The 55685-nt window shown below is 65.2% G+C and carries 56 protein-coding genes, 1 pseudogene and 2 riboswitches (2 of these 59 only partly in view); of the genes and pseudogenes, 31 read left to right on the forward strand and 26 right to left on the reverse strand.

Annotation, left to right across the window (positions count from 1 at the left end):
* From NXY83_RS19260 to NXY83_RS19290, 7 genes are all read left to right on the forward strand, one after another.
* A protein-coding gene (locus NXY83_RS19260; protein WP_258803802.1) for a GntR family transcriptional regulator crosses the window boundary here: on the forward strand, nt 1-336 show its 3' end. Its footprint begins 351 nt before the window's first position; 336 of the gene's 687 nt are visible here — the last part of the coding sequence; its start codon lies off the left edge, out of view; the stop codon is at nt 334-336.
* Between the two features lie 38 nt (nt 337-374).
* Nucleotides 375-1916, forward strand: a complete 1542-nt coding sequence (gene hpaE / locus NXY83_RS19265; protein ID WP_258803803.1) for a 5-carboxymethyl-2-hydroxymuconate semialdehyde dehydrogenase — start codon at nt 375-377, stop codon at nt 1914-1916.
* Between the two features lie 41 nt (nt 1917-1957).
* The gene (gene hpaD, locus NXY83_RS19270) at nt 1958-3043 is read left to right on the forward strand and encodes a 3,4-dihydroxyphenylacetate 2,3-dioxygenase (protein WP_258803804.1); all 1086 of its coding nucleotides are present in this window, start codon (nt 1958-1960) and stop codon (nt 3041-3043) included.
* Nucleotides 3044-3045: 2 nt separating this feature from the next.
* Entirely contained in the window at nt 3046-3831 is a 786-nt protein-coding gene (hpaH, locus tag NXY83_RS19275) for a 2-oxo-hept-4-ene-1,7-dioate hydratase (RefSeq protein WP_258803805.1), read from the forward strand.
* Nucleotides 3816-4628 (forward strand): HpcH/HpaI aldolase family protein, encoded by an 813-nt coding sequence (locus NXY83_RS19280; protein WP_258803806.1) that lies wholly within the window; start codon nt 3816-3818, stop codon nt 4626-4628. Before hpaH ends, NXY83_RS19280 begins: the two co-directional genes overlap by 16 nt.
* 29 nt (nt 4629-4657) lie before the next feature.
* The gene (locus NXY83_RS19285) at nt 4658-6163 is read left to right on the forward strand and encodes an NAD-dependent succinate-semialdehyde dehydrogenase (RefSeq protein WP_258803807.1); all 1506 of its coding nucleotides are present in this window, start codon (nt 4658-4660) and stop codon (nt 6161-6163) included.
* Nucleotides 6164-6488: 325 nt separating this feature from the next.
* Nucleotides 6489-7898 carry an aldehyde dehydrogenase family protein gene (locus NXY83_RS19290; RefSeq protein WP_258803808.1) on the forward strand — a complete coding sequence of 470 codons (1410 nt, stop codon included), beginning with the start codon at nt 6489-6491 and terminating at the stop codon, nt 7896-7898.
* Between the two features lie 130 nt (nt 7899-8028).
* On the opposite strand, the gene NXY83_RS19295 is transcribed toward NXY83_RS19290, so the two are convergent.
* Complete coding sequence (locus tag NXY83_RS19295) at nt 8029-9669, reverse strand: LuxR C-terminal-related transcriptional regulator (protein WP_258803809.1); 1641 nt, start codon at nt 9667-9669, stop codon at nt 8029-8031.
* Nucleotides 9670-9799: 130 nt separating this feature from the next.
* Between NXY83_RS19295 and NXY83_RS19300 the strand changes: the two genes are divergently transcribed.
* Nucleotides 9800-10594 carry a class I SAM-dependent methyltransferase gene (locus NXY83_RS19300; RefSeq protein WP_258803810.1) on the forward strand — a complete coding sequence of 265 codons (795 nt, stop codon included), beginning with the start codon at nt 9800-9802 and terminating at the stop codon, nt 10592-10594.
* A 52-nt stretch (nt 10595-10646) separates the two neighbouring features.
* Here NXY83_RS19300 and NXY83_RS19305 read toward each other — a convergent pair whose 3' ends face one another.
* The 10 genes and pseudogenes from NXY83_RS19305 to NXY83_RS19350 all read right to left on the reverse strand — a co-directional run bounded on the left by NXY83_RS19305 (nt 10647) and on the right by NXY83_RS19350 (nt 21604).
* The gene (locus NXY83_RS19305) at nt 10647-11033 is read right to left on the reverse strand and encodes a hypothetical protein (protein WP_258806359.1); all 387 of its coding nucleotides are present in this window, start codon (nt 11031-11033) and stop codon (nt 10647-10649) included.
* 173 nt (nt 11034-11206) lie between these two features.
* The gene (locus NXY83_RS19310; protein ID WP_309484104.1) at nt 11207-11632 is read right to left on the reverse strand and encodes a heat shock protein transcriptional repressor HspR; all 426 of its coding nucleotides are present in this window, start codon (nt 11630-11632) and stop codon (nt 11207-11209) included.
* A gap of 15 nt (nt 11633-11647) precedes the next feature.
* A complete protein-coding gene (locus tag NXY83_RS19315; RefSeq protein ID WP_258803811.1) occupies nt 11648-12619 on the reverse strand; it encodes a DnaJ C-terminal domain-containing protein in 972 nt (323 codons plus the stop codon).
* 81 nt (nt 12620-12700) lie between these two features.
* Nucleotides 12701-13390: a nucleotide exchange factor GrpE gene (locus NXY83_RS19320; protein WP_258803812.1), complete on the reverse strand. Its 690-nt coding sequence runs from the start codon at nt 13388-13390 to the stop codon at nt 12701-12703.
* 2 nt (nt 13391-13392) lie between these two features.
* Entirely contained in the window at nt 13393-15270 is a 1878-nt protein-coding gene (gene dnaK, locus NXY83_RS19325; protein WP_258803813.1) for a molecular chaperone DnaK, read from the reverse strand.
* A gap of 262 nt (nt 15271-15532) precedes the next feature.
* Nucleotides 15533-15823 (reverse strand): hypothetical protein, encoded by a 291-nt coding sequence (locus NXY83_RS19330; RefSeq protein ID WP_258803814.1) that lies wholly within the window; start codon nt 15821-15823, stop codon nt 15533-15535.
* A 133-nt stretch (nt 15824-15956) separates the two neighbouring features.
* Nucleotides 15957-16854: pseudogene (locus NXY83_RS19335) on the reverse strand (carbohydrate ABC transporter permease).
* Nucleotides 16855-16856: 2 nt separating this feature from the next.
* The gene (locus NXY83_RS19340) at nt 16857-17810 is read right to left on the reverse strand and encodes a carbohydrate ABC transporter permease (RefSeq protein WP_258803815.1); all 954 of its coding nucleotides are present in this window, start codon (nt 17808-17810) and stop codon (nt 16857-16859) included.
* A 63-nt stretch (nt 17811-17873) separates the two neighbouring features.
* The gene (locus NXY83_RS19345; protein WP_258803816.1) at nt 17874-19205 is read right to left on the reverse strand and encodes an extracellular solute-binding protein; all 1332 of its coding nucleotides are present in this window, start codon (nt 19203-19205) and stop codon (nt 17874-17876) included.
* Between the two features lie 203 nt (nt 19206-19408).
* Nucleotides 19409-21604, reverse strand: coding sequence for an MMPL family transporter (locus tag NXY83_RS19350; protein WP_258803817.1), 2196 nt, complete (start codon nt 21602-21604; stop codon nt 19409-19411).
* Nucleotides 21605-21790: 186 nt separating this feature from the next.
* Between NXY83_RS19350 and NXY83_RS19355 the strand changes: the two genes are divergently transcribed.
* The 5 genes from NXY83_RS19355 (at nt 21791) to pabB (ending at nt 26723) form a co-directional block, all read left to right on the forward strand.
* A complete protein-coding gene (locus NXY83_RS19355; protein ID WP_258803818.1) occupies nt 21791-22303 on the forward strand; it encodes a MarR family winged helix-turn-helix transcriptional regulator in 513 nt (170 codons plus the stop codon).
* A 110-nt stretch (nt 22304-22413) separates the two neighbouring features.
* Nucleotides 22414-23232, forward strand: a complete 819-nt coding sequence (locus NXY83_RS19360; protein WP_258803819.1) for a methyltransferase domain-containing protein — start codon at nt 22414-22416, stop codon at nt 23230-23232.
* A gap of 29 nt (nt 23233-23261) precedes the next feature.
* The gene (locus tag NXY83_RS19365) at nt 23262-23885 is read left to right on the forward strand and encodes a LysE family transporter (protein WP_258803820.1); all 624 of its coding nucleotides are present in this window, start codon (nt 23262-23264) and stop codon (nt 23883-23885) included.
* Between the two features lie 111 nt (nt 23886-23996).
* Nucleotides 23997-24536 carry a low molecular weight protein-tyrosine-phosphatase gene (locus NXY83_RS19370; RefSeq protein WP_258803821.1) on the forward strand — a complete coding sequence of 180 codons (540 nt, stop codon included), beginning with the start codon at nt 23997-23999 and terminating at the stop codon, nt 24534-24536.
* Between the two features lie 114 nt (nt 24537-24650).
* Nucleotides 24651-26723, forward strand: a complete 2073-nt coding sequence (gene pabB / locus NXY83_RS19375; protein ID WP_258803822.1) for an aminodeoxychorismate synthase component I — start codon at nt 24651-24653, stop codon at nt 26721-26723.
* Between the two features lie 12 nt (nt 26724-26735).
* Here pabB and cls read toward each other — a convergent pair whose 3' ends face one another.
* A complete protein-coding gene (gene cls / locus NXY83_RS19380) occupies nt 26736-28211 on the reverse strand; it encodes a cardiolipin synthase (RefSeq protein ID WP_258803823.1) in 1476 nt (491 codons plus the stop codon).
* 93 nt (nt 28212-28304) lie between these two features.
* Between cls and NXY83_RS19385 the strand changes: the two genes are divergently transcribed.
* Both NXY83_RS19385 and NXY83_RS19390 read left to right on the forward strand, forming a co-directional pair.
* Nucleotides 28305-29234, forward strand: coding sequence for an aminodeoxychorismate lyase (locus NXY83_RS19385; RefSeq protein WP_258803824.1), 930 nt, complete (start codon nt 28305-28307; stop codon nt 29232-29234).
* A gap of 72 nt (nt 29235-29306) precedes the next feature.
* The gene (locus NXY83_RS19390; protein ID WP_258803825.1) at nt 29307-29771 is read left to right on the forward strand and encodes a pyridoxamine 5'-phosphate oxidase family protein; all 465 of its coding nucleotides are present in this window, start codon (nt 29307-29309) and stop codon (nt 29769-29771) included.
* A 36-nt stretch (nt 29772-29807) separates the two neighbouring features.
* Here NXY83_RS19390 and NXY83_RS19395 read toward each other — a convergent pair whose 3' ends face one another.
* The gene (locus NXY83_RS19395; protein ID WP_258803826.1) at nt 29808-30509 is read right to left on the reverse strand and encodes a TetR/AcrR family transcriptional regulator C-terminal domain-containing protein; all 702 of its coding nucleotides are present in this window, start codon (nt 30507-30509) and stop codon (nt 29808-29810) included.
* A gap of 222 nt (nt 30510-30731) precedes the next feature.
* Here NXY83_RS19395 and NXY83_RS19400 point away from each other — a divergent pair, with 222 nt between their 5' ends.
* The 5 genes from NXY83_RS19400 to NXY83_RS19420 all read left to right on the forward strand — a co-directional run bounded on the left by NXY83_RS19400 (nt 30732) and on the right by NXY83_RS19420 (nt 33954).
* Entirely contained in the window at nt 30732-30986 is a 255-nt protein-coding gene (locus NXY83_RS19400) for a hypothetical protein (RefSeq protein ID WP_258803827.1), read from the forward strand.
* A 388-nt stretch (nt 30987-31374) separates the two neighbouring features.
* Entirely contained in the window at nt 31375-31704 is a 330-nt protein-coding gene (locus NXY83_RS19405) for a GNAT family N-acetyltransferase (RefSeq protein WP_258803828.1), read from the forward strand.
* A gap of 227 nt (nt 31705-31931) precedes the next feature.
* Nucleotides 31932-32047: riboswitch (SAM riboswitch) on the forward strand.
* A gap of 13 nt (nt 32048-32060) precedes the next feature.
* Nucleotides 32061-32339, forward strand: a complete 279-nt coding sequence (locus tag NXY83_RS19410) for a DUF1737 domain-containing protein (protein ID WP_258803829.1) — start codon at nt 32061-32063, stop codon at nt 32337-32339.
* Nucleotides 32336-32746 (forward strand): rhodanese-like domain-containing protein, encoded by a 411-nt coding sequence (locus NXY83_RS19415; RefSeq protein WP_258803830.1) that lies wholly within the window; start codon nt 32336-32338, stop codon nt 32744-32746. The genes NXY83_RS19410 and NXY83_RS19415 overlap by 4 nt, the downstream gene beginning before the upstream one ends.
* Complete coding sequence (locus NXY83_RS19420; protein WP_258803831.1) at nt 32746-33954, forward strand: O-succinylhomoserine sulfhydrylase; 1209 nt, start codon at nt 32746-32748, stop codon at nt 33952-33954. Before NXY83_RS19415 ends, NXY83_RS19420 begins: the two co-directional genes overlap by 1 nt.
* Here the strand turns inward: NXY83_RS19420 and NXY83_RS19425 are convergent.
* Nucleotides 33951-34259: a DUF1905 domain-containing protein gene (locus NXY83_RS19425; RefSeq protein WP_258803832.1), complete on the reverse strand. Its 309-nt coding sequence runs from the start codon at nt 34257-34259 to the stop codon at nt 33951-33953. The genes NXY83_RS19420 and NXY83_RS19425 overlap by 4 nt on opposite strands.
* A gap of 81 nt (nt 34260-34340) precedes the next feature.
* Between NXY83_RS19425 and NXY83_RS19430 the strand changes: the two genes are divergently transcribed.
* Nucleotides 34341-35972: an HNH endonuclease signature motif containing protein gene (locus NXY83_RS19430; RefSeq protein ID WP_258803833.1), complete on the forward strand. Its 1632-nt coding sequence runs from the start codon at nt 34341-34343 to the stop codon at nt 35970-35972.
* Between the two features lie 52 nt (nt 35973-36024).
* Here NXY83_RS19430 and NXY83_RS19435 read toward each other — a convergent pair whose 3' ends face one another.
* Nucleotides 36025-37254: a glutamate--cysteine ligase 2 gene (locus NXY83_RS19435; protein WP_258803834.1), complete on the reverse strand. Its 1230-nt coding sequence runs from the start codon at nt 37252-37254 to the stop codon at nt 36025-36027.
* Between the two features lie 66 nt (nt 37255-37320).
* Nucleotides 37321-38844: a UDP-N-acetylglucosamine 1-carboxyvinyltransferase gene (locus tag NXY83_RS19440; RefSeq protein ID WP_258803835.1), complete on the reverse strand. Its 1524-nt coding sequence runs from the start codon at nt 38842-38844 to the stop codon at nt 37321-37323.
* A gap of 177 nt (nt 38845-39021) precedes the next feature.
* Here NXY83_RS19440 and NXY83_RS19445 point away from each other — a divergent pair, with 177 nt between their 5' ends.
* On the forward strand, nt 39022-39846 hold the full coding sequence (locus NXY83_RS19445; RefSeq protein ID WP_258803836.1) for a hypothetical protein: 825 nt from the start codon (nt 39022-39024) through the stop codon (nt 39844-39846).
* A 4-nt stretch (nt 39847-39850) separates the two neighbouring features.
* Here NXY83_RS19445 and NXY83_RS19450 read toward each other — a convergent pair whose 3' ends face one another.
* The 3 genes from NXY83_RS19450 to NXY83_RS19460 are packed head-to-tail and all read right to left on the reverse strand — an operon-like array spanning nt 39851 to nt 42833.
* Entirely contained in the window at nt 39851-40651 is an 801-nt protein-coding gene (locus NXY83_RS19450) for an energy-coupling factor transporter transmembrane component T family protein (protein ID WP_258803837.1), read from the reverse strand.
* On the reverse strand, nt 40648-42210 hold the full coding sequence (locus NXY83_RS19455) for an ABC transporter ATP-binding protein (protein WP_258803838.1): 1563 nt from the start codon (nt 42208-42210) through the stop codon (nt 40648-40650). Before NXY83_RS19455 ends, NXY83_RS19450 begins: the two co-directional genes overlap by 4 nt.
* Nucleotides 42210-42833, reverse strand: a complete 624-nt coding sequence (locus NXY83_RS19460; protein WP_258803839.1) for an ECF transporter S component — start codon at nt 42831-42833, stop codon at nt 42210-42212. The genes NXY83_RS19455 and NXY83_RS19460 overlap by 1 nt, the downstream gene beginning before the upstream one ends.
* A 62-nt stretch (nt 42834-42895) precedes the next feature.
* A riboswitch (TPP riboswitch) is annotated at nt 42896-43032 on the reverse strand.
* 77 nt (nt 43033-43109) lie between these two features.
* Here NXY83_RS19460 and NXY83_RS19465 point away from each other — a divergent pair.
* The 3 genes from NXY83_RS19465 to NXY83_RS19475 all read left to right on the forward strand — a co-directional run bounded on the left by NXY83_RS19465 (nt 43110) and on the right by NXY83_RS19475 (nt 45123).
* Nucleotides 43110-43652, forward strand: a complete 543-nt coding sequence (locus NXY83_RS19465) for a heme-degrading domain-containing protein (RefSeq protein WP_258803840.1) — start codon at nt 43110-43112, stop codon at nt 43650-43652.
* Nucleotides 43653-43762: 110 nt separating this feature from the next.
* Complete coding sequence (locus NXY83_RS19470) at nt 43763-43972, forward strand: hypothetical protein (protein ID WP_258803841.1); 210 nt, start codon at nt 43763-43765, stop codon at nt 43970-43972.
* Nucleotides 43973-43980: 8 nt separating this feature from the next.
* On the forward strand, nt 43981-45123 hold the full coding sequence (locus NXY83_RS19475) for a carboxylate-amine ligase (protein ID WP_258803842.1): 1143 nt from the start codon (nt 43981-43983) through the stop codon (nt 45121-45123).
* 129 nt (nt 45124-45252) lie between these two features.
* On the opposite strand, the gene NXY83_RS19480 is transcribed toward NXY83_RS19475, so the two are convergent.
* The gene (locus NXY83_RS19480) at nt 45253-45465 is read right to left on the reverse strand and encodes a hypothetical protein (RefSeq protein WP_258803843.1); all 213 of its coding nucleotides are present in this window, start codon (nt 45463-45465) and stop codon (nt 45253-45255) included.
* A gap of 262 nt (nt 45466-45727) precedes the next feature.
* On the opposite strand from NXY83_RS19480, the gene NXY83_RS19485 reads away from it, so the two are divergent.
* From NXY83_RS19485 to NXY83_RS19510, 6 genes are all read left to right on the forward strand, one after another.
* The gene (locus NXY83_RS19485; protein ID WP_258803844.1) at nt 45728-46183 is read left to right on the forward strand and encodes a DUF4383 domain-containing protein; all 456 of its coding nucleotides are present in this window, start codon (nt 45728-45730) and stop codon (nt 46181-46183) included.
* Between the two features lie 66 nt (nt 46184-46249).
* Nucleotides 46250-47305 carry an iron-containing redox enzyme family protein gene (locus tag NXY83_RS19490; protein ID WP_258803845.1) on the forward strand — a complete coding sequence of 352 codons (1056 nt, stop codon included), beginning with the start codon at nt 46250-46252 and terminating at the stop codon, nt 47303-47305.
* Complete coding sequence (locus tag NXY83_RS19495; protein ID WP_258803846.1) at nt 47302-48417, forward strand: glycosyltransferase; 1116 nt, start codon at nt 47302-47304, stop codon at nt 48415-48417. Before NXY83_RS19490 ends, NXY83_RS19495 begins: the two co-directional genes overlap by 4 nt.
* Nucleotides 48414-48629, forward strand: coding sequence for a CDGSH iron-sulfur domain-containing protein (locus NXY83_RS19500; RefSeq protein ID WP_258803847.1), 216 nt, complete (start codon nt 48414-48416; stop codon nt 48627-48629). Before NXY83_RS19495 ends, NXY83_RS19500 begins: the two co-directional genes overlap by 4 nt.
* Nucleotides 48630-48731: 102 nt before the next feature.
* A complete protein-coding gene (locus tag NXY83_RS19505; RefSeq protein WP_258803848.1) occupies nt 48732-50918 on the forward strand; it encodes a hypothetical protein in 2187 nt (728 codons plus the stop codon).
* 89 nt (nt 50919-51007) lie between these two features.
* The gene (locus NXY83_RS19510) at nt 51008-51271 is read left to right on the forward strand and encodes a DUF4235 domain-containing protein (protein WP_258803849.1); all 264 of its coding nucleotides are present in this window, start codon (nt 51008-51010) and stop codon (nt 51269-51271) included.
* A 58-nt stretch (nt 51272-51329) separates the two neighbouring features.
* Here NXY83_RS19510 and mnhG read toward each other — a convergent pair whose 3' ends face one another.
* The 6 genes in view from mnhG to NXY83_RS19540 are tightly spaced (each overlapping or abutting the next) and all read right to left on the reverse strand, a layout consistent with a single transcriptional unit that may run on beyond the window.
* On the reverse strand, nt 51330-51785 hold the full coding sequence (mnhG, locus tag NXY83_RS19515) for a monovalent cation/H(+) antiporter subunit G (RefSeq protein ID WP_258803850.1): 456 nt from the start codon (nt 51783-51785) through the stop codon (nt 51330-51332).
* Nucleotides 51775-52053 carry a monovalent cation/H+ antiporter complex subunit F gene (locus NXY83_RS19520; protein ID WP_258803851.1) on the reverse strand — a complete coding sequence of 93 codons (279 nt, stop codon included), beginning with the start codon at nt 52051-52053 and terminating at the stop codon, nt 51775-51777. The genes mnhG and NXY83_RS19520 overlap by 11 nt, the downstream gene beginning before the upstream one ends.
* A complete protein-coding gene (locus NXY83_RS19525) occupies nt 52050-52595 on the reverse strand; it encodes a Na+/H+ antiporter subunit E (protein ID WP_258803852.1) in 546 nt (181 codons plus the stop codon). Before NXY83_RS19525 ends, NXY83_RS19520 begins: the two co-directional genes overlap by 4 nt.
* Nucleotides 52592-54250 carry a Na+/H+ antiporter subunit D gene (locus NXY83_RS19530; protein WP_258803853.1) on the reverse strand — a complete coding sequence of 553 codons (1659 nt, stop codon included), beginning with the start codon at nt 54248-54250 and terminating at the stop codon, nt 52592-52594. The genes NXY83_RS19525 and NXY83_RS19530 overlap by 4 nt, the downstream gene beginning before the upstream one ends.
* On the reverse strand, nt 54247-54837 hold the full coding sequence (locus NXY83_RS19535) for a Na(+)/H(+) antiporter subunit C (RefSeq protein WP_258803854.1): 591 nt from the start codon (nt 54835-54837) through the stop codon (nt 54247-54249). Before NXY83_RS19535 ends, NXY83_RS19530 begins: the two co-directional genes overlap by 4 nt.
* On the reverse strand, nt 54834-55685 hold the 3' portion of the coding sequence (locus tag NXY83_RS19540) for a Na+/H+ antiporter subunit A (protein WP_258803855.1). It continues 2175 nt past the right edge of the window; 852 of the gene's 3027 nt are visible here — the last part of the coding sequence; its start codon lies off the right edge, out of view; it ends in the stop codon at nt 54834-54836. Before NXY83_RS19540 ends, NXY83_RS19535 begins: the two co-directional genes overlap by 4 nt.

A 55685-nucleotide genomic window follows, 5' to 3' on the forward strand; every position in this document is an offset into this window, starting at 1 on the left:
GCCCGGGCGGTGAACGAGGAGATGCGCGAGTGCCTGGACCACTTCGATCCCGTCCGGTTTACGCAGCTTAACCAGGACTTCCACAGCATCCTGTTCGAGCACTGCCCCAACCCGCACATCCTGGACCTGGTCCACCGCGGCTGGAACCGGCTGGCATCCCTGCGGTCCTCCACCTTCCGCTTCGTCCCCGGCCGCGCCCGCGATTCGGTGGATGAACACGAGGCACTCCTCCAGCTGATCGAAGCGGGTGCCGACGCTGACGCCATCGAGAAAGCCGCCCGGCTTCACCGCTCCGCCACCCTGGACGCCTACCTCGCCCAGGCCAAAACCACCTGACACTCCCCCACCCGTTCAGAAGCAGTAAGGAAACAACAATGACGTTCACTGCCCCGGAAACCAGCACCCATTACGTGCCGCAGGACCTGCCCACCCACATCCAGCACTACATCAACGGCCAGTTCGTTGACTCCGTGGGCGGCAAGACGTTCGACGTCCTGGACCCGGTTTCCAATCAGAATTACGCCACCGCCGCGGCAGGCCAGAAAGAGGACATCGACCTCGCCGTCGCCGCCGCCCGCGAAGCATTCGTCAACGGCCCCTGGCCCAGGATGAAGCCCCGCGAACGCGCCCGCGTTCTTAACAGGATCGCCGACGCGGTCGAGGCCCAGGAAGCCCGGCTCGCCGAACTGGAAACCTTCGACACCGGCCTGCCCATCACGCAGGCCAAGGGCCAGGCCCTCCGTGCCGCCGAAAACTTCCGCTTCTTCGCGGACCTGATAGTCGCCCAGTTCGACGACGCCATGAAGGTCCCGGGCTCGCAGATCAACTACGTGAACCGCAAGCCGATCGGCGTCGCCGGGCTGATCACGCCGTGGAACACCCCGTTCATGCTGGAGTCCTGGAAGCTCGCCCCGGCCCTGGCCACCGGCAACACCGTGGTCCTCAAGCCGGCAGAGTTCACCCCGCTCTCGGCGTCGCTGTGGGCCGCCATCTTCAAGGATGCCGGCCTGCCGGACGGCGTCTTCAACCTGGTCAACGGCCTGGGCGAGGAAGCCGGTGACGCGCTGGTCAAGCACCCGGACGTTCCGCTGATCTCCTTCACCGGCGAGACCACCACCGGCCAGACGATCTTCCGCAACGCCGCGGCCCACCTCAAGGGCCTCTCCATGGAGCTCGGCGGCAAGTCCCCGTGCGTGGTGTTCGCCGACGCCGACCTGGACTCCGCGATTGACTCCGCCCTGTTCGGCGTCTTCTCCCTCAACGGCGAACGCTGCACGGCCGGCTCCCGCATCCTGGTGGAGCGGGCCATTTACGACGAGTTCTGCGAGAAGTACGCCGCCCGCGCCAAGAGCATCGTGGTGGGCGATCCGCACGATCCGAAGACCGAGGTGGGCGCCCTCGTCCACCCCGAGCACTACGACAAGGTCGCTTCCTACGTGGAGATCGGCAAGTCCGAGGGCCGGCTGCTGGCCGGTGGCGGGCGGCCCGAAGGCCTTCCCGAGGGCAATTACATCGCACCCACCGTGTTTGCCGATGTCGCCCCCGACGCCCGGATCTTCCAGGAGGAGATCTTCGGACCCGTCGTCGCCATCACCCCGTTCGAGAATGACGACGAAGCCCTCGCCCTGGCCAACAACACCAGGTACGGCCTCGCGGCCTATATCTGGACGCAGAACCTCACCCGGGCGCACAACTTCTCCCAGAACGTCGAAGCCGGCATGGTGTGGCTGAACAGCCACAACGTCCGCGACCTGCGTACCCCGTTCGGCGGCGTCAAGGCCTCGGGCCTGGGCCACGAAGGCGGCTACCGCTCCATCGACTTCTACACCGACCAGCAGGCCGTGCACATCACCCTCGGCACCGTCCACACCCCCAAGTTCGGCAGCATCGAAGCCTCCGCCGCCAACGAAGGCTAAACCCTACTTTCCAGATACCTGCTCAAAGAAGAGAGACCATCATGACCAACTTCGTTCCCACCCCTTCTGTCCCGGCACCGGACATCGTCCGCTGCGCCTACATGGAGATTGTGGTCACCGACCTCGCCAAGTCACGCGCGTTCTACGTGGACGTCCTGGGCCTGCACGTCACCGAAGAAGACGAGAACGCGATCTACCTGCGCTCGTTCGAGGAGTTCATCCACCACAACCTCGTGCTGCGCAAGGGACCCATCGCCGCCGTCGCCGCATTCGCCTACCGGGTGAAGTCCCCCGCAGAGGTGGACGCCGCCGAGGCCTACTACAAGGAACTCGGCTGCCGCACCGAACGCCGCATCGGCGGCTTCACCAAGGGCATCGGCGACTCCGTCCGCGTGGAGGACCCGCTGGGCTTCCCCTACGAGTTCTTCTACGACGTGCAGCACGTGGAACGCCTCACACAGCGCTACGACCTCTACTCCGCAGGCGAACTGGTCCGCCTGGACCACTTCAACCAGGTCACCCCTGACGTCCCCCGCGGCCGCAAGTACCTCGAGGACCTCGGCTTCCGCGTTTCCGAAGACATCAAGGACTCCGACGGCGTCACCTACGCCGCATGGATGCACCGCAAGCAGACCGTCCACGACACCGCCCTCACAGGCGGCAACGGCCCCCGCATGCACCACATCGCCTTCGCCACCCACGAGAAGCACAACATCATCCAGATCTGCGACAAGATGGGCGCCCTGCGCATCAGCGACCGCATCGAACGCGGCCCCGGCCGGCACGGCGTATCCAACGCCTTCTACCTCTACATCCTGGACCCGGACGGCCACCGCATCGAGATCTACACCCAGGACTACTACACCGGCGACCCCGACAACCCCACCATCACCTGGGACGTCCACGACAACCAGCGCCGCGACTGGTGGGGCAACCCCGTGGTCCCGTCCTGGTACACCGAGGCCTCCCTGGTCCTGGACCTGGACGGCAACCCGCAGCCCGTCATTGAGCGGGAGGAAAAGAGCGAAATGGCCGTCACTGTCGGCGCCGACGGCTTCTCCTACACCCGCAAGGACGGAGCCCCCGAAGAAGACCGGACCGGCTTCAAGCTGGGAGCGCAGCTGTAGCCATGCTGGATGACAGGACGATTGAGGCCATCGCCGACGAACTGCTCGAGGCCGGGCGTTCCCGGACTCCGGTTCCCCGCCTGACCGCCCGCTACCCGGATATGACGGTGGAGGACTCCTATGCCGTGCAGCAGTTGTGGCGGCGCCGCAACGAGGAAGCCGGACGGGCCCTGGTGGGGCGCAAGATCGGCCTCACGTCCAAGGCAATGCAGGATGCCACCGGCATCACCGAGCCGGACTACGGCGCCATTTTCGATGACATGGTGCTCGAAACAGGCTGCACGGTGGAGTGGGACCAGTACACCCACCCCCGGGTGGAGGTGGAACTGGCCTTCGTACTCAAGGACGGGCTGAAGGGCCCCGGCTGCACTATCTTCGATGTCCTGAACGCCACCGACTACGTGGTTCCGGCCCTTGAGATCCTGGATTCCCGGATTGAGATGGAGGGCCGGACCATCGTGGACACCATCTCGGACAACGCGGCCTTGGGTGCGATGGTGGTGGGCGGCCGCCCGGTCAAGCCCGACGCAGTGGACCTCCGCTGGGTTTCCGCCATCCTCTACAAGAACCAGACCGTGGAGGAAACCGGCGTCGCCGCCGGGGTCCTGGACCACCCGGCCAACGGCGTCCACTGGCTCGCCAACAAGATCGCCGCCCACGGCGACAGCCTGCAGGCCGGGGACATCATCCTCGCCGGCTCCTTCACCCGCCCCCTCTGGGTGTACAAGGGCGATACTGTCCACGCCGACTACGGACCGCTGGGGAGTGTCACATGCCGTTTCGAGTAGAGGACACTTTCCGTGATGCCCTCGCCGCCGCGAACCGCCCGCTGGCGGGCATGTGGGTGTGCTCCGGCAGCCCGCTGATCGCCGAACTCTGCGCCGGGTCCGGCCTGGACTGGCTGCTGGTGGATGCCGAGCACAGCCCCAACGGGCTCGAATCCATCCTCGCCCAGCTTCAGGCAATCCACGGCTACCCGGTCCACGCCCTGGTCCGGCCGCCGGTGAACGACACCGTGTTGATCAAGCAGTACCTGGACCTGGGCGTGCAGAACCTGCTGCTCCCCATGGTCAACTCCGTGGCCGAAGCGGAGGCCGCGGTAGCCGCCACCCGCTACCCGCCCCAGGGCGTCCGCGGGGTGGGGTCAGCCCTCGCCCGTGCCGCCCGCTGGAACCGGGTGCCGGACTACCTGGCCCGCGCCAATGAGACCATCAGCGTCACCGTCCAGATCGAATCGACGGCGGCAGTCGACGCAGTGGAGGACATCCTGAAGGTCGACGGCGTTGACGCCGTCTTCATCGGCCCCTCCGACCTCGCCGCTTCCATGGGCCTGCTGGGCCAGCAGGAACACCCAGAGGTGCGCGCCGCCGTCGAACACTGCCTGTCCGCTGCCAAGGCTGCCGGCAAGCCGGCCGGCGTCAACGCCTTCAACCCCGACACCGCCCGCCACTACCTGGACACCGGTGCGGACTTCATCCTGGTGGGGGCCGACGTCTCGCTCCTCGCAAGAGGCTCCGAAGCCCTCGCGGCGCAATACATCCCCAACGACCCCGTTGAGCCTGTCGAAACCCCCGCCAGCTACTAACACCCCAAAACTTCCCGAGGAGATCCTGCATGACCACCTCCACCGCGCTTCCCCCTGCCATTTCGTCCGAGCGTGAAGCCTCCCTGCTTGCGTCCGTCCCTACCGGCCTGTTGATTGGTGGGCAGTGGCGGGAAGCGTCCGACGGCGGCACGTTCGACGTGCACGACCCCGCCACCGGGGAGGTACTTGCCACCCTCGCCTCCGCAACCAGCGAAGACGCCATCGCAGCCCTGGACGCGGCCGACGCCGCGCAGGCGGCGTGGGCCCGGACCGCGCCACGGGTGCGCGCTGAGATCCTGCGCCGCGCCTTTGACCTGGTGACCGAACGGGCCGAGGACTTCGCCCTGCTGATGACCCTGGAAATGGGCAAACCGCTGGCCGAGGCCCGCGGCGAGGTCACCTACGGGGCGGAGTTCCTGCGCTGGTTCTCCGAAGAAGCCGTCCGTGACTACGGCCGCTACCTCACCTCCCCCGAGGGCAGGAACAAGATCCTGGTCCAGCACAAGCCAGTGGGCCCGTGCCTGCTGATCACGCCGTGGAACTTCCCCCTGGCGATGGCCACCCGCAAAGTAGCGCCCGCCGTGGCCGCCGGCTGCACCATGGTCCTCAAACCAGCCAAACTCACTCCACTGACATCGCAGCTGTTCGCGCAGACCATGATGGAGGCCGGCCTGCCCGCCGGAGTCCTCAACGTCGTCTCCTCCGCCTCCGCCTCCGGGATCTCCGGGCCGCTGCTGAAAGACTCCCGCCTGCGCAAGGTCTCCTTCACCGGCTCCACCCCGGTCGGCAAACGGCTCATGGCCGACGCCGCCCAGAACGTGCTCCGCACCTCCATGGAACTGGGCGGGAACGCCCCGTTCATCGTGTTCGAAGACGCCGACCTCGATGCCGCCGTCGAAGGGGCGATGGCGGCCAAGATGCGCAATATGGGCGAAGCCTGCACCGCCGCCAACCGGTTCCTCGTCCACGAATCCGTCGCACAGGAATTCACCGCCAAGTTTGCTGCCGCGATGGGCGCCCTGACCACCGGCCGCGGCACCGAACCCGCCACCCAAGTGGGGCCGTTGATCGATGCCGGGGCACGTGATGACGTGCACGCCCTCGTAACCGCCGCCGTCGACGCCGGAGCCACCGCTATCACCGGCGGTGCACCCGTGGACGGGCCAGGCTACTTCTACCAGCCCACCGTCCTCGGCGGTGTCCCCAACGACGCCGCGATCCTGGGCCAGGAAATCTTCGGACCCGTCGCCCCCGTCACCACCTTCGCCACCGAAGAAGACGCCATCCGGCTGGCCAACGCCAGCGAATACGGACTCGCTTCCTACCTCTACAGCCGCGACCTCAACCGGCTCCTGCGCGTGGCCGAACAGATCGAATTCGGCATGGTCGGCTTCAACGCCGGCGTCATCTCCAACGCCGCCGCACCCTTCGGCGGCGTCAAACAGTCCGGACTCGGTCGCGAAGGCGGCACCGAAGGCATCGCCGAATACACCACCACCCAATACATCGGCATCGCCGACCCCTACGCCACGTGATGTAGCTGCCTCCGCGCGGCACCCTGTTGGTGGGCGCGGCCGCGTCTGCCGTGGCTACGGGGCGTTCGATCTGGAAAGTCATGTGGATTGTTCACCCGCGTGGCACTCAAGGGTACGGTGGCCTGCCTTCATCTCTACACACTTGATTTGAACAACTCATGATTAGGTATGCGAACCCACGCTTGCCTGCAACCCCTCCCGTTCCCTCCACGCCAAGCGTCCTGCGCCAAAAGACAAGAGTCCCGGCCCGTCGGTAACCCAGACTGGGAAGCAACCCGCTAAGCCGTCCGGCTGGCGCCCTTGCCTACTCGAAGTGGAGTAACTCTTGGAAACCTATGATGCGCTTCTTGCGTCCATTACCCCGACGGCCGGCCCCACCCGGACCATCCTGAACCCGGCAACGGGCGAAGCGGTTGGTGAGGCCCCGGTCCACGACCTCGAATACCTCGAGCAGTCAGTCGCCGGTGCCGTCAGCGCCCAGCCGGGATGGGCCGCGCTGGGCCACGACGCCCGGTCCGCCGCGCTGCTCAAGGCAGCCGACGCCGTCGAACGCTCCGCAGAGGAACTCGCCCAGCTGCTCTCCCGCGAGCAGGGCAAACCCCTAAACGGCCCCAATGCCCGGTTCGAAGTCGGCGCCTGCGCAGCCTGGCTCCGGGCTGCGGCGACCATCCCGCTGGAGGCGGAAACCATCGTCGATGACGGCCAGACCCGGGCCGAGCTCCACTACAAGCCCATCGGCGTCGTCGGCGCGATCGGCCCGTGGAACTGGCCGATGATGATCACCGTCTGGCAGATCGCCCCCGCCCTCCGCATGGGCAACGCCGCCGTCGTCAAACCCTCCGAATACACCCCGCTGTCCGTCCTGGCGCTGGTCAACGTCCTGAATGAAGAACTCCCGGACGGCATCCTCTCCGTCGTCGCCGGCGGCCGCGAAGTCGGCGCCCGCCTAACGAACCACCCCGCCATCGGCAAGATCATGTTCACCGGCTCCACCGCCACAGGCAAAGCCATCATCAAATCCTCAGCGGACACCGTCAAGCGGCTCACCCTGGAACTGGGCGGGAACGACGCCGGCATCGTCCTGCCCGACGCCGACCCCAAAGCCATCGCCGCTGACCTGTTCTGGGGCGCCTTCATCAACACCGGCCAAACCTGCGCCGCCCTCAAACGCCTCTACGTCCACGAAGACATCTACGACGCCGTCTGCGACGAGCTCACGGCCGTCGCCGCCGCCATGCCGATGGGCAACGGCCTCGACGAGGACAACGTCCTGGGCCCCCTGCAAAACAAGGCACAGTACGACGTCGTCGCGAACCTCGTGAACGCAGCCCGCGAGGCCGGCGCCCGGATCCTGCTCGGCGGAAACCCGGACACCAGCCAGCCCGGCTACTTCTACCCCACCACCCTCGTAGCCGACATCGACAACGACAACCCCCTCGTCGCCGAAGAACAGTTCGGCCCGGCCCTGCCCATCATCCGCTACAGCACAGTGGATGAAGCAGTGGAAAAGGCCAACGCCCTGGACGTCGGACTCGGCGCCTCCGTCTGGTCCTCCAACCTCCCAGCCGCCCGCGAAGTCGCAGCCCGCATCCAGGCCGGCACCGTCTGGATCAACAAACACGGCGCCGTGGACCCCCGCATCCCCTTCGGCGGCGCGAAACAATCCGGCTACGGCCTCGAATTCGGCGTCGAAGGCCTCAAAGCCCTCGGCGTACCGCAGGTCATCAACGGTTAGGATATTTGGTGATCAGGCGGCCGGGTCAGCGCCCGATAAGGCATCCGCAACCCGCAGCGCGAGTGGTGGAATGCCTTGCCGCTGGCGCCCTTGTGCCCACCGCGGGCCACTTCCCGGAACCGAAAGAGGCTTATCCGTTGACCTTTCGACTGACGTAGGCCTGTGCCTCGGCGCGGCTTTGAAGGCCCAGCTTGGCCAGGATGCAACTGACATGATGCTCCACTGTCCGCTTGCTGATAAAGAGACGCCCTGCAATCCGCCCGTTGGAGTACCCCTCTCCGATGAGCTGCAATACCTCCGATTCGCGCGCCGTCAGAGGTCCTCCAAGCCGAACTGCGTTGCGGGAGGGATGTCCGAGCCGCCGAAGCTGCTGCACGGCCGCGTCGACGTCATATTTGGCACCGAGCCGCTGGAATTCTTTCATCGCGGTCCGTGCTTCCAACACCGCGAGCTCAGGTTCTGCTGGACTCAATGCCTTCGCCAGTGCAAGGCGGGCGCGGGCCTCTTCGAGCGGGAGGCCGGCCTCACCGTACAATTCCACTGCGGCATCCAAATGCGGGCGGGCGGCAGCGTCCCCCGCGGTCCACGTCACTATCCCGGCTGTGTACTCGCCCATAGCTGCGTATTGGGCCGATGCCACGGCAGGGACGATTGCCCGGAGCCTGACACCCAAAGCGGCTGCATTGTTGACGCGCCCCGCGGCCAGTTCGACCTCGGCCAACAATGCAATTTCGGGAGCAAGGAGCAGTGATGCAGTTGAAACTGCCAAATAACGGCGGAGGATCCCGGCGGCGATATCGGGTTCGTTGTTGACCAGGGAGAGCCGGGCCAGAGGACGGACTGCAGCGGAATCGCCTTGGCAGTCCTTCAGCAGGTCCGCAGCTTCATCGAGCCGGCCCTGCCTCAACCGAAGATCAGCGAGCCGGGCCACTGCCGCCGAGCGCAGGGCGCGAAAGCTGCTGTCGTATCCTTTGATCGCCGATGTCAAGCGATCCCCAGCCTCAGACCAGCGGCCGGCAGCCGTGAGGATCCCCCCGTAATGCATGCTGCAGATGGCGGGTACCCATGCTGCATGGACGCGATGGTGAAATCCCTCAGCGACTTCCATCCACTGCTCTGCGCGCTGCACATCGAGGGTTAGCTCGGAGCACAGGAGCATCTTGCAATAGATTTCGCCGGCGGCCTGGTAATCCCTGACCTCACCGCTCATCGCCCCGGCTGCCGCTTCATCGACCAGCCGCATTCCCTCGGCAACGCGGCCATCAAGCACCAACGACAACCCCTCATAGCTGCAGGCACACAGTTCGAGGTCAGGGTCAGCCAAACGACGGCCCAGTCCCCGGGCTGCGGCTGCATTTTCCCGCATCCGGGCAGGATCGTGCGTGACGAGGCATTCGGCCAGCTGCACCCAGCCTGTCTCCACACACGGGCCGGCTTCAACGAGCAGGCTGACTGCCCTTGTCAGCCACCCGTCCGCGACTGCACTGTTCCCATAGACAGCGCCGTAGAGAAAGCTCAATTCACGGGCCGCAATGAGAGCAGGCAGCCTTACCTGGCCCTGCCGGCGGTACATCACGAACGCCTTCTCATAGAGGCGGACAGCAGCGTCGAAGTCCCCATCCCATTCGACCGACCTGGCCAACCCGTGCACCGCTTCGGGCCCTGCCTGGGTCTGGAGGGCGAGAGTGAACAGTGAACGGGCACGAAGCCAATCCCCGGCGTCGAGAGCCAAGCGGCCCTCATGGAGCAGGTGCTCGTCAGCGGAGGCCATTCCTGATTTTACTGCTCACCTGCCGCCAAAGGGCTGGAAATAGGTGCATGCACGGATGACGGTTCAACCGCGGCGCGGGATTCTGGACTGAAGTAGCCACCTTAAAGGACTATTCAGAAAGGTGATAAGGGTGACAACATCTGAGGCATTCCATCTCGATCTCGCTGCAGCGGAGGTCTATGAAAAGCGTTTTGTGCCCGCCGTGTTTGCTGAGTGGGCAGATGTGTTGGTGGATGAAGCACCCGTCGCTTCGGGGCAGCGGGTTCTTGATGTGGGCTGCGGGACCGGTATTGCGGCCCGGCGTGCCGCCGATATTGCCGGCCCATCTTATGTGACCGGACTGGACATCAATGAGGCCATGCTCACGGTAGCGGCCCGCACGGCTCCCGGCATCACTTGGGTGCAGGGAGATGCCGGGACTTTGCCGTTTGCCGATGGGGAGTTCGACGTCGTGCTGTGCCAAATGGCGCTGATGTTCTTCCCGGACCCGTTGGCTGCTGTGAGGGAAATGCGCAGGGTCACCTCTGCCGGCGGTACGATCGCCTCCGTGGTCCCGGCGCGGCTTGAGGACCAGCCCGCCTACGGGGCGTTCGTGAAGCTGGTAGGGAGACATGCCGGGACTCAGGCCATGTCCCTGCTTGATGCGTATTGGGCTTGGGGCGATACCGGACGAATGCGCAGACTCTTTAGTGAAGCAGGACTGACAATCAAGAACCTGCATCCCCGCACCGGGACAGCCCGATACACGTCAGCGGCTGATTTTGTCTCGGCCGAAGTGGAAAGCACCCCTTTAATGAACAGGGTCTCCCTCGAGCAATATGCCCAAATCCGGGAAGGAGCCGAGGAAGTCCTCCGTCCCTTCACGGACCGGCACGGAGCAGTTGCAGTGCCCCTCCAGGCTCTCCTTGTTGTGGCGTTGAAGTGACCAGGGCCTGGTTCCGGGCTGGCTCACCGGCCAGATGCCGGTCCGGCCGCCGCTACCCCATCGCCGGCGCGGCGGCGGTCCGGCCGGCGAACTGCCGGCGCGCCCAGCGGGCGAGCTTCTTGCCCTTGCCCTTCCACCAGTTGTCCTCGTCCTTGTCATGATGCAGCCGGAAGATGATGACCACCAGAACGAACATGCCCATGACCACGTCAATCCAGGACGCCACCACCAGGGCGATGAGGACCGTCACGCCGTTGGCGACGACCGATGGGATGGCAAGGGTCCGGAAGACGGTGCTGGCCACGTAGCGCCGGTGCGACCGCGGGACCGACAGTGCACGCACCATGTCGAAACAGACGCACACCACCACGATCGTTTGCCCGATGGCGAGCAGGAGCTGGCCGGGGAGGGAGCCGCTGAACGCGGACACCGCAGCCATCCCCGGGCTCACGGCCTGGCCTTGCTTTGAGAAGCACACATGGAAAAACCCCCAGAAACTTGGAACCACTGCTGATCCAGCGGTGGTTCCATTCAAGTTTCAGGGGGCTGAACCGTCACGAGTAGTCGGTACTCTATTTTCGTTCGACACCAAACGGCAGGTACTCACGGCACCTACTGTCCGATAGCCCGGGGCCGCCACAGCACCACAGCCTGCGACCTCGGCCGCGGCCGCTGGCCGCGCGCCAGGCTCACCACATCGCCGGCCGCGCCTGCGGCGAAAATGCGTGAATCGAAGGACTGCGGGCGTCGCATAAGTTCCTCAGTCAGTTCGGAGACGCGGCGTTGCAGGGCAGCCACCTGGTTCTCGAGCTCCAGGATGCGCTTGATCCCTTCCAGCGAGACGCCCTCCTGCGAGAGCCGCTGCACCTCGCGGAGCATGTTGACGTCCCGCTGGGAGTAGCGGCGGGACTTCCCCGGGGCGCGGCTGGGTGAGACGATGCCCAGCCGGTCATACTGTCGGAGCGTCTGGGGGTGCATGTCCGCCAGCTCAGCCGCCACCGAAATCACGAAGATGGGCTGGTCAGCGCTGATGTCCACAGAACACCTCCGCTCCTACAACCGGGCCTTGGCGGCCAGGCCCTCTCGGACATCGGCACCGGCCGTGGCCTCGGCAAACGCCTTGACTGCGGCTTCGGCATCCTTGTTCAGGTTCTTGGGAACGGCGACGTCGATGGTCACCAGCAGGTCACCGGTCGCCTTCGACGTTTTCACGCCTTTGCCCTTGACCCGTAGAGTACGGCCCGACGGCGTCCCGGCCGGAACGCGGACCCGCACCTTGTCGCCGTCGATAGTAGGCACCTCAATGTCGGCGCCCAGGGCAGCCTCCGGGAAAGTGACGGGGACGTGGATACGGAGGTTGTCGCCGTCGCGCGTGTAAAACTCGTGGGGCTTGACCGAAACGGTGACCACGAGGTCGCCGTTGCCCGCCTGGCCGGGCTGGCCCTTGCCGCGGACGCGGATCTTCTGGCCGTCCTTGATGCCGGCGGGCACGCGGACGTCGATGACTTCGCCGCTGGGCTCCCGCAAACCGATGGTGGTGCCGCGGATGGCCCCTGAAAACGAGATGCTGGTGGAGGCAGTACGGTCCGCCCCCTTCTGCGGTCCCCGCTGGAAGCCGGTCTGGCCGAAGCCTCCGCCGAACAGGTCCGCGAATTCAGGCGGAATGCCGCCGGAAGCGGGGTTGAACCCGCCCGCGTGCCGGCCGGTGTTACCGGTGAACAAGCCACCGAACATGTCCTCGAACCCGGCACTGCCGCCGGCGGCACCGCCGGGAGCGAAGCGGGCACCGCCACCCATGGCACGGATGGCGTCATACTGCTGGCGCTCATCGGGATCCGAGAGCACGGAGTAAGCCTCGGAGATGTCCTTGAACTTCTTTTCGGAAGCAGTATTCCCCGAGTTGGTATCAGGGTGGTGCTCGCGGGCCAGCTTCCGGTAAGCCTTCTTGATATCGGCGTCGGAAGCGTCCTTGGCAACACCAAGGATCTTGTAAAAGTCCTTGTCCACCCAATCCTGGCTAGCCAATGGCGTTTCCTTTCAAAAGTTACGGGTCGGTGGTTGAGCTTGTCGAAACCGGGTTTCGACAAGCTCAACCACCGGGTAATGCTAAGCAGGTACAGCGACGATAACCTGTGCTGCGCGCAGGACGCGTTCGCCTGATTTGTAGCCTGAGCGGAGCACCTGGCTGACGGTGTCAACCTCGATGTCATCGCCGGGCTGCTGGATCAGGGCTTCGTGGATCGTGGGATCGAACTCCACGCCGGTTTCGTCGATGCGGACCAGGCCGTAGGTCTTCAGCGCGTTCTCCAGCTTGGTGGCGATCGCGGCGAAGGGGCCGTCGGTCAGGTCTCCGTGCTGCCGGGCGGCGTCGACGTCGTCCAGGACCGGAAGCAGGGAGTTCAGGACGCCGATGACGGCCATTTCCCCTGCCACGGCCCGGTCGCGTTCAACGCGCTTGCGGTAGTTGACGTACTCGGCCTGCAGCCGGAGCAGGTCGTTCTTCAGCTCGGCTGCCTCGGCAGCGGTTGATCCCGCCGAAACTCCCTGGGCCACGGATTCCTCGGCTGGCACCTCGATGCCGTTGAGGATCTCCTCGGCCTGCGCGAGCGCGTCACCATCGGAATCCTGGGCTGCAGCACCGGCCTCGGGGGCGGACTGGCCGCCCTCCGGGTGCCGGGCCTCGCCGGTCACCGGGTCAACCTTGCGGTTGTCCCGGATGACCGGTTCCTGGCTGTTGCCCTTGCCCTCCTGGCCCGGGGATGAGATGTGCTCTTCCTCGTTACCGTGGTGTGGCATGGCTACTTCTTCGCTTCGTCTTCGTCGATGATCTCGGCGTCCACGATGTCCTCGTCAGCCTTGGAACCGTCAGAACCAGCGGAGCCCGGGGCACCCTCGGCACCGGCAGCACCGGCACCGTCAGGAGAACCGGCCTGGGCGTAGATGGCCTCGCCCAGCTTCGTCTGGGATGCCTGCAGCTTCTCGAAAGCGGACTTCACTGCGGCGTCGTCGGTGCCTTCGAGCGCCTTCTTGAGGTCGTCGACGTCGCCCTGGACCTCGGTCTTGACCTCTTCCGGCAGCTTGTCGGCATTGTCGGCGATCAGCTTGTCCACGGAGTAGGCGAGCTGCTCGGCGCTGTTTCGGGTGTCGGTTGCCTCGCGGCGGGCCTTGTCCTCTGCTGCGTGCTCCTCGGCGTCACGGACCATGCGGTCGATGTCTTCCTTGGAGAGGGCGGTTCCACCGGTGATGGTCATGGACTGTTCCTTGCCGGTGCCCTTGTCCTTCGCGGAGACGTGCACGATGCCGTTGGCGTCGATGTCGAAGGTGACCTCAACCTGCGGGACGCCGCGCGGGGCCGGCGCGATGCCGGTCAGCTCGAACGTGCCCAGCGGCTTGTTGTCGCGGGTGAACTCACGCTCACCCTGGAAGACCTGGATGGCCACGGACGGCTGGTTGTCGTCTGCGGTGGTGAAGGTCTCGGACCGCTTGGTGGGGATGGCAGTGTTCCGCTCGATCAGGTGCGTCATCACGCCACCCTTGGTTTCGATGCCAAGGGACAGCGGGGTGACATCGATGAGCAGGACGTCCTTGCGCTCACCCTTCAGGACACCGGCCTGCAGGGCTGCACCAACGGCCACAACCTCATCAGGGTTCACACCCTTGTTGGGCTCCTTGCCGCCGGCGAGCTCCTTGACCAGTTCGTACACGGCCGGCATACGGGTGGAGCCACCCACGAGCACGATGTGGTTGATGTCAGAGAGCTTGATGCCGGCTTCCTTGATCACGTCGTGGAACGGCTTCTTGGTGCGCTCCAGCAGGTCCTTCGTGAGGTCCTGGAACTTGGCGCGGGTCAGCTGCTCGTCCAGGTGGACCGGGCCGTCGGGGGTGACGGACAGGTACTGGAGCGAGACGTTGGTGCTGGTGGAGGAGGACAATTCCTTCTTGGCCTGCTCGGCAGCTTCGCGGAGGCGCTGCAGGGCGATCTTGTCCTTGGACAGGTCGATGCCCTTGACCTTGAGCTGGTTCAGCAGGTAGTCAACAACGCGCTGGTCCCAGTCGTCGCCGCCCAGGCGGTTGTCACCGGCGGTGGAGCGGACCTGGATGGTGGAGAAGTTGTCTTCATCCTTGCCGACTTCCAGCAGGGAGACGTCGAAGGTACCGCCGCCGAGGTCGAAGACCAGGATGAGTTCGTCTTCCTTGCCCTTGTCCAGGCCGTACGCGAGGGCTGCGGCGGTGGGCTCGTTGACGATGCGCAGGACGTTGAGGCCCGCGATTTCGCCTGCTTCCTTGGTGGCCTGGCGCTCGGCGTCGTTAAAGTATGCGGGAACGGTGATCACAGCGTCGGTGACCTTTTCGCCCAGGTAGGACTCGGCGTCGTTCTTCAGCTTCATGAGGATGCGCGCGGAGATTTCCTGCGGGGTGTACTTCTTCTCGTCAACGTTGACGGTCCACTCAGTCCCCATATGGCGCTTGACCGAGGCGATGGTCCGGTCGATGTTGTTGACGGCCTGGCGCTTGGCGATTTCACCGACCAGGACCTCGCCGGACTTGGAGAACGCAACGACGGACGGCGTGGTGCGGCCACCCTCGGCGTTGGCAATAACGGTGGGCTCGCCACCTTCGAGAACGGAGACGACGGAGTTGGTGGTTCCGAGGTCGATACCTACTGCACGTGACATGTGTTGCTTCCTTCTTTCCTTGGAAACTTGCTGGCGCCCACTATTGAGCGTTCTGCACTCAACTTTACTCAGGGCTCCGGCGATGTCAACAAAACTTGAGCGTAGTACGCTCAACTTTATGATTCATTGCAGGTTCCGAATGCTCTACTTCGTTGATCCGGCAAGGTTTTTTCGCTTAAGGACGTCCGACGGCGGTTCTCCCGTTTCGCTGTAGGAGAACCGCCGCCGGGCTGCTTCGCCGGACTTGTCGTGTCAGGGCGCCTTACCGTTCGGCGTCCGGGTCGCCATGCAGGGGGCCGCGCTCTTCGGCGGTGGTGTTCACCTGGCCCTCCGTCAGCCGCTCGCGGCCAGCGTCCTCGGGGCTGGCGGAACCGGTGGTGCCTGCATCACCGTAATCGCCGTCCGGGTATTGGCCGGCCTCCAGGCTCTCCGCCGGGGTATCCACGGTGCCGGCGTCGCCGTAGTCACCATCCATGTACTGGCCACCTTCACCTTCCATTCCAGGGGCGGTGCTTCCCCTGCGGGGCTCCTCCTCGGGTCGATTTTCAGTCATGTGGCATCTCTCCTTTGAGTTCCGCGTCCATGCGGGCGCACTCGCAGTTTAGCCAGCGGGCATTTTCACCAACAGAGCGAAGGCCGGAAGTGGCGTCCCGTTCATATCCCGCCTCAATCAAGGTCCGGATGGCCTACGTTCCAGCAAGGCCGGTGGTTGCCACACCCCTGATGATCTGGCGCTGGAAGAACAGGAACACCACAATGAGGGGCAGGGCGGCTAGCAGTGCCGAGGCCATGTTCTGCGCGTACTGGATGCCGTAGGCACTCTTGATGGTCTGGAGGCCAACGGGCAGGGTCAGCAGCGAGCTCTCGTTCGTGGCAATGAACGGCCACAGGAAGTTGTTCCAGGCCCCAATGAACACGAAGATCGCGACGGCCGCGAGGATGGGCCGGGACAGCGGCAGCACGATGGTCATGAAGATCCGCAACCGGCCTGCACCGTCCATCAGTGCCGCTTCCTCAAGTTCACGTGGCACCTGGTCGAAGAACTTCTTGAGCACGAACACCATCGGCGAATGGATCACCTGCGGCAGGATCAGTGCCCAATACGTGTCGATCAGGTTCAGCGACTGCATCTGCTGGAACAGCGGGATGATCAGGACCGGCGGCGGAATGATGATGGACGCGACGATCACTCCCATGAGCATCCTCTTGCCGCGGAAGTCGATCCTCGAAATCGCGTAGGCCACTGATGCCGAAATCACCAGCGTGATGGCCGTGATTGCTGCGGACGTAAAGAGCGAGTTAAGCGTCCACGTGGGGATATTGCCGCTCTGCAGTACTTTCGCAAAGGCATCGAGGGTGAATCCGGAGGCCGGTATCCAGCTGATGGGAGTTGATGCTGCCCGTCTCGCTCTTCAGGGCGGTTACCGCAGCCCACGCAAACGGCACCAGCCACACGACGGCCAGGACGGTCACCAAAGCTGTGGCCAGGGCTCGGGACAGCGGCGTTTTTGAGCGGCGCTTCGAACGGGTTTCGGCAAAGCCCCTTGGCTGGAGTGCAGGCCTGGAAAGTGCTGTGGTTGCCATGGCTAGGCGCTCCTTTTCCGTGCGATGAAGACCTGGGCCAGCGCGATGAGCAGGATCAGGGCGAAGAAGATGTAGGAAATGGCAGCCGAGTAGCCCAAGCGGTAGCCCGTGAACCCGGCTTCGAAGATGTACTGCACGATTGAACGCGTTGCTCCGCCCGGTCCACCTCCGGTCATCTGGTAAATCTGGTCAAAGACCTTCAGGGACGCGAGGACCTGAAGGATGACGATCATCACTGTGGTAGGGCCAAGTTGCGGCAGGCTGATCGAGAAGAACTGGCGCCAGCCACCTGCACCGTCGAGGGAGGCCGCCTCATAGTGCTGGTGCGGAATGTTCTGCAGCGCTGCCAGGTACAGCAGGAAATTGAAGCCCACAGTCCACCAGACGGTCGCAATCACAACACCCCACATCGCCACTGAGGGATCATTGAGCCACGCCACGGGCGGCATCCCGAGTTTCGCCAGGAAATCGTTGAACAGGCCCAGCTCCGGGTTGTACATCCAGGTGAAAAAGAGCGACACCACGGTGGAAGCCAGCAGGAATGGCGAGAAAAAGGAGAGCCGCCACAGCCATTGCGCAGGAAGGCCCATGTTGACGAGGGCTGCCAGTGCCAGGGCGATGACCACCAGCGGAACTGTGCTGATCAGGGTGAAGTACAGGGTGTTTCCCAGCGACCGCCACATTGCGGTGTCGGCGAAGGCCTCGGTGTAGTTGGCCATGCCGATGAATCCGCTGTTCGCTCCGGTGAGTGACTGTCCGGTGAGGCTCATCACGGCGCCGGAAATCATTGGCCAGACCAGGAACATCAGGAAAAAGGCCAGGAAGGGGGCAGAGAATGCCCAGCCATGTATGTTGTCGCGCCGGGACCGGGACGTTCTGGCGGTGGGTGGTTGGACGGGGTCGGGTTGGCCGCCTGCTGGTTTCCGTGCGGGCGATGTTGAGGTGGCTGTGCTCATGGGGACTCCTTTGTCACGAACGGGTCGATGCTCGAATCGGATACAGCGGCGTGCAGGCGGCGCTTAGACCGGGTTAGGCATCGCGAGGACCGCGTTGATGCGGTTTACGAATGCGTCCCAGCCGTCCGTGGCCTTGTCCCGCCCGAGGAACACGTTCTGGACGTTCTCGGCGAAGTAGCTTTGGAAGTCGGATCCCGAACCTGTGAACCATGCTTCGGGATCGTAATTGATGATGTCCGCTGCATTTGCGTAGTCCGCCTGCGGCTTCAGGGCCGCATATTCGGGGGATTTGACCACCGGCTGATAGCCGGGAATGTGTCCCGCCTCCGCCCACGTGAGGGACCCCTTGAGCATCGTGGCCACAAACTGGTACACGCCGCGGCGTTTGGTTTCGTCCAGCCTGGCCTGGTGCGGAAGCACAAAGGAATGCGAGTCGGCAAAGGCAGCCGGCGTTCCAAAAAGCGTGGGGATGGTGCTTGCCCCCAGCGGAACCCCGGCGGCCTTCATTGTCGGAATTTCCCAGACGCCTGTGAACAGCAATCCAGACCCCTGGCCGGCGAATTCAGCTATGGCCGTGCCGCCGTCACCACTTTTCGTGGCGATGGTGTTATCAAGCAACGTTTTGATGAACTCCAGGCAGTCGATGGCCACGTCCCTCTCCGCTTGCACGGGTTTGCCGGGATCCAGGACGAGGTCGGCCCCGTGCTGCCGGTAGAGGGTGTAGAAAAGGCGCCACATTTGCGCGCCGTCACCGAGGAATCCGTAGGAGAGCCCATGCTTGCCGGTTACACGCTGCAGTTCGCGGCTCACTTCGAGGAACTGGGACGGAGAGGAGATCCCCACCAGGCGGCCGTCGCTGTCCAGGACGTTCGCCTTCGCCGCCACCTCAGTGTTGTAGAGCATCACGAACGGATGTGAGTCCAGCGCCAATGAAAAGACCTGGCCGCCGAACTGGCTTTTCTCCCAGATCCTGGAGCTGAAGTCTTCGGGACGCACGCCAAACTCCGCCAACAGGTCCAGGTCCCAGGGATCCAGCAGCCCGCCGGGAGCATAGCCCGGCACCCTTGCAGCATGCATGATGGCCACCTCGGGCGGCCGTCCGCCGGCAGAAGCCATTGCCAGCTTCGTGTAGTACGGCGCACCCCAGGCAAGGACGGTGGGTTTGACGCGGTAATCCGCGTGCTGCGCGTTGGCATTGTCGATCATCGCGGTCATCTTGATGCCGTCTCCGCCGGAGAGCAGGTGCCAGAAGCGGATGTCCCCTGCGGCCGCCTGGGCCGCACCTCCGCAGCCGGTCAGGCTTGCTCCCATTGCCAGGCTCCCTGCGAGCACCCCGCTTCCGAGCAGTAGTTGCCTGCGGGTCACCTGAATTTGGCGCGAATCAACTTGCTTCACCGTCACTCCTTTGGACCTAGCCGTTGGAAAATAGCCGGCCGTCCGGCTGTGCTGGGCTAAAGCACCGGGCTGGAAGGTGTGGGCTGACCCACACGTTACATCGTTGTAAAGGTTAGAGGCAAGGGGTTTTTGTTAGCGTTAACAAAAACTGTTGGATGTGGCCGCCGCCACCGTGGACTGGTGGCGGCAGCCAGGGTATGAGGCTAGCGGCTGGAAACCTCTTCAACCTCGGGCTCCCGCACTCCGGGAGCCCGCGCATCCGAATCAGGCCTGGACAGTTTGCCGGGCCACCAGATCTTCGGCCCGATGTCGTAGGCCAGGGCCGGCACCAGCAGGGAACGGACCAGCACGGTGTCCAGCAGCACGCCGAAGGCCACAATGAAGGCCAACTGCACCAGGAACATGATGGGAATGACCCCCAGCGCGGCGAACGTCGCGGCCAGGACCACACCGGCCGAGGTGATCACGCCGCCGGTCACGCCCAGGCCGCGCAGCATGCCGGGCCGGGTGCCGTGCTTCAAGGATTCCTCGCGGACCCGGCTCATCAGGAAAATGTTGTAGTCCACGCCCAGGGCCACCAGGAACACGAACCCGAAGAGCGGGACGGTTGCGTCGGCGCCGGAGAAGCCCAGGACATTGCTGAAGACAAAGGCGGACACCCCCATGGCGGCCGCGTAGGACAGCACCACGGACAGCACCAGCAGGAGCGGGGCGACCACCGAGCGCAGCAGCATCATCAGGATAAAGAGGATGACCACCAGGACCACCGGGATGATGATCACCAGGTCGCGCTGGGCTGTGGTGTTGGTGTCCAGGGCGGTGGCCGTGACGCCGCCAACCAGCGCGCCGGGATCCACCGCCTTCACCTCCCAGCGCAGGGCCTTGACGGTTTCCTCGGCTTCAAGTGAATCAGCCGCCGAATTGAACGTGGCGTTGATCAGCACCCTGCCCTCGCGGACGTCCGGTTCGCTGGGGGCGCCGGGGGCTCCGGTGATGGGGACGCTTCCCTCCGCCAGCAGGTAGGCGTCCCCCACGCCGTCGGCCGCTTTCACACGGTCCAGGACTTCCCGGGCCTTGCTTTCGTCCGCAACCACGACGGCGGGGCTGCCGCTGCCGGCGTCGAAGTGGCGGGCCAGGGCGTCCTGGCCGTCCACAGCGTTGGAGGCGGTGAGTATGACGTCGGTCTGCGGGACGCCGTTGGCCTTGAGCTGCAGGACACCGGCCGAGGCCGCCACGAGCAACAGGACGGAGGCAATCCAGATGGTCCGCGGCCGCCGTGACACGAGCGAGCCGGTGGCACGCCACAGCCCCTTTTGGCCCTCCAGCCCGGTGAGCAGCTCCGGTTCACGTTGCTCGGCCGGCACCAGCTTGGGACGGAAGGGCCAGAAGGCTGCATGGCCCAGGAGCGCCATCAGGGCGGGCAGGAGGGTCAGTGCGGCGAAGAGCGAGCAAAGGATGCCTGCGGCGGCCACGGGACCCAGCGCCTTGTTGGAGTTGAGGTCTGAGAAGAGGAGGCACAGCAGGGCAATGATCACCATGGCACCCGAGGCCAGGATGGGCTCGAACGAGGCCTTCCAGGCGGCCAGCACTGCGGCGGTCCGGTTGGTGGTGTGGGTCAGTGCCTCGCGGAAGCGCGCCACATACAGCAGGGCATAGTCGGTGGCGGAGCCGATCACCAGGATGGAGAGGATGCCCTGGCTCTGGCCGTTCAGCTGGATCCACCCCGCCTTGGCCATCCCGAAGACCAGCAGGATGGCGGCGCACAGCGCAAAGACAGAGGTGAGGAGCACCATGACGGGCAGGAGCAGCGACCGGTAGACGATCAGGAGGATCACGAACACCGCGGTCAGAGCCACCAGCAGAAGGATTCCGTCAATGCCGGCGAAGGCGGCAGTGAGGTCAGCCGCCAGGCCTGCGGGACCGGTGACGAACGTCTGCATGCCCGCCGGCGCCGCTTCCGCCACCGTATCCCGCAGCTCCTGGACGGCTACCTTGATTTCTGCGGTCTCGCTGATCGGGGCGATGAACTGGACCGCCTTGCCATCTTCGGACGGGATGGGCCCGACGACGGCGCTGCCAAGCTTCAGCTCTTCCAGTTCCGTCCGGAGGCCGGCCACTTCGCCCAGTTGGGCTGGAGTGAAAGGCTCGGCGTTCTCGATGACAATGACGCCCGGCACCTCATCCGAATCCCGGAACTTGGCCCGCCAGTCCTGGGCCGCAGTGGCCTCGGCGCTGGCTGGCAGGAACGAGGCCTGGTCATTCGAGGACACTTCTTCGAGCCTGCCAAAGGTGGGCCCTCCGATGCCGGCGAGCGCCAGCCAGGTGAGCACCAGGATGACGGGGAGGAGCCAGCGAAGCCAGAACGGAGCGCGCTCCTTTCCTTCGGAGCGATATTTCATGCTGCCTTCCGGACGGGACAGGGGGAACGTTGTTCCAGCATAGATTATCTCCATGATGGAGATAAATGCCGATCGAGCTTTTTCTTGTTCTGCCTGGATGGGTCCGCATTGCGTTGCTGAAGTAATATCCGTCAGGACGCCCGCTGGTTTCCGGCACGGGCCAGGAGAAAAAGGAGGAGGTGGGCAATGGCAGTCAATGACCCATCCGGCGCGCCCACTCCTCCGCCAGGCCCCGCGCCAAACGGCGGCCCCCATCCCCTGGTCCGGCTGCTGCAGGAATTCACCCTCGAAGCCAACCGGTACGTGGATGCCGCCGGTGGCCGCAAGGACATGCACCGGACGGACCTCAACGCCCTGGCCGTCATCATGCGCCACACCGCCAAGGGCAGTGTGGTCACGCCCGGAGTCCTCCGCAAGGAGCTGAACCTCAGTTCACCGGCCACCACGGCCCTGATTGACAGGTTGGACAGCTCCGGCCACGTGGTCCGCGAGCGCCAGAGTTCCGACCGGCGGCAGGTCCAGCTGAAAATGACCCCCAAGGCGTACCAGGAGGGCGGTGCCATCTTCGGCCCGCTGGCACGCCAGATGGGAACTGCCATGGCCAACTTCTCCGAGGAAGAGCTGGAAACGGTCTCCCGGTTCATGACGGCGATGGTGGAAGCCACGGTGGCGGCGCGGGAAGAATCGTCCGCCGGATAGCGTCCGGCGGCCCTGTATCAACCGCCCTGCCCCGGCTCAGTAGCGCCAAGTGCGGTTTTGGAGGCCGAAAATGCCACTTGGCGCTATCCGGTTGGGGGTAGCGTTTGGTTATGAGTGCCCAGCAGCCTGAAGACGATGTTTACACGCACGGCCACCACGAATCGGTGGTCCGCGCCCATGCCGCCAGGACCGCCGAGAATTCCGCCGCGTTTGTCCTTCCGCACCTGACCCCTGGCTCGGATGTGCTCGACGTCGGCTGCGGCCCGGGCACCATCACCTGCGATTTCGCCGCCCTGGTGAACCCTGGAAAGGCCACCGGCCTGGACCGCTCACCGGACATCATCAGCCAGGCACAGGCCCTCGCCGTCGAGCGCGAAGTCCCGAACGTGGAATTCGTGGCCGGCAACATCTATGACCTGGCCTTCGAGGACGGGACTTTTGATGTGGTCCACGCCCACCAGGTCCTGCAGCACCTCACCGATCCGGTTGAAGCGCTGCAGGAGATGCGCCGCGTGGCCAAGCCGGGAGGAATCGTTGCCGTGCGTGACGCTGATTTCCATGGCATGAGCTGGTACCCCGCCATTCCGGAACTGGACGAATGGATGGACCTGTACCAGCGCATTGCCCGGCGGAACGGAGCGGAGCCCGACGCCGGGCGGCGCCTGGTCAGCTGGGCGCAGTCTGCGGGCTTTACGGATGTCGCCCCCAGCAGCAGCAACTGGCTCTATGCCACCGGGCAGCAGCGCCGCTGGCAGGCGCGCGTCTGGGGCGAGCGGGTGCTGCACTCCGCTTTCGCGGAGCAGGCACTGGAGTACGGCTTCGCTAATCCGGCAGATCTCGCGCGGATTTCCGCCGGCTGGCACCGCTGGGGATCCACCGACGACGGCTGGTTCCTGATCCCCAACGGGGAGGTCATCGCCCGGGCGTGAGCCGCCACCGGCCCGCATAAGATTGGGAAGTGCAATTTTCCCTCTGGCTGGCCCTGGCCGGCGCCGGCGCCCTGATCAGCTTCACGCCCGGGGCCGGGGCCATCAACACCATGAACAACTCCTTGAACGCGGGATTCAGGCGCTCGATCTGGGGAATCCTGGGGCAACAGGCAGCCCTGGTGGTCCACGTGGTGATCGTCGCGCTGGGCGTCGGCGTGCTGGTTGCCAGTTCCCCGGTGGCTTTCAACGTCATCCGCTACGCTGGCGCCGCTTATCTCGTATACCTGGGCATCCGCCAGTTCCTCAGCAAGCCAACCATCGAAGAGGAACACGCTTCGGCACTCCGGAACGAACCCGCCTGGTCAATCTTCCGGCGCGGGCTGTGGGTCAACCTGCTGAACCCGAAGGCCATCGTCTTCTTCCTGGCGTTCATGCCGCAGTTCATCAGGCCCGAACAGCCCCTCTTCGCGCAGTATGCGGTGCTCACCGCCACCATCGTGGCCATCGACATCCTGGTCATGTGGTTCTTTTTCGCGGCAGCAGCAAGGTCCTTCCAGCGGTTCACGCAGAGCGCCCGCGGGCAGCTGGTGCTCAGCAAGGTGTTTGGCGTGCTGTTTGTCGCTGTCGGAATCCTGCTTGCCCTGATCCATTAGCCGGCCCGCCCCCCGAGGATCCCGCTGTTCGTCATCCTTCTTTACAAGCCTGTCAACTTTTGTGAATCAAGCCCTAGCCAAGCAGGCCAACTAGCGCGCATGCTTACGTTCATGAACTCAGCGTCGAGCCCATACCGCGTCATTGCCGTCTGTACAGGCAACATCTGCCGCTCCCCCATGGCTGAACTTATGCTGAGGGCAGCCTTGGAGCGCGAGGGGCTGGATGGACTGGTGGAGGTGGACTCGGCCGGGACTACCGGCTACGAGGCGGGCAGGCCCATCGACCCCCGCGCTGCCCGGAGACTGGCCGCCACGCAACTGGCCTCCGAGCTGCACATTGCCAGGGAATGGATCCCCGACTGGTTCCGCGAAAGGGATTTGATCCTGGCCCTGGACGTCGACCACTACGCCTGGCTGAGCGAAGCAGCCCCTGACAGCGGGTCGCTGGACAAGATCCGCATGCTGCGCAGCTTCGATCCAAACGTTGCGGACCGGGACATGCTGGACCAGGGCATCGAAGACCCCTGGTATGGCGGGCACGCTGATTTCGACCTCGTCTGGCGCCAGATCAACAGCGCCCTGCCGGGCCTCGTGGACCATATCAGGACCGCGCTGCTCCAGGACCTCCATCTGCAGAGGCAAACCCTGTGACATTCCGACAACGGACAGGCGGCACTACTGGCCCGGCAGGCTGAACTGCCCCGGGGGACCGTCGCAAAAACCGCAGGATGAAAGCGCGGCAAGGAAGACGGTACGCTCTAATCCATGATCCCCGCCCCCGTCATCATCGCCATCGACGGGCGCTCGGGCGCAGGGAAGACCACCCTCGCCGTCGAACTGGCGGCCCGGCTGCGCGCGCACCACAAGGTCTCACTGTTCCACCTCGAGGACATCTACCCCGGCTGGAACGGCCTCGCGGCCGGCGTCGAACGCTACGTCTCCACGGTCCTCACCCCACTGAGCCGCGGGGAGACGGCAACCTGGATCAGCTGGGACTGGGAGAAGCATTACGACGGCGACTCCCGGGTCACGATTCCCGCCGAGATCGTCATCGTCGAAGGAGTGGGGGCGGCATCGGCCGAAGCCCGTCCGCTCCTGAACGCGGTCATCTGGGCTGAATCACCGGACGATGTGCGCCGGACCCGGGCGCTGGACCGCGACGGCGCCACCTACGAACCCTATTGGGACCAGTGGGCAGCGCAGGAGACGGAATGGCTCGCCGGCGACGACGTCCCGCAGCACGCTGATGTCCGCGTGCACAACCTCGCGGACGGCTCCGCGGTTACCGACCTGCTGCAGCTCCTCCCCTACCTTCCGGCGCTGGCCCCGGTCCTGGCCCCCGAACTGTCCGCCCGCCGGGGCCTCCGGCTGCGGTCTGAGCGGCTGGACCGGTTTCCGGACTCCGCGCTCCTGTTCCGCTCCCTCTACGGCGGTTCGGCCAACGCCGTCTGGCTGGACTCCTCCAACGCGGAGGCGGCCGGTCTCCACCCAGGCAGCAAGGACCCCTCAGAACGGACCGCAGCCGAACGCAGCCGCTTCAGCATCATGGCGGACGACGGCGGCACCTTTGGGCAGTCGGTAACCCACCGTTCCGGCGAGAGCCTCATCAGCGCGGGCTGCGTGACAGCCCGGGTCAACGGGCCGTTCTTTCGCTGGCTGGACACCGTCTGGGGCCGCCGGGCCGTCCGGGCGCCCAAGGACTACCCGGGTCAGTTCACGCTGGGGTGGCTGGGGTGCCTGGGATACGAGCTCAAGCGCGAAACCGGGGGCGCCGACCTGCCCGCATCCACACCCGATGCGGCCCTGATTTTCGCAGGCAGGGCGGTGGTGCTGGACCATGCGGAAGGAACTGCGTGGCTCCTGGCACTGGAGGCCCCTGATGCAGGGGACTGGCTGGAGACGGCGGCGGCTGCCGTGGAAGAAGCGTGTGCTCCGCGTGAAGCCGGCGGCAGCACCGGCGTCGTACGCCCAGTGGCACCGGCATTTACCAGCCGGGACACCGGCCCGGAATACCTGAAAAAGATCGCCTCCGCCCAACACGAAATTGCCCAGGGAAACACTTACGAGGTGTGCCTGACCACCACCTTGGAGGCCCGCGTCCCGGCCAACCCGCTGGATGGCTGGGGCATCTACCTTGCGCTTCGCGGCAGGAATCCCGCGCCGTTCGCGAGCTTCCTCCGGCTGGGAAACCTCACGGTGGCAAGCACGTCTCCCGAGCGGTTCCTCAGGATAGCGTCCGACGGCGGCATGCGCGCCGAACCGATCAAGGGAACCCGCCGCCGCGCTGCTGATGAGGAAGAGGATGCCCGGCTGCGCAGCGACCTGGCCACGTCACTGAAAGACCGGGCCGAAAACATCATGATCGTCGACCTGCTGCGGAATGACCTCAGCCACTTTGCGGTTCCCGGCTCGGTGACGGTGAGCCGGCTCTGCGCTATCGAGAGCTACGCCACCGTGCACCAGATGGTCAGCACCATCGACGCCCGCCTCCTCCCCGGGTCATCCCGCGCCGAGGCAGTTGCCGCCTGTTTCCCGGCCGGCTCGATGACCGGGGCGCCCAAGATCAGCACCATGGCCATCCTGGACCGGCTGGAAGGCGGCCCGCGCGGCCTCTACTCCGGCGCTATCGGGTACTTCTCGCTGAACGGTGCCATGGATCTCGCCGTCGCCATCCGGACCCTGGTGATCAGCACGGACGGTGAAGGAATGGCGGAGCTGACGCTCGGAGTCGGCGGTGCCATCACCACTGATTCAGTGCCGGATGAGGAGTACGAGGAGATCAGGACGAAGGCTTTCGGCGTCCTCTCCACGCTGGGCGCGGAGTTTCCCCGGGACTGAGATCTCCGTGCTTTACTGCACGGTTGCCGTCAGCCGGGCCACGTTGTCCACGTACCGCGCGGCCAGCGGCCGCTTGACCCAGTCCGAGAGCCGAAGTTCTTCGGAAATGTCCCGGTAGGTGTCCTCCACGGCCCGCATTTCGGTGACGATCCCGGCGCCCAGCAGCATCACGGACACCTCCAGGTTGAGCGAGAAGGAGCGCATGTCCATGTTGCTGGAGCCCAGGACCGCCACTTCGTCGTCGATGGTGAAGTGCTTGGCATGCAGCACGAACGGCGCCTTGTAGAGGTAGATCCGGACTCCGGCTTCCAACAGCGCCTCGTAGTAGGAGCGCTGGGCATGGTGGACCAGGAACTGGTCCCCCTTCTCGGACACGAACAGCTCAACGTCCACGCCACGCTGGGCAGCGGTTGTGATGGCGTAAAGCAGCGAATCGTCCGGCACGAAGTAGGGGCTGCAGATCGAGATCCGGTGCTGCGCCGAATAGATCAGGGTGTTGAAGAGCCGCAGGTTGTTTTCGGTGATGAACCCGGGGCCGCTGGGGACCACCTGTGCCGTGACGTCACCGGGGTGGGCGTTCGCCGGAAGCTGCAGCTGGTGCTCCAGGGACTCGTCGGTCTCACTGAGCCAGTCGGTAGCGAAGACAACGTTCAGGGTGGTGACGATAGGTCCGCGCAGGCACGCCATCAGCTCCACCCATTCGCGGCCGGCCTTGCGGTGGCGCCTGTTGTTGTAGGAGGGCTCGATCAGGTTTTGGGAGCCCGTGAAGGCGATTTCGCCGTCGATCACCATGATCTTGCGGTGGTTCCGGAGGTCGGGCCGGCGCCACTGGCCATGGATGGGCAGGAGCGGGAGCATGCGCTTCCACTGGATTTTGCCGGCTTTGAGGCGCTTGAGGAGGTTCTTGTACCCCTGCACCCGGAGCGTGCCGATATGGTCGAAAAGCACCCGCACTTCCACGCCCCGCTCGGCAGCTTCCTCCAGGGCGGTAAGCAGGTCGTCCGTGATGTGGTCCGTGCTCATGATGTAAAACTCGGCGTTGACGAACTTCTTCGCCTTCCGTACGGCTTCCGTCATGGCCAGGAGGGAGTCCGGGTAGCCCGGGATCAGGTCCACCGCGTTTCCATCCACCATGGGCAGGGATCCAAGCCTGCGGTTCAGCTCCGCGGCGGACCTCACCCATTCCGGGCCGGGGTAGTCGCTTTCGACGTCGGCGAGGGATGAGATACCGGCGCGTACCCTCTCGTTGACCTGTTGCTGCTGCTCCCGGCGGCGCTTTGACAGCTGGAAGTTGCCGAACAGCAGGAACAGGATGATGCCCACAAACGGGACGAAGAAGATGCCCAGCAGCCAGGCCATCGCCGTGGTGGGCCGCCGGTTGCCGGGGATGATGCCCACGGCCAGCACCCGGATCAGCAGGTCGGCAACGGCCAGCAGCACCACAATCCATGTCGGCTCGGAACCGGCAAGCGAAAATGGCCACAACACGAGAACCCCCGGAAGATGAGCTCCCGGCGGACGGTTTCCGGCCGGGGCACTCCGCCCAGCTTATCCGGCGCGGCGCCGCACTAAGCTGGAGCCATGACCTCTCCAGCTCCCGTGGTTCTCGTTTTCCTCGATCCCGCCTACCCGGACGGCCGGCTGGCCGATGCCTCCAAGCCCCAGCTGTTGGTCACGGACCAGGGTGCCACGCGTGGTGACGGCATCTTTGAAACCATGCTCGCGGTGCGGGGAACCGTGCGGAAGCTGCAGGCGCACCTGGACCGGCTGGACGGTTCCGCCGAAGCGCTGGACCTCAAGATTCCGGGCCAGGATGAGTGGCGGCGCGCCATCGCGTCGGGCCTTGCCGAACACGGGTCACAGCACCCACCCGCCGCTGCTTCGGACGATGAGCTGGTGGTCAAGCTGGTAGTGACCCGCGGCGTCGAGGGCGCGCCAGCCCCCACCGCCTGGGTCCAGGTATCGCCGGTCGGGGCGGCTGGGCGCCGGCAGCGCGAAACGGGCATCGATGTGATCCTGCTTGACCGTGGTTACGACAGCGATGCCGCGGAGCGCGCCCCGTGGCTTCTCCTGGGCGCCAAGACACTCTCCTACGCCGTCAACATGGCAGCACTGCGCCACGCACACAAGCAGGGCGCCGACGACGTCATCTTCTACTCCTCCGATGGTCGGGTTCTGGAAGGCCCCACGTCCACCGTGCTGCTGGCGCATGTGGAAAAGTCCGACGACGGCACCTCCGTCAAGCGCCTCATCACCCCTCAGCTGGACAGCGGGATTTTGGCCGGGACGTCCCAGGAAGCCCTGTTCACGGCAGCCAAGGCTGCGGGCTGGGAGCTGGGCTACGGTCCGCTGGAACCCCAGGACCTGCTGGATGCGGACGCGGTGTGGCTGATCTCCAGCATCCGGCTGCTGGCTCCGGTGAACCGCATCGACGGCAAGGAAATCGGCACCCCTTCCCTCAAGAAGGAGCTGACTGCCGAACTGAACGAGCTGTTCGCCGGCATCCAGTAGGCAAGTCCCGTTCCCCGCGTTCCTGGTGCGGCGGGATGTTCCTTCCGCGGCCGGCGCCGTATCGTGTGGTTCATGACTTCTCACGTGCAGCCAACCGAGAACCTGACGTTTGATGAGTGTTGGGAGTTGCTCGACGGCGACGCCCTGGGCCGCCTGGCACTTGTGGTGGACGACCATCCCGAGATCTTCCCGGTCAACTACGTGGTTCACCGACGCAGCATTGTTTTCCGGACCGCCGGGGTCACCAAATTGTGGAACGCCAAGTCGGAAAGGCCGGCGGCCCTGGAGATCGACGGGTATGACCCCCAGACGGAAGAGGCATTCAGCGTGGTGGTCCGCGGGGACACCGAAATCATTGAGGACCAGGCCGAAAAGGACGCCGTGGATTCGCTGGGCCTGGAGCCATGGCAACCGGGCGAGAAGGCCCATTACATCCGGCTGTCGGCCCGGGCCATGACGGGGCGCCGCTTCAGGGTCAACCAGCCGGACATCTGGAACACCCGGATCCAGGACCGGCGACGGTCTTCCTTCGAGTAGTTGGTGCCGCAGATTCAGGCACGGAACCACTGCCGGCTAGGCCGAATGCGCCGACTGCAGTGAGAGCTGGGATTCGAGCCCGGACAGCAGGATGGTGAGTCCCTGGTCGAGTTCCGCTGAGCCGTCGTATTCCGTCAGGGCGGGTGCCAGGGCGCGGAGCTTGGGAAACTCTTTTGCCGGCAGCCGGTGGAGCCCCAGCCGGAGCAAAGCCTCGTTCTCTTCCGGGTCCACCACGAATTCCTGCAGCTCATTGAGGATGTGGCCGTAGAGGAAGCCGTAGTAGGCGCGGTAGACGTGGAGTGCGTCCGCCGGTCCGAATCCTGCCCCTGCCAGCAACGAGAGGATCTGTTCGAGCGGGCGGAGGGTGCCCAACGGCCGCATCCCCAGCGGCGTGGACAGCGGTCGGGTCACCAGCAGCGGCACCACATTGGGATGCTTCAGCGCCAGCAGACGCAGGTTGTGGGCAATCTGCCGGAGCTGGGCTTTCCAGTCGGGGTCTTCAGAGTGGATGGGAAGTTCGTTGAGTACCAGCTCCGACACCCCATCGAGCAGTGCGGCACGGTTCTCGGCGTAGCGGTAAAGGCTCATGGGATCGCGGCCCAGCTCCTGCCCGAGCCGGCGCATGGTCAAGGCCTCCAGCCCTTCGGCGTCCACGAGCTCCAAAGCCTTGGTCAGCACCAGCTCTTTGCTGAGCCGGGCCTTGCGCTCGGCGGCTCTAGGGGTATTCGGGGAAGCCATCGTTTCCATCCTGGAGGGGCGGCACTGATCCGAAGGGTAATTCCAGACGGTTGCCGTATCTGTAGTCTACGGGTAAAGTCTACAGTGTAGATGAGGCGTTACGCCGACTGTGGGTCCCCAATTTTAGGTGGCCAAACACACTCCATTGCCCCGTGCAAGGCATTTGAGGTCTGCTGCTGTAGCCGAACGGCGGCGCCACGCACTTAGCGAAGGGACGCCGCCATGGCACATTCGCAGTTCGACCTTTTTCTCCAGGAAGCCACCTACCTGGACCAGGCCTCTGACTCGACGCTTGACCAGGACCGCCTTTACGGCCTCTATACCAGCTGGTGCTTCATCAACCAGCAGGTCCCCGGACCGGAGTCCAAGTTCTGGGCGGCGATGCAGAACAAGATCGCCCCCGGGAACAATGGCCTGCGCATGAAGGGTCCGGCCGCTGCGGACTACATCATGACCAGCTACCCCGGCCTCGTATAGCCGCAGTACAAAGAAAAAGGCGTGAACCGCCGGCACGTGGCCGGCGGTTCACGCCTTTTTCGCTACGTTTCTCCGGGCTGAGTGGAACCTGAACAGTGGACCTGTCTGCGAGGCTGGTGTTCGCAAAGTACTGCCGGTACGCGCGGTTCCACCAGTCAAGCCGGGCGCTGAGTCAGAAGGGCTGAAATGAAGGACATCGGCGGGAATTTGCCCCGGGCATCTGGGCGGTTCGCCGCCCATCTTCCCCATCCTCTTGTCCCCGGAATCAGCATCAAATTGCTTGAGGGTGCTGATGCTGCGCTCCTGGCCGAGGCGTACGTGCGCAACCGCGGGCACCTGGCGCCCTGGGAACCAAAGCGGGACGGCTTTCTTCACCCCTTCCCGCCAGATGGACATCATCCGGGCCATACGCGCCCAATACCAGTTGGGGACCGAGCTTCCGTGGGTTCTGGTGGAAGAGGACAACGACGGCGGAGCGGAGCACGGCGGCGGGCGAATCGTCGGGACCATTACCCTGACCGGAATAGTCCACGGCCCGTTCCTCAGCGCCAACCTGGGGCACTGGGTGGACCGGGAACTCAATGGACGCGGGATTGGATCAGCAGCGGTGCGTTTCGCCGTCGGTTATGCGCAGCAGGAGCTCGGGCCCCAACCACGCGAAGCCGGGGTACGCGGGCTGAACCGGTACGGCGTTGTGGCGCGGCAGTTCGCGTGCTGATGTGGACCCCCGGATGCTGGTTATGGCGGTGGGGCACTGCCCCGTAGGAACCGTATCTGGCGGCCGGTCCGCGTATGGCAGGAAAAGCCCGCCCACCCGGTGATGTCGCCGTCGTCCGCTCCCTTGGCGCTCGGAAGTTCCTGGCTGCTGCACCACGCACAGTTCGGTTACGCAACATGACGACGGCGGCGGTGCGGCACGGCGTGCCGGATGTTACGTTTCTGGGGAGTAATGAGTACCGGCGCCAAGCCCTGACTGGCCGGTCGGCAACCCTCCCTTTCGCGGCGGGGTGCCTCAGGTGAATACTCGGCATATCGACCGATTCGAGTTGCAAGCGTGAGAGAAGGAGATCCGTCATGTCTGACGCACCCGCCCCTGAAGAGAAGCTGTCCTACCGACTTATCAGTGGGCCGGACGACCGCGCATTCTGCGAGCGGATTTCTGCCGCACTGTCCGAGGGTTATGTGCTGCACGGGAGCCCGGCAGTAACCTTCAACGGCAGCGGCGTCATCGTTGCCCAGGCCGTCGTGTTGCCCGCCGCCATCGCGTCCGCCGATGCCGCCGTCGCCACCGCTGTTGACCACCTGGAGTCGGCCAACGAGGACCTTGAGTTCGACGGCGAGGGCCACGCATGAGCTACGCGGGAGACCTGACGCCCCAGGAAGCCTGGGCCAAGCTGGAACAGGGCGCCATCCTGGTGGATGTGCGTACCGAGGGCGAATGGGCCCATATCGGCATTCCGGACACCAAGGCCACCGACAACGATCCGCTGTTCATCCAGTGGACGTTCCCCGGCGGCATCCCCAATCCCGACTTCATCAAGGACCTGAGCCAGCAGGCGCCGGAGGACCCGGCCGCGGAACTGCTGTTCATCTGCCGCTCCGGCCAGCGCTCCATCGCGGCCGCCACCGCCGCGACGCAGGCCGGATTCACCTCCTACAACGTCCTTGAGGGCTTCGAGGGCGAGCCGGACCGCTACGGCGAACGCACCGTCAACGGCTGGAAGAACCGCGGCCTGCCGACCAACCTGGGAAAGAACTAGTGACCTTCAACAACGACGCCGCCGGCTGGAGCCCCGACACCCAGGCCGTGCGCGGCGGGCTGGACCGCACCAACTTCCAGGAAACCAGCGAAGCCCTGTTCCTGAACTCAGGCTTCGTGTATGAATCCGCGGCCGCTGCCGAGCGGGCGTTCACAGGCGAGGACGAGCGCTTCGTCTACTCCCGTTACGGCAACCCCTCCGTGGCCACGTTCCAGGAGCGGCTCCGCCTGCTCGAAGGAACCGAGGCGTGCTTTGCGACGGCGTCCGGCATGTCCGCCGTTTTCACCGCGCTTGGTGCCCTGCTGGCTGCCGGCGACCGGGTGGTGGCGGCCCGCTCGCTGTTTGGGTCCTGCTTCGTGATCCTGAACGAAATCCTGCCGCGGTGGGGCGTGGAAACTGTCTTCGTGGACGGCCCGGACCTGGAGCAGTGGCGCGACGCCCTGTCCCAGCCCACCACCGCAGTTTTCTTCGAATCCCCGTCCAACCCGATGCAGGAGATCGTGGACATCGCCGCGGTCAGCGAACTTGCGCACGCGGCGGGGGCCACCGTCGTCGTCGACAATGTCTTTGCCACTCCCCTGCTGCAGCGCTGCGGCCAGCTGGGGGCCGACGTCATCGTCTACTCCGGCACCAAGCACATCGATGGCCAGGGCAGGGTCCTGGGCGGCGCGATCCTGGGTACCAGGGAATTCATCGACGGACCGGTCAAACAGCTGATGCGCCACACCGGCCCGTCACTGTCCCCCTTCAATGCATGGGTCCTCACCAAGGGCCTGGAGACCATGTCGCTGCGCGTCAACCACTCCTCGGCAAACGCGCTGCGGCTCGCCGAGTGGCTGGAGCAGCAGCCGGCGGTGAGCTGGGTGAAGTATCCGCTCCTGAAATCGCACCCGCAGTACGAGCTAGCGGCCAAGCAGATGCGGTCAGGCGGCACAGTGCTCACCCTGGAACTTGCGACGACGGGCGGCCGCTCAGGCAAGGAGGCCGCCTTTGCGCTGCTGGACGGGCTGCGGATCATCGACATCTCCAACAACCTGGGCGATTCCAAGTCCCTGATTACGCACCCCGCCACCACCACACACCGCGCCATGGGGCCGGAGGGCCGCGCTGCCATCGGACTGAGCGACGGCGTTGTTCGTCTGTCTGTCGGGCTCGAGGACGCGGATGACCTGATCCGCGACCTGGAACAGGCCCTGAAGCAGATCTAGCCTGGTTCCTCAAGGAGGGTGACGGTCACCGCAACGTTGTCGCCGCTGCCGATCTTTGCTGCTGTCCGGACCGTTTTCTTCACCGGCAGCAGGTAGGAACTGGTCTTGGTGTCGGCAAAGAGCGACGTTTCCCATGCGTGCCCTGCGATTTCTGCCCCGACTTTGATGGAACCAAAAGCCTTGCTGGCGCGGGCGCTGCGTTCCCTGATTTCCTCGGCAATGTCTGCCGGCACTGTGAGGAAATGCCAGCCGGCTTCCCCTGGATAGAGCCACAGTTCGGCAGTGAATGAGTACGACGCCGTCACGCGGCGAGTATGGCACGTTGCCTTGGTGCGCGCCAGTGGGAGGCAGCTCAAATTGTCAGACCCTTCTGTGATGCTTTGGGTATGGCAAGCAGAGCGGTGGTGGAGGCGTTGGAGGTCCTGGATGCGTCCCTTGCTGAGCTTGCTGCTGTGATCCGCGGGACCGGTGCCGCTGGTGCTGGTGCCGGTGTTGATCTGTTGCGGGAGCAGGCGGATCGTAGCCTTGACGGGCTCGAGGGGGTTGCCCGGCTTGAGGCCGGGACTGCTGCGTTGAAGGTGTATCTGGCGGCGGAGTATGCAGAAGCAGCGAACTCTATGGCGGGACCCGCCGTATTGCCGTATGAGGCCACGGCCCGGGAGATGTCGATGGTTGCTGAGGTCGCGGGCGTGTTGACGGTGAGCGCCCCGGCTGCCGGTGCCTTGCTGAACCAGTCCCGGGTGCTGACCACTACCTTGCCGCTGACCCTGGCGGGGTTGCAGGACGGGACCCTGTCCTGGGCGCACGCGAAAGCCATGGTCGAGGAAACCGCCGCCCTGGATCCTGCCGGGGCCGCGGCGCCGGAGGCGCATTTCCTGGATCCGGACGCGCCGAACCCGGCCCGCGGCTGCCCTGCCGGGGAGCTGGTCCCGCACCGGTTCCGGCACAAGGCCCGGACCTGGCGCGAACGCCACCACCCCGAAAGTCTTGAGAAGCGCCACGCCAAGGCCGTGGCGGACCGGCGCGTCGAGTGCCGCCCGGACCAGGACGGGATGGCCTGGTTCAACTCCTACCTGCCTGCCGACACCGCTACGGCCATCTGGAACCGCACCAACGCGACCGCCCGCGGTTTACAGGGCCCGGAGGAGGCCCGCACCCTCACCCAGCTCCGGGCCGACATCTTCGCCGCCGCCCTCCTGGGCAACAGACCCAGCCACCAGAGCACGCCCGGGGGTGATGACGAACCGTTCGGCGGAAGTACAGGTCCTGCCGACGTGCCCGTGGCCAACGCCCAGGTCCTGGTCACCGTCCCCGTCTTTTCCCTGCTCGGTCTCACCGATGAACCGGCGATGCTCGACGGGCACGGGCCCATCCCGGCCTCGATGGCAAGGAAACTCGTCGCGCACGGAGCAGACTCGTTCCACCGGGTCCTGGTTGACCCAAGGGACGGGGCGCCGCTGGAAATCGGCCGCAGCAGTTACCGGGTCACCAAGACCATCCGGCGCTGGCTGCAGATGCGGGACGCCAAGTGCCCGTTCCCCGGCTGCTCCAACCACTCCCTGGACAACGAAGCAGACCACCTCCTCGCCTGGCACCAGGGCGGAACCACCGGGATCAGCAACCTCGGCCAGCCCTGTCCCAAACATCACCGCCTCAAACACACCAGCACCTGGACACCCACACCAGCCACCAAAAACGAACCACCCGGCTGGACCTCACCCACCGGCAGACAATACAAAAGCGAACACCAGGACTGGGAACCACCCCACTGGCCGGACGAGCTGAGGCAGCCTAAGCGGCTCCAGCAGGGCACCACCCCGCCGGTACCAGTGCTGCCCGGGCTGAGACTGTCGGCGCGTGATGAACACTGGCTGGAAATGCCGGATCTGGACATAACCGATGTGGACGTGCCAGTTACCAATTACCCTGAAGGCCCCGGTGTTACCGAGGGTGACCTGCCCCAGGATCCGTTTGCGGAATGGTACCTCTTGCTGGCAAACTCCTTGGTCAGCCTTTAGGAGTTGGTTTTTGGGAGCTGGTCTGTGGGAGTCGGCCGTTAAGAGCCCTTCCCTAGGACTGCCGAATGCGCAGCAGTTCGGGAACGGCGTCGTCTGTTGACACATTCAGGGCTCCACGCATGGTGACGTCGACAGCGTGCCTAACCACCGCGCCGAGGCCGAAGTCTTCAGGCGGTGGTCCTTTCAGCGCTTTGTCCCGCACGCGGCGTTGTTCAGCTGCCCCTGTCCCCCGGGCGATGACTTCTTCAACGCCCTGCTGCACCAGCGCAAGTTCTCCCTGTTCATCCAAAATCGGAGCGAGGTAATCCACCAGGGAGCGCACCACGTCGGCAGCCCGGCCTGGCCGGAAGTTTCCAAAGTCCAGGAGTTCGCCACCGAGCCCGGCGCTGCTTGCCTGCCAGGACGCCATCCGAAGAAGCACCGTGGGGACGGGGGCGGGATCGACACCGTCACGCCATTCCCTGCTGGCAGACTCGACAAGCGCACGCACCAGAACCGCGATGAGCGCCGCGTCTTCGGCTCGCAGGCAAACATCAGCCACGCGGACCTCGACCGTGGGATGGTTCCTGGACAGCCGGGCGTCGAAGTAGAGCATTCCTTCGTCCAGCATCACGCCACTCTCCAGCAGCCGTGTGACCACCCGGCGGTAGGCAGGATAGGTTCCGTAGATGCCCGCAGGTCCGGCAGTTGGCCAGCGGTTCCAGGCCTGGGTGCGGTAGCTTTCGAAGCCCGTCGGAACGCCGTTCCAGAACGGCGAATTGGCGCTCAGGGCTGTCAGCACAGCAAGCTTGTCCCGGATACGGTCCAGTACTGCGACGCCCTCTTCGGGTGACTCAATGTAGGTATGGACGTGAAAACCGCAGGTGAGCTGCTCCTGGGCCGTCAGGCCAAAGCGCTCCAGCATCCTGGCATAGCGTGGATCCGGCGTGGTGTGGCTTGTGGAAGCCAGGGGTGAGGTGGCCAGCGCCGCCACCCGCGCCTGGTTCTTCCTGGCAGCCTGGTCAGCCAGCGCCCGGCCCGCCCGGATCTGGTCAAGCAGGTTGCCGTACTCCAGGCACGGCCGCGTCTGCGTCTCGATCTGCTCAAGCTTAAGCTCGGCACTCAAGCCCATCTCGTCGTCGTCGAAAACCGTCTTGTCCTCGGTTTCGAGCGCGTGCGGATTTTCGGGTGAATCATCCGCCGCCATCCGGCGCCCGGACAACAGCGCGTCAGCCAGGGCAAGCGGTTCGCCCGTCTCCGGATGAACAATCAGGAGCTCTTCCTCGACGCCGAATGTACGCATACTCACATTCTGCGGCAGTCACGGACTATTTGAAGGGACCTGCCCCTTCATGACGAACCGTGAATCTCAGTCCTGGAAGTATTCGATTTTGGCACCGATAGTGTTCAGCCGCTCAGCGAGGTCCTCGTACCCGCGCTCGATCACGTAGATGTTCCGCAGCTCCGAAACGCCACGGGCCGCCAGCATCGCGAGCAGCAGGCAGGCCGCAGGACGCAGCGCCGGCGGGCACCCGACCTCGGCCGCGCGCCACTTGGTTGGCCCATTGACGTAGATCCGGTGCGGATCCAACAGCTGTACCTGCGCCCCCAGCCGGTTCAGTTCCGTGAGGTAGATGGCCCGGTTTTCGTAGACCCAGTCGTGGATCATGGTCTGGCCCGTGGCATTGGCGGCAATCACCGCAAAGAAGGGCAGGTTGTCGATATTGAGGCCCGGAAACGGCATCGGGTGGATCTTGTCCTCGGGCGCCCGCAACTCCGAGGGCTTTGTGGTGACGTCCACCAGCCGGGTGCGGCCGTTACGTGCCATGTACTCGCCCGAAACCTCCACCTGCTGGCCCATCTGGTCCAGCGTTGCCAGTTCAATTTCCATGAATTCGATGGGCACGCGGCGGACAGTGACCTCGGAATTGGTGACGACTCCGGCGGTAATGAGGCTCATGGCCTCAATGGGGTCCTCAGACGGGAAGTATTCAATATCGGCGTCGATGACCGGGCGCCCGGTGATCTTCAGGGTGGTGGTCCCCACGCCCTCAATAGTCACGCCCAGCATCTGCAAGTAGAAGCACAGGTCCTGCACCATGTAGTTGGGGCTGGCGTTGCGGATAACCGTGGTCCCCTCACGGTGGGCCGCCGCCATGATGGCGTTCTCCGTGACGGTGTCGCCACGCTCCGTCAGCACGAAGGAACGGTCCAGCGTATCCGCGGACGGGGCCTGGACAGCGTAGAACCCTGCGGTGGCCTCCACTGCAAGGCCGAACTGGCGCAGGGCCTGCATGTGCGGCTCAACGGTGCGGGTGCCGAGGTCGCAACCGCCCGCATAGGGCAGCCGGTATTCCTCGGATTCATCCAGCAGCGGACCCAGCAGCATGATCACGCTGCGGGTTCGGCGTGCGGCGTCAACATCCATGGCATCCAGGTCCAGGACAGCCGGGCGGCGCAGCCGAAGGTCCGTGTCGTTGAGCCAGGTGCACTCGACACCAATGCTGGTCAGCACCTCAACAATCCTGTTGACTTCTTCAATCCGCGCCAGGCGGCGGAGCACAGTGGTACCGCGGTTGATCAGGCTGGCGCAGAGGAGGGCGACGCCGGCGTTCTTGCTGCTGTTCACGTCCACTGCGCCCGAGAGAGTGCGCCCGCCTTCCACCCGGAGGTGCGTCATCTGTGGTTTGCCCACATTGACGATGCTGCGGTCGAAGATGGTTTCCAGTCGCTGGATCATTTTCAGGCTGAGGTTCTGCTTCCCCTGCTCCATCCGCGCCACGGCGCTCTGGCTGGTTCCCAGCTCGGCGGCCAGCTGGCCCTGGGTCCAGCCCTTCTCAGTCCGGGCATCCCGCAGCATGGCGGCAACGTGCTCAGTGGTCTCCTGCGTCATACAAAAAATATATCATAAATGAGTTACTGATGGTTCGGAAACGTTCGTGAACGGGACTTTGAAAAGCCTTTACCCGCTGCGTGCGATACAACTGCGATCCGTTCCCTCCTTGTCCCGCCCTGCACTCCAAGGCAGACTGGATGAGAACCTTCTTTTCCAAGCAATGACGGAGGCACCATGCCCCGGCCCCAGGCCCACCTGACCGCAGTCAGGCTGGCATGGCTGCTGGCAGCAGCAGTACTGCTCGTTTTTGCCGGACCTGCGTCGGCGGCGCCCTCACCGGGCGAGGGAAGCCAGTCGCTCCTCGGCAACGACGTCTCGTGGCCGCAGTGCAACAACGAACTGCCGAAGGGGCAGGCCTTCGGCATCGTCGGCGTCAACAACGGCCTGGCCAACACCACCAACCCGTGCCTGAAGGAGCAGCTCGCATGGGCCTCCTCATCCCCCGGGCTGCCGACGCAGCCGAAGGTGTCCCTGTACGTCAACACGGCCAATCCCGGCCGCGCGGGTTCGTGGCGGCCCATCAGCGATGAATATCCCTTCGCATCACCGGTCCATAATCCCTATGGACCCTGCAAGGAAGGGGATTACGGAAAGGCCTGCGCCTATATGTACGGCTATGCCAAAGCCTACGACGACGCCTACATCCGCGGAATCACCGACCCCGCCGACTACTTCTGGTGGCTGGATGTGGAGACCGAAAACAGCTGGGCCAGCGACAAGGACGCAAACCGCGCAGTCCTGGAGGGCATGACGGATTTTTTCCACAGCATCAGTGTCGAGGGCCTGGGCATCTACTCCACAGGCTTTCAGTGGGACCGGATCGTCGGAACCGTCAGCAGCTCCAGCAACCTCTATTCCCTGCCAAGCTGGCTGGCCGGTGCCCGTAACGCGTCCGAAGCGGCCACCGCCTGCTCAAAGCCTCCCTTAACGGCCGGCGGCGAGGTAACGCTGACGCAGTTCGTGGCGAGGGGCTTCGACTACAACCACGCATGCACGTAAGAAGTCAGTTCCCCAGCCACACCATGTTCCACGTGCCGGCGGACAACGAGGCCGCTACCGCCAGCCCTGCCACGAGCAGGCCTCCCGCCAGCACCCAGGCATCAAGCACACTGTAGGTGGACTCGCGGGCCCAGGTCCGGCTTCCGCCACCGAAACCGCGGGCTTCCATGGTGACAGCCAGCCGGGACGCACGCCGGATCGCCTGGACCAGGAGCCCGAAGCTCTGGCCGAGTGTCGCCTTCACCCGTTGGACAGCACTGCCGCGCGAGCCCACACCCCGGGCCCGCCGTGCCATGCCAATGGTCTGCCATTCCTCAGCCATCAGTCCCACCAGCCGCATGGCGGCAAGGGTCCCCAGCACAAAACGGTGCGGCAGCCGTGCCTTCTGCGCCAGCGCGTCTGCGAGGTCGGTGGGATCCGTACAGCTCATGAGCAGCACGGCAGGCAGCGCAATGGCCAGGCCGCGGAGCATGAACCCGATGCCCATCTCCAGTGAACCCTCGCTCATGGTCCAGATGCCAACGTCGATGAGCGTCCTGCCGCTGTCCGGCGCCAGGATGGAGGTACTCCAGCCGCCCACCGCCGCAGCGATGATCAGCGGCCAGCCACGCTGCCACAGCAGCGTCAGCGTGAGGCCGGCCAACGGAAACAGCAGGAACTCAAAGACCAGCGCCACCGAAGCGGATACCCAGTCGATGGACAGCGCCAGCACCACAGTGATGAGGATGACGGCGGCGGCTTTGCTCAGCGGGTTGGCGCGGGTCAGGAGGGCCTGGTTGCCGTGCAGGTTCAGCTCCTGCCTCATGGGGCCACCGGTTCCACCGCGGCCATCCGCAGCTCCGTCCCGCCCAGGGCGGCGGTGAACTCGGCATCGTGGGTCACCGACACCACAGCGGTCCCGGCGTCCAGGAGCTCGGAGAGGAAGGACGCGAGTTCCGCCCATGTATTGGCGTCCTGGCCGAAGGTCGGCTCGTCCAGGACCAGGACCTGGGGGCTTGCTGCAAGGACGGTCGCCACGGAAAGCCGCCGCTTTTCCCCGCCGGAAAGCGTGTAGGGATTGGCGTCCACCAGCGCGGTGAGCCGCAGCCGCTCCAGCAGCTCGTCTACGCGTTCCTCGCCATGGCCCAGGTGCCGCGGACCGAACAGCAGCTCATCCAGCACCTTGCCGGTGACGAACTGGTGCTCGGGTTCCTGGAACACTGTGCCCACCCGTTCGATCAGTTGCTCGGCCTTCCATGCGTAAGGGTCTATTCCCGCTCCCCGGCTCAGGTCCAGGGTGGCTGAGACGTTGCCGGCAACCGGCGCCAGGAGTCCCGCGAGGGTCAGGGCGAAGGTTGATTTTCCTGCCCCGTTCGGCCCGGTAACCGCGAGCGCCTGCCCGGCCCGCACTTGCGCGCAAATGTCTTCCTGTACAGGGACCGGCGGAATTTTGCGGAGCCCCCTGCGCCGCGGACGTTCACGGGACACGGCCAGTTTCTCCGCGGCCAGCAGGATATTTCCAGCCCCAGGACCGGAAAGCCCGGGGGACGGATGCACCGCCCGGGCACGGGTGGCCGGAACGTACCCGGGAACCCACACCCCGGCGGCCATCAGCAGGCTCCGGGCCTCGCTCAGCACCTGGTCCGGCGGCCCGTCCAGCAGCACGGCAGGATCAGAGGCGGAACCGGGCTGCAGGACCACAATCCGGTCCACCAGGTCCTTCCATACGGATACCCGGTGCTCCACCACAACCAGCGTTGCGCCGGTCTTGTCCAGGCAGCGCCCCACGGCGTCGCGGACCTCCAGCACCCCCGCCGGATCAAGGTTGGCGGTGGGCTCATCCAGGAGGATCAGCCCGGGCCGCATCGCAAGGATTCCCGCCAGCGCCAACCGCTGTTTCTGCCCCCCGGACAGTGCCGACGTCGGATGGTCCAGCGGCAGGTGGGCAAGCCCGACGTCGGCCAGTGCCTCATGCACGCGGGTCCAGATGGCGTCGCGCGGCACGGCGAGGTTTTCCGCCCCGAAGGCGACGTCGTCCCCCACCCTGGAGAGGACCACTTGTGTTTCGGGGTCCTGCTGCATCAGCCCGGCCCGGCCGCGCTGCCCGCGGGGGGAACCGCCGTCGACCAGCAGCGAACCCGACTCATCCGAATCGCCCGCCTCGCCGTCGTCGTTCGCGTCCCCCAAGACCCCGGCCAGGGCATGCAGGAGGGTGGATTTGCCGGCGCCGGAGGGGCCGAGCAGCAGCACCCGCTCCCCCGGCCTGACGTCCAGGTCAAGGGCATTGACCGCGGGCCTGGTGCGGCCGGCGTGCCGCCAGCCCCAGCCGCGGGCGGTGACTGCCGCCGGCCGGACCGCTTCGGACTGGTGGGAATCTGCCTGCATCAGGAGAAGACGGGCTCCGTGGCTGCCTTGCGCGAGGCGAAGGAGCTCAGCACGCCGGTCTTCGCCAGTCCGCGGGTGGCGATCCAGGACAGGGCACCAGCGATGACCGCTCCGGAAATCGCGGTGAACACGATGTACGCCAGCTTGTCGCCGCCGGAGTAGGCGATGTTCCAGCCCCATGGCGCGAAGGAGTCGTTCAGGCCGCAGAAGAAGCCGGCCGCAGCACCGGCGAGCAGTGAAACGGGCAGGTTGAACTTCTTGTACACGAAGATCGCGAAGATGATCTCTGCGCCGAGGCCCTGGACAAGGCCGGAGAACAGCACGGATGCGCCGTACTGCGAGCCCATGAGGAGCTCCCCGGTGGCTGCAACGGTCTCGCAGAACAGTGCCGCGCCGGGCTTGCGGATGATGAGCATGCCCAGCACCGCCGGGATCATCCAGCCGCCGGCGATCAGGCCGGTCAGGGGCGGGTAAACGGCGTTCATCGGCGCAGACACTGCGGCCGCGCCCTGCGACCAGGCCCAAAAGATAACGCCACCGGCGATGGCGATCAGGGCCGCCACCACAATGTCCACGACACGCCAGGACTTACGGGTGGTCTTCTTGATTGATGTAGTGCTCATGTGATCCTCCTGGGAAACAGGAGGGGAAAGCGCGGCAAGCGGCACTTACTGCCGTTGCCGAACACTTCGAGAACTCGACTCCCTTGCGCCGGTACTAACCGGATCAGGTTCGAGGGTCTGCGGCTGTCCGCACTCTCAGCGCCCACCTGCGGTCCCTGGCCTGGCCAGTGCCGACGGCGGCGCTCCCCTGTCGTTAAGTGATGCTTGGTTGGTTGGGCGAAACTGCCCTGTTGGGCGTGGTCCAGTTTATACCCGGAGAGGGGTAGATTGTGGGCCATGACTGCCAATCCACCGCATGTGACTTACTTTGATCCGGACTCCGATGCCGCGCAGCCTGAGGGGTCGCTGGAAGCCCTCATCGGCCGTATCGAGGCGGAAATCCGCGAGCTCCAGTTCCCCGGCTTCTCGCTGGACGATTCGCTGAACCTTGGCCTTCTCCTCGTGGAGCTCGGCAAGGAGCGCGGATTACCCATCGCAATCGACATCACCAAGGGGGAACAGGTCCTGTTCCACGTGGCCTTGCCCGGCGCCACACCAGACAACGAACACTGGATCCGGGCAAAGCAGCGTACCGCCGCCCGGTACGAAGTACCCTCGCTTCTTGTGGGTTTGCGTGGCCGGCTCCGGGGCGGCCGGATCGAAGACCAGGGGTGGTTTGATCAAACCCGCTACGCCGCGCACGGCGGGTCCTTCCCGCTCTACGTCACGGGCGTAGGCGCAGTAGCCACCGTCACTGTTTCCGGCCTGCCCCAGGTGCAGGACCACGACCTGGTGGTGGAGGCCCTGCGCGAAATCCTCCGGCCGGGCGCCGAGGACTAGGCGCGCCGGGCAGTCCGGAGTTCCCGACTGTACCGGCTATGGACACTCCCGCGCGCGCGGGAGTACATTCGAGGCGAATGGCGGCATTTCCAGACCAGGAGGGCACAGTCATGACCGGACCAGCAACGGGGAACCAGGTCCGGGCGGCAGTGGACAAAGCCTGGGATGAAATGATCTTCATCGGCCCGGACCATCCCTACTATCCTTTGTTTGCCGAACTGGTGTCAGCCATCGGCAAGGCGTGGCAGCAGGGGTACGAGCACGGCCGCGGCGGCGGACAGCATGTGAATCCCTATGCCTGGAGCGGGCCGGAAGGCTAGTGGGGGCCGTGCGGACTTTCGGGGTGGAGGAAGAGTTCCTGCTTGTTGATGCCCGCACCGGAAACCACGCACCCGTGGCTGGTGATTTCCTGCTGGAAGCCCCTCACCCGGCCGCGTCGAAACAGCCGCCGACCGAAGGTGAATCACGTACGAAGGCCACCAAACGGAAGACCAGCCTTACAGCGGAGGTCCAGCGCGAGCAGGTGGAGGCGGTCTCAGCGCCTTTCACCGATCTCGGGGACCTGGCGGCTGCACTGCGGATGGGGCGCGCCGAAGCGGACCGGCAGGCAGCCTCGTTCGGTGCACGCGCCGTAGCCTTGGGCACCTCCCCCTTGGCCAGCCTGCCCCATACCCAAAGCCAGGCCCGCTACCAGGCCATGGAAGAGCGGTTTGGGCTGATCCTGCGGGAGCAGCTGATGTGTGGGTTTCACATCCACGTCTCGGTTGAGTCGGATGAGGAGGGCGTGGCCGTCCTGGACCGCATCCGGGTCTGGCTTCCAGTCCTTATTGCCTTGTCCGCGAATTCGCCTTACTGGCACGGGCAGGACACCGGCTATGCCAGCTTCCGCTACCAGGTGTGGCGGCGCTGGCCCACTGCCGGACCTACCGGAATTTTCGGGTCGGCGGCCGCTTACCGGAACCTGCTGGACATGCTGCTCTCCTGCAATGTCCTCCTGGACAGGGCAATGATCTATTTTGATGCGCGCCTGTCTTCCACCTTTCCCACCGTGGAGATCCGGGTTCCGGATGTCTGCCTGAAGGCTGGCCATGCCATTGCCATCGCGGCCGTGGCCCGTGCCCTGGTGGAAACTGCAGCCAGGGAATGGTCCCGGGGGTTGCCGCCGGCGAGGATCCCCGTCGAGATGATCCGGCTGGCGTCCTGGCGGGCCAGCCGCTTTGGCATGGAGGACGACCTGATCCACCCTGTCCGTAACCGGCCAATGCCTGCGGCCGAATGCGTCGCTGCACTGCTCGCGCATGTAGCTCCCGTCCTGGCAGAAACGGGGGACGCTGAGCTTGTTGACGAGGGAGTGCGGGAGATCCTTCGGGAAGGGACGGGGGCCCAGCTGCAGCGGGCGGCCTTTGGCAGGTCAGGAAAGCTCCGCGACGTCATCCTGCAGGCTGCCGAAACCACAATCAGCGGCTGCTGACCAGCCGGTATGACCGGCTGCGCCGCTCAAGGAGCAGTGACACGCAACTGTCTGCATTCCGTCCATGGCGGTCAGGAAGGGCCCTCCTGGAAACTGTTCTGCAGTTCGTCCATGGCCTTGGCGGTCTGGTCACTGCCCGCCACTGTGGTCGCTTTCCTGCGCCGGAACAGCGACGCCGCAAGCTACGGGCAGGGCGGGGGATGAAAGGCTACGGGCAGCTACGGCGGCCAACTCAGCCAGGAAGGCCTCGACGTCGGAACTCTCCAGGACCAGATCCTGCAGGTCGTGGAAGTAGCGCGGGGCGCTGTGGGGATGGTTGGTAGTGAAATTCCCGGGAACCATGGCGGAACTCCGATGGACTGGTCGCCACGGGTTGCACACGGGGACGGGGTGCCGCGTCCTGCCAAACGGTTCTCATCCCAGCCTACTGGCCCTTTTCAGCGGTGGGCGCAGTTTGCCCTACCCGGGTTCCGCTGTCAGGCTCGGCATAATCCCTTGGGCGCCGCAGGGTCAGTGGCCGGGCCGGCCGGGAAACAAAGGCTACTTAGCTTTTATTAGTAATCATGCTTACTATGTTGTCTCACGGCGCGAAGGAGTACAGGACATGGCAGTCACCACCCGCGTAACGGGCGTCCGAACCGCCCTGCAGTGGGCTGCCCTGGCCGCAGGCGCCGTGTTTCTGCTCGCAGGCATCCTGGGATTCGTCCCGGGGGTCACGGAAAACACTGGTTCCCTTGGCTTCGCAGGACCCGGAACAGGGGCCCTGCTGTTGGGAATCTTCCAGGTATCCGTTCTCCATAACCTTGTCCATGGCCTCTACGGCGCTGCGGGCGTATTCATGGCACGCACCCACCGGCACGCCAGGAACTTCCTCATCTACGGCGGGGTCATCTACCTGGTCCTCTGGGTGTATGGGCTCCTCATTGGAGACAACACACCCGCAAACTTCATCCCCCAGAACAGTGCGGACAACTGGCTGCACCTCGTCCTGGGCCTGGCCATGATTGCCCTGGCCATCCTGCTGTCCCCCCGCACTGCCCCCGGCGGCCGGGAAAACTGACGGCTTTCAACGGCCGTCAGCGCAGACGGCACCGCACCAGCAACCGCCCTGAGATCAAGGAGCACCATGAAAATCCCGGAACCGAGAGGTCCCATCAGCAGCGCCCTATTCGGGGTTTTGTCGGGACAACCCGGCAGTTCCCAGGAGTCCCTTGACGAGCTGCGGCGGCTGGTCACCGGACAGCTGGCCCGTACTGCCGACATCATCGCCGATGACGATGTGCAGCTGGCCCTCTTCTGTCTCTACGAGCTGCACTACTCCGGCCTGGAAAGCGTGCAGGATGAGTGGGAATGGGAGCCCGGACTGATCCGGGTCCGCCAGTTGCTGGAGAAGCCGTTCGAGGCGGCCCTGCGTTCCGCTGCCCAGGAGACTGCCGGTGACCTGGACCTTCCGGCCCGAGCCGACCTGACCAGTGACGCGGTGGCCGATGTCCTGTTCGGCCTCGCGGCCCGGGACACCGGCCCGAGCGTCTCCCGGTTTGTGGCCAGGAAGGCCAGCCTGATGCAACTCAGGGAGTTCCTGATCCACAAGTCCGTGTACCAGCTCAAGGAAGCGGATCCCCATACCTGGGCCATTCCCCGGTTGAGCGGACGGCCGAAAGCGGCGCTGGTGGAAATCCAGGCCGACGAATATGGTGGTGGCCGCCCGGACCGGATGCACAGCGCACTGTTTGCCCGGACCATGCGTGGCCTGGGGATGGATGATCAGTACGGCGCCTATGTCAACGCCGTTCCGGCCATATCCCTCGCGGCCGTTAACCTGATGTCCCTCTGCGGGTTGAACCGGAGGCTGCGCGGTGCCATCACCGGCCACCTGGCCATTTATGAGATGACCTCCTCCCAGCCCAACCGCCTGTACGGCAACGGCTTCCGCCGGCACGGCTTCGATGCGGAGGTAACCCACTATTTCGACGAGCACGTCGAGGCAGATGCCGTCCACGAGCAGATCGCGGGGCGGGACCTGGCAGGGGGCCTGGTGGAGGCCGAGCCCGGACTGTTCGGCGACGTCCTGTTCGGCGCGACGGCGGTGATGGCCATTGACAGCAGGTTGTCCGCCCACCTCCTCGGATCCTGGGAGAATGGCAGGTCTTCGCTCAGGGCGGCAGTGCCCGCGGCAGCATGACCTCCGCACGGCTGGAGGCTGAGTACATCCTTCCCCTGCGCTGGACGGAAGATTCCGGGCTGCCGGAGCTGGTGGCCTACCTGCAACGGCTGGCGGCCTGGATCCCGGTCATTGTGGTGGATGGCTCAAGCCCCGAGCTGTTCGAACGCCACAGGACGCAGTTTCCGCCCACGGTCCGCCACATCCGTCCCGGGAACCAGGCGGATCCTGGCACTCACGCCGCGCAGCACCGCAACGGCAAGGTGGCAGGGGTCATGACAGGCGTGCGTGCCGCCGCGGCGGAGATGCTGGTAATTGCCGACGACGACGTCCGCTACACGCGCACGTCCCTCGCCGCCGTCGTGGGCCATCTGGGCAGGGCGGATGTGGTGCGGCCGCAGAACTACTTCGACCCCCTGCCCTGGCACGCCTGGTGGGATACGTCCCGGACGCTGATCAACCGCGCCTGGTCCGCCGATTTTCCAGGCACCCTGGCGCTGCGCCGAAGCGCATTGCTGGCCACCGACGGCTACGAGCCCGTCCTGTTCGAAAACCTCGAGTTGATCCGCACCGTCAAAGCCGCCGGTGGACGTGAAGTGATTGTGCCGGACCTGTTCGTGGCCCGCCGGCCGCCCGAAGCCAGGCACTTCCTGAAGCAGCGTGTCCGGCAGGCCTATGACGACTTCGCGCAGCCCCGGCGGCTGGCCGCGGAACTCGCCCTGCTCCCGGTCGTCACCGCGGCCGCGTTCCTGCCGGCAAGGACACGCCGGAAGGCCTTCCTGGGACTGGCGGCGGCAGCGGCAGTTGTGGCCGCGACCGGACGGCGGCGCCATAACGGCAGCGCCGTCTTCCCGCTGCGCGCCGTGTGGTTCGCCCCGCTCTGGGCCATGGAACGGGCTGTGTGTATCTGGTGCGCACTCGCCTTTCGGCTGGCCGGAGGTGTGCCGTACGCGGGGGCCAGGCTGAAAACAGCCGCCCACTCGGAAGCTGAACTTCGGCGCCGGCACCACGGCAAACTGGGCGCCTTCCGGCAACAGCAGCCCGGCACCCCGCAAGCCGGCACAGCGCAACCCGACTCCGCACAGGCCGGCACTGCGCAAGCATCTACAACAGCGACAAAGGAGCAGACATGAACCAGGAACCGGCAGAAAGCTCCATAGTGGTATGCCCCGACGGGCCACTCATCGTGCGGGGGGAATTCGAAATCGTCACGCCGTCGGGTGACCCCGTGCCCCGTGAGCGGAAAACCGTGGCGCTGTGCCGCTGCGGAGCGTCCGCCATCAAGCCGTACTGCGACGGAACGCACAAGATGATCAAGTTCCGCACTGAGCCGCCGGCCTCCTGAGCCCGCGCCCGGCAGCCTCCGCTGCCTGCGGCTGTTGACAGCTTCGGCGCTGCCAACGAGGATAGGTTCTCAGAAAACGTTTTCTGAGGAGGAGGGTGCGCTTTGCACCGCCAACAAACTGCCATCGACCGCAAGGCCCTGGTGCGCCGCCACAACGTGGAACAGGCCACTCTCGACCCCCGAAGCCCCGTCTCCGTGGGCAACGGGGAGTTCTGTTTCACCATGGACCTCACCGGCCTGCAGTCCCTCCCGGCGGCGTATCCGGTGGGCGCCCGCGACGAGCTGCCGCCCGGTACCCTGCTGGGAACGCAGGCGCAGTGGAGCTGGCATTCCATCCCGCCGGAGCAGGACTACACGCTGGCCAGCTCCACCGTCCTTTACGAATCTCCTCGCGGTCCTGTGCCATACGTGGACATGGTGGGCGCCATCGTGGACGGACGGGAAACCGAAACGTCCCGCGCTGAGACCTGGCTGCGGGCCAACCCGCACCGGCTGGATCTCGGCCGGATCGCCTTCGCCCTGCCGGACAGGGACAACCCCGGGTTGGCCCCCGAAGACGTTGCCAACCCGGTGCAGGTGCTTGATCTCTGGACCGGAACGGCGACCAGCCGCTTCACCCTGCTGGGACAACCGGTAACGGTCACTACCGCATGCCACCCGCACCAGGACCAACTCGGCTTCCGGGTGGAGTCCGCCGCCCTGCAGCATGGCCTGGCCATCGCGCTGGGATTCCCCTACGGCTCCGAGGCGTGGCACAACGCCGCCGACTGGACCCGCCCCGAATCCCACAGCACCAAGGTGGAAGAACTGCCCGCAACCAATACAGTCCACAGCTGGCTGGTCTCCCGCGGGCTGGACGGCTCCGGGTACCAGCTGGCAATCGCCGGTGCCGGCCTCGAACTGGAGCAGGCCAGCCGGCACGGGCTCGTCCTTCGGGCCGCCGATGGGCAGGAAGTCCTGGACTTCAGCGTGCACTTCATCAGTAACGGCCAGGGCGACTGCCTGCTCCGCGGCACCGGAGGGATCGGCCGTGGCAGTGCCACCGGCAGTGGCACAGCCATCCCCACGGAGATCACGGCTTCCCCGGGCACCGCTGTGATCGAGGCGTCCCGCACTGCCTGGCCGGACTTCTGGATGTCAGGCGCCGCCGTCGAACTTTCCGCCACGGAAGACCCCCGCGCGCAGGAACTCGAACGCCGGGTGGTCCTGTCCCAGTACCTCACCGCCATCAACTGCGCCGGGTCCCTGCCGCCCCAGGAGACCGGCCTGGTCTGTAACTCCTGGCGTGGGCGGTTCCACCTCGAAATGCATTGGTGGCATGCCGCCCATTTCGCAGCCTGGAACCGGACGCCGCTCCTGCTCCCGGCGTTGCGCTGGTACGCCTCCATCCTGGAACCGGCACGGCAGACGGCAAAGGCGCAGGGGTTCGACGGCGTCCGCTGGCCCAAGCAGGTAGGACCGGACGGGCGCGAGAGCCCCAGTCCCATTGGCACCTTCCTGATCTGGCAGCAGCCGCATCCCATCCATCTCGCGGAATTGGCGTACCGGGCGGAACCGTCGCGGGAACTGCTGGAGGAATTCGCCGAGGTTGTGTTCGAGAGCGCCGAGTTCATGGCCGGTTTTGCCCACCCCACAGCCCGGGGATTCGAATTGGGCCCGCCCCTGGTACCCGCCCAGGAAAGCTACGAATTGATCAGGGGCGCCGTCAGCAACCCCACCTTTGAGCTGGCCTACTGGCAATGGGCCCTGCGGGTGGCGAGTGCCTGGCGGGAACGGCTGGGGCTCCCGGCCAGGGACAAATGGCTGGCCGTGGCGGACGGAATGGTGCGCCCAAGGGTGGTGGACGGCGTTTACGCCGCGATCGACGTCGAACCCTTCACTGTCCGCACCGACCACCCCTCTATGCTCTGTGCCCTTGGCGTGTTGCCCCGGACGGACGTTATTGATCCCGCCACCATGCGCGCCACCCTGGCCAGTGTCCTGGCGGACTGGGACTGGGACAGCACATGGGGGTGGGACTACCCGGTGATGGCCATGACAGCGGCCAGGCTGGAGGAGCCGGAAACCGCTGTGGGCGCACTCCTGCTGGACGCAGCAAAGAACCTGGTGCTGCCGAACGGGCACAACCGGCAGACCGATTCGCTGCCGCTGTACCTCCCCGGCAATGGCGGGCTGCTTGCGGCTGTGGCGTTGATGGCGGCCGGTTGGGACGGTGGCCCGGACCGGCATGCCCCGGGCTTCCCGGCGGACTGGACCGTTGCCTGGGAGGGACTGGTTCAGGCACCCTAGGATGAAACCGGTTATGGGTGGAGCCTGGGGACGCGGCACCTCAGTTAGGCTGGGTACAGCCCGTTTTCCGCCCGCAAGGAGTACTAGGAATGAACCTCTTCATCAAGCTGCTCGGCACCGGTGTGAGCCTCGGCGCCGGTCTGGTCGGCACCAAACTGGTCAACACCATCTGGGAAAAGACCACCGGCCGGAAGCCGCCTACCGGCAAGGACGAGGACGTGCCCACCAGCCTCCAGTCGGCTCTGACGTTCGCGCTCATCTCCGCTTCCGTCAGCACCATCATCCAGGTGCTGGCAAACCGCGGCACCCAGCGTGCCATCACCCGCTTTGCCAAAAGCCAGGACATTGTTTAACGGCCACGACATCGTTTAGCGCCGGAACGTTCCTTAAAGACCAGGAAACCGCCTGGCTTTAGCGCCCTGAGCCGTCGCCGAAGCCGTCCTCCCGGGCGGCTTTTTCGGCGGCCTCCTGGACTGCGGCCTCCTGGATTGCGGCCGTCTGGCCTGCGGCTTTCTGAACCACCGCCTCAAGGTCATCCGAGGTGAGCAATTCCCGGTGCAGGTGCTTGGTACGGTAGCCGGCCCTGCCCACCATGTGCGCTGAAACGGGCGCCGTGAGGAGCTGGAAAATCCAGGCCACCAGCAGCACCGGCCACACCCACCAGCTGCGCATCTGCAGGCCGATGGATGCCAACAGCAGGAACAGGCCAAGCACCTGCGGCTTGGTGGCGGCATGCATCCGGCTCAGCAGGTCCGGAAAGCGCAGCAGGCCGATGGCAGCGCCCAGGGACATGGAGGCACCCACCACCATAAAAATGGCGGACACCACATCGATCCAACCGTCCACGCTCAGGAAATTAGGGCTCATTGGGCTGTTCCCTCCGGTCTGCCACGAACCGGGCCACCGTCACGGAACCGATAAATCCAATGACAGAAATGCCCACCACCAGCATGAGGTTGTTCAGGTGCCGGTTCACGGCCATGTCGACGCACAGCGCGCCTCCCAGGATTCCGAGCAGCACGTCGGACGCGAGCACCCGGTCCAGCAGCGACGGGCCGCGGGCGATGCGGATGATGGCACCAGCGGCGGCGAGCGAGAAGATAACGGCCGTAACGGCCAGGACGGCCTGCATCATGCGGCTGCCTCCCTTCGGACAGCTTCCAGCTCTTCCGGGGTGCCCATGATCCGGATAAGCCCGGCTTCGATGGACCGCACCTCATTGCGCAGGTTCTCCACTTCCTGAGGGGAGCTGATGTTGAGGGCGTGCAGGTACAGGGTGGAGGTCGAGCGGTCCACCTCCACCACCAGGGATCCCGGAATCAGGGAAATGACGTGCCCGGTGGCTGTGACCAGCAGGTCCTGGTGGCTTCGCAAAGTTACCGCGACCACCGCGTTGGTCACCTCGGGCCCCCTTGTTACGGCCAGGTACAGGATCTGGACGCTGGCCACCACCACCTTTGCCAGGAAGACCAGGGCGAACGGGACGGCATACAGGATGTTGAAGCGGCCGCTGAGTTCCACCGGCGGAAGGTAGAACAGCCTGGCTACTGCTACTGCCAGCAACGCCCCAAACAGCAGGTTGCCGGGCCTGAAGTCCTGCCAAAGGGCGCCCCAGACGATCACCAGCCATACCAGGAGCGGCAGTTCCTGGCGCAGGGAAACACGCTGGCGGCTCATCGTCCTCCCCCCGATGTATGGACCGGCGGGACAACGGTGTCCTCGCCCATAACGGCCTGAATGTACGGGGAGCGGTCAAGCATGTCCTCCGCCGCCCGGTCGGACAGCCCGAACAGGGGCCCGGCGAAAACCGTGAGGGACACGCCCAGTACCACCAGGCCCAAGGTGGAGCCAACCATGGTCCTGGGCAGTAGAACTGCGCGTGAAGCGCTGGTGCTGCGTGACGTGCCGGGAAGGGTGGACACCATTGTGCCGGTGCGGGGGCCCCTGTCCTCGGCCTTGCCTGCTTCTTCCGCAGCCAAAAGCAGCACCGGGTCCGGATGTTCGGCGTCGGTGGGCCGGCGCCAGAACGCCCGGTTCCAGACCCTGGCCACCGCCAGCAGCGTCAGCAGGCTGGTGAGGACCCCTCCGATCACCAAGGCATAGGCCAGGGGGGTCCCCAACTCTATGCCGGCCTGCATCAGGCCCACCTTCCCCAGGAATCCGGAGAAGGGCGGGATGCCTGCCAGGTTCATGCCGGGGATGAAGAACAGCAGCGCCAGGAGGGGCGAGAGCTTGGCCAGGCCGCCCAGGCGGTCCACAGACGAACTGCCGCCGCGGCGTTCGATCAAGCCTGTCACCAGGAAGAGGCTTGTCTGGATAGTGATGTGGTGGGCCACGTAGAACACGGCTGCACCAAGCCCTGCCACCGAGGACATCGCGAGCCCGAACACCATGTAGCCAATGTGGCTGACCAGGGTGAAGGACAGCAGGCGCTTGATGTCGCTCTGCGCCAGGGCGCCCAGGATTCCCACCACCATGGTCAGTAGCGCGGCCACCATCAGTGGTGTGTTGAGCGTGTCTCCGGGGAACAGCAGGGTTTCCGTGCGGACGATGGCATAGACGCCCACTTTCGTCAGCAGCCCGGCGAACACCGCGGTAACCGGAGCCGGCGCCGTGGGATAGGAGTCCGGGAGCCAGAAGGACAGCGGAAAGACCGCCGCCTTGATGCCGAACGCCACCAGCAGCATCACGTGCAGGAGGGTTTTGGTGCCCTGGTCCAATTCGCCCAGCTTGATGGCAAGGTCTGCCATGTTCACGGTGCCGGTGGCGCCGTAGATCATGGCAATGGCAATCAGGAACAGCACCGAGGACACCACGGACACCACCACGTACGTGACTCCCGCCCGGATCCTGGGACCGGTACCGCCCAGTGTCATCAGCACATAGCTAGCGGTCAGCAGGATCTCGAAGCCCACGTAAAGGTTGAAGAGGTCACCGGAGAGGAAGGCGTTGGAGACCCCGGCCACCAGGATCAGGTAGGTGGGGTGAAAGATCGAGACCGGTGCGTCGTGGTCGCCATCGGCCATGCCCTGTCCGGTGGCGTACACCAGCACGGCCAGGCTCACCGCGGACGAGACGACCAGCATCAGCGAGGAGAACTGGTCCACCACCATGACGATGCCCCAGGGCGGCAGCCACCCGCCGAGGGTCACCGCCACGGTGCCGGCGTTCCATACGTGGGCCAGCAGCAGGCATTCGAGCAGCAGGGTCAGGGACAACAGGGCGATGCTGACTACCCGCTGCGCCCGGGAATGCCGGATCAGCATGAAGGTCAGGGCAGCGCCCAGGATGGGAAGTACGACGGCGAGCGGGGCAAAGCTTGCGATGTTCACTTACCGCCTCCTTCCGGGCCGGGGGTGACGTTTGTGGAGCCTGGCTTTTCTTCCGCGGCGGCCTTTTCGGCAGGCATCTCGCGGCCGCCGGCCACGAGGGTTGCAGTGGCGGCAGCCCCTGCCTGCGCAGGGCCCCGGTCGGAGATGTCACGGCCATCGCCACCCAGCATGGTGAGTGGGAACTCGGAGGTTTCGGCGGGGATCTCGGCGTCGTCCTCGGCATCGAAGCTCGGGGTTTCGGCGACGCGGAGGTCTTCCAGGTCATCCTGGATTTCGTCGCGGCGAGCCAGCACCCAGGTGCGGTAGATGATGCCGAGCATAAAGGCCGTCACGGCAAAGGAGATGACGATGGACGTCAGGATCAGGGCCTGGGGCAGGGGGTCGCTATAGTCCCCGGCCGCTACATCCTTGGAGTACAGCGGAGCAAGGCCGGCATACCCGCCGGTGGCCAGGAGCAGCAGGTTGGTAGCGTTGGCCAGGAGCATCAACCCCAGCAGTACGCGGGTGAGGCTGCGTTCCAGGATCAGGTAGATCCCGCACGCGTACAGGGCACCCATGACGATCAGCAGGGTCAGGTTGATACTCATGCTTTGCCCCCTGCGGTGGCTTCTGCGGTGGCTTCTGTTGAGAGGCCTTCCGGCTCCTGGTCTTCTGCGGGGGCTGTTGCGCGTTCCTCGAAGTGCTCATCGATCTCGGCACCGAGGCTCCGCAGCACATCCAGCACCAGGCCCACCACCACGATGTAGACGCCAATATCGAAGATAGTGGAGGTAACGAACTTGATGTCGCCGAAGACGGGCAGCCAAATCTCAATGATGGCCGTCTGGAAGACCTGTCCGCCCAGCAGCAGCGGCACCGCACCCGAGGCAGCCGCCACTGCCAGGCCGATACCCAGCAGGGCCCCCGCACTGACGGGAGTTGCCTCGCGCAGTTCAAACCGGCCGCCGGCCAGGTATCGGATGGTGAGGGCCAGGCCGGCTGTCAGGCCGCCGGCGAAGCCGCCGCCCGGAAGGTTGTGCCCGGCAAGCAACAGGTACAGGGAGAAGATCAGCAGGGAGTGGAAAATCAGGCGGGTGACCACTTCGAAAATGATGGAGCGGCGTTCAGGTGCCAGGGTCCGGCCTGCCACCAGCCATGCATCACGTGCGGACGCCGCGAACCTCCGGCTGATGGCCAAAGCTGCGCCGTCGCGGGAACCCGGGTCAACGCCGTGGAGGCGGCCCACGGTGCCCTCGGCAATGTTGACGGAGGTCTGGATCCGGTCGCCGCGGCCGCGGATGAAGATCAGGCTTGCCACACCCGTGGCGGCGAGCGCCAGCACGGTAATTTCGCCGAAGGTGTCCCAGGCGCGGATGTCCACAAGGGTCACGTTGACGATATTCAGTCCGCCGCCACCTTCGTAGGCCAGCTGAGGGAATTCCAGCGAAACGGGCAT

Origin of the sequence: Pseudarthrobacter sp. NS4 (assembly GCF_024758005.1) — a bacterium.
Lineage (GTDB): Bacteria > Actinomycetota > Actinomycetes > Actinomycetales > Micrococcaceae > Arthrobacter.

What these genes read in the sequence shown, in the direction of transcription:
- hpaE (WP_258803803.1), top strand. Translation starts at nt 375, where the DNA reads ATGACGTTCACTGCCCCGGAAACCAGCACCCATTACGTGCCGCAGGAC.
- hpaD (WP_258803804.1), top strand. Translation starts at nt 1,958, where the DNA reads ATGACCAACTTCGTTCCCACCCCTTCTGTCCCGGCACCGGACATCGTC.
- hpaH (WP_258803805.1), top strand. Translation starts at nt 3,046, where the DNA reads ATGCTGGATGACAGGACGATTGAGGCCATCGCCGACGAACTGCTCGAG.
- NXY83_RS19280 (WP_258803806.1), top strand. Translation starts at nt 3,816, where the DNA reads ATGCCGTTTCGAGTAGAGGACACTTTCCGTGATGCCCTCGCCGCCGCG.
- NXY83_RS19285 (WP_258803807.1), top strand. Translation starts at nt 4,658, where the DNA reads ATGACCACCTCCACCGCGCTTCCCCCTGCCATTTCGTCCGAGCGTGAA.
- NXY83_RS19295 (WP_258803809.1), bottom strand. Translation starts at nt 9,669, where the DNA reads ATGGCCTCCGCTGACGAGCACCTGCTCCATGAGGGCCGCTTGGCTCTC.
- NXY83_RS19305 (WP_258806359.1), bottom strand. Translation starts at nt 11,033, where the DNA reads ATGGCTGCGGTGTCCGCGTTCAGCGGCTCCCTCCCCGGCCAGCTCCTG.
- NXY83_RS19320 (WP_258803812.1), bottom strand. Translation starts at nt 13,390, where the DNA reads ATGCCACACCACGGTAACGAGGAAGAGCACATCTCATCCCCGGGCCAG.
- dnaK (WP_258803813.1), bottom strand. Translation starts at nt 15,270, where the DNA reads ATGTCACGTGCAGTAGGTATCGACCTCGGAACCACCAACTCCGTCGTC.
- NXY83_RS19330 (WP_258803814.1), bottom strand. Translation starts at nt 15,823, where the DNA reads ATGACTGAAAATCGACCCGAGGAGGAGCCCCGCAGGGGAAGCACCGCC.
- NXY83_RS19340 (WP_258803815.1), bottom strand. Translation starts at nt 17,810, where the DNA reads ATGAGCACAGCCACCTCAACATCGCCCGCACGGAAACCAGCAGGCGGC.
- NXY83_RS19350 (WP_258803817.1), bottom strand. Translation starts at nt 21,604, where the DNA reads ATGAAATATCGCTCCGAAGGAAAGGAGCGCGCTCCGTTCTGGCTTCGC.
- NXY83_RS19355 (WP_258803818.1), top strand. Translation starts at nt 21,791, where the DNA reads ATGGCAGTCAATGACCCATCCGGCGCGCCCACTCCTCCGCCAGGCCCC.
- NXY83_RS19360 (WP_258803819.1), top strand. Translation starts at nt 22,414, where the DNA reads ATGAGTGCCCAGCAGCCTGAAGACGATGTTTACACGCACGGCCACCAC.
- NXY83_RS19370 (WP_258803821.1), top strand. Translation starts at nt 23,997, where the DNA reads ATGAACTCAGCGTCGAGCCCATACCGCGTCATTGCCGTCTGTACAGGC.
- pabB (WP_258803822.1), top strand. Translation starts at nt 24,651, where the DNA reads ATGATCCCCGCCCCCGTCATCATCGCCATCGACGGGCGCTCGGGCGCA.
- NXY83_RS19385 (WP_258803824.1), top strand. Translation starts at nt 28,305, where the DNA reads ATGACCTCTCCAGCTCCCGTGGTTCTCGTTTTCCTCGATCCCGCCTAC.
- NXY83_RS19390 (WP_258803825.1), top strand. Translation starts at nt 29,307, where the DNA reads ATGACTTCTCACGTGCAGCCAACCGAGAACCTGACGTTTGATGAGTGT.
- NXY83_RS19395 (WP_258803826.1), bottom strand. Translation starts at nt 30,509, where the DNA reads ATGGCTTCCCCGAATACCCCTAGAGCCGCCGAGCGCAAGGCCCGGCTC.
- NXY83_RS19400 (WP_258803827.1), top strand. Translation starts at nt 30,732, where the DNA reads ATGGCACATTCGCAGTTCGACCTTTTTCTCCAGGAAGCCACCTACCTG.
- NXY83_RS19405 (WP_258803828.1), top strand. Translation starts at nt 31,375, where the DNA reads ATGGACATCATCCGGGCCATACGCGCCCAATACCAGTTGGGGACCGAG.
- NXY83_RS19410 (WP_258803829.1), top strand. Translation starts at nt 32,061, where the DNA reads ATGTCTGACGCACCCGCCCCTGAAGAGAAGCTGTCCTACCGACTTATC.
- NXY83_RS19415 (WP_258803830.1), top strand. Translation starts at nt 32,336, where the DNA reads ATGAGCTACGCGGGAGACCTGACGCCCCAGGAAGCCTGGGCCAAGCTG.
- NXY83_RS19430 (WP_258803833.1), top strand. Translation starts at nt 34,341, where the DNA reads ATGGCAAGCAGAGCGGTGGTGGAGGCGTTGGAGGTCCTGGATGCGTCC.
- NXY83_RS19435 (WP_258803834.1), bottom strand. Translation starts at nt 37,254, where the DNA reads ATGCGTACATTCGGCGTCGAGGAAGAGCTCCTGATTGTTCATCCGGAG.
- NXY83_RS19440 (WP_258803835.1), bottom strand. Translation starts at nt 38,844, where the DNA reads ATGACGCAGGAGACCACTGAGCACGTTGCCGCCATGCTGCGGGATGCC.
- NXY83_RS19445 (WP_258803836.1), top strand. Translation starts at nt 39,022, where the DNA reads ATGCCCCGGCCCCAGGCCCACCTGACCGCAGTCAGGCTGGCATGGCTG.
- NXY83_RS19450 (WP_258803837.1), bottom strand. Translation starts at nt 40,651, where the DNA reads ATGAGGCAGGAGCTGAACCTGCACGGCAACCAGGCCCTCCTGACCCGC.
- NXY83_RS19455 (WP_258803838.1), bottom strand. Translation starts at nt 42,210, where the DNA reads ATGCAGGCAGATTCCCACCAGTCCGAAGCGGTCCGGCCGGCGGCAGTC.
- NXY83_RS19460 (WP_258803839.1), bottom strand. Translation starts at nt 42,833, where the DNA reads ATGAGCACTACATCAATCAAGAAGACCACCCGTAAGTCCTGGCGTGTC.
- NXY83_RS19465 (WP_258803840.1), top strand. Translation starts at nt 43,110, where the DNA reads ATGACTGCCAATCCACCGCATGTGACTTACTTTGATCCGGACTCCGAT.
- NXY83_RS19470 (WP_258803841.1), top strand. Translation starts at nt 43,763, where the DNA reads ATGACCGGACCAGCAACGGGGAACCAGGTCCGGGCGGCAGTGGACAAA.
- NXY83_RS19480 (WP_258803843.1), bottom strand. Translation starts at nt 45,465, where the DNA reads ATGGTTCCCGGGAATTTCACTACCAACCATCCCCACAGCGCCCCGCGC.
- NXY83_RS19485 (WP_258803844.1), top strand. Translation starts at nt 45,728, where the DNA reads ATGGCAGTCACCACCCGCGTAACGGGCGTCCGAACCGCCCTGCAGTGG.
- NXY83_RS19490 (WP_258803845.1), top strand. Translation starts at nt 46,250, where the DNA reads ATGAAAATCCCGGAACCGAGAGGTCCCATCAGCAGCGCCCTATTCGGG.
- NXY83_RS19495 (WP_258803846.1), top strand. Translation starts at nt 47,302, where the DNA reads ATGACCTCCGCACGGCTGGAGGCTGAGTACATCCTTCCCCTGCGCTGG.
- NXY83_RS19500 (WP_258803847.1), top strand. Translation starts at nt 48,414, where the DNA reads ATGAACCAGGAACCGGCAGAAAGCTCCATAGTGGTATGCCCCGACGGG.
- NXY83_RS19510 (WP_258803849.1), top strand. Translation starts at nt 51,008, where the DNA reads ATGAACCTCTTCATCAAGCTGCTCGGCACCGGTGTGAGCCTCGGCGCC.
- mnhG (WP_258803850.1), bottom strand. Translation starts at nt 51,785, where the DNA reads ATGAGCCCTAATTTCCTGAGCGTGGACGGTTGGATCGATGTGGTGTCC.
- NXY83_RS19520 (WP_258803851.1), bottom strand. Translation starts at nt 52,053, where the DNA reads ATGATGCAGGCCGTCCTGGCCGTTACGGCCGTTATCTTCTCGCTCGCC.
- NXY83_RS19525 (WP_258803852.1), bottom strand. Translation starts at nt 52,595, where the DNA reads ATGAGCCGCCAGCGTGTTTCCCTGCGCCAGGAACTGCCGCTCCTGGTA.
- NXY83_RS19535 (WP_258803854.1), bottom strand. Translation starts at nt 54,837, where the DNA reads ATGAGTATCAACCTGACCCTGCTGATCGTCATGGGTGCCCTGTACGCG.